At 68.6% G+C, this 56,666-nt stretch carries 52 protein-coding genes (2 of these 52 only partly in view); 29 read left to right on the top strand and 23 right to left on the bottom strand.

From position 1 onward, the window contains the following. Together H5J31_RS01125 and H5J31_RS01120 are read left to right on the top strand one after the other, a co-directional pair. Positions 1-260: the 3' end of a response regulator transcription factor gene (locus H5J31_RS01125; RefSeq protein WP_181770496.1), read on the top strand. It extends 439 nt beyond the left edge of the window; only the last 260 of its 699 coding nucleotides appear in the window; the start codon falls outside the window, past its left edge; the stop codon is at positions 258-260. Beyond that, entirely contained in the window at positions 257-1,306 is a 1,050-nt protein-coding gene (locus tag H5J31_RS01120) for a sensor histidine kinase (protein ID WP_181770495.1), read from the top strand. The genes H5J31_RS01125 and H5J31_RS01120 overlap by 4 nt, the downstream gene beginning before the upstream one ends. Here H5J31_RS01120 and H5J31_RS01115 read toward each other — a convergent pair. After that, on the bottom strand, positions 1,303-2,118 hold the full coding sequence (locus tag H5J31_RS01115; RefSeq protein WP_207897222.1) for an MBL fold metallo-hydrolase: 816 nt from the start codon (positions 2,116-2,118) through the stop codon (positions 1,303-1,305). The two genes, H5J31_RS01120 and H5J31_RS01115, sit on opposite strands and share 4 nt — an antisense overlap. A 58-nt stretch (positions 2,119-2,176) precedes the next feature. Then, positions 2,177-3,238, bottom strand: coding sequence for an NAD-dependent epimerase/dehydratase family protein (locus H5J31_RS01110; protein ID WP_181770494.1), 1,062 nt, complete (start codon positions 3,236-3,238; stop codon positions 2,177-2,179). Between the two features lie 128 nt (positions 3,239-3,366). Between H5J31_RS01110 and H5J31_RS01105 the strand changes: the two genes are divergently transcribed. Both H5J31_RS01105 and H5J31_RS01100 read left to right on the top strand, forming a co-directional pair. Further along, on the top strand, positions 3,367-3,867 hold the full coding sequence (locus H5J31_RS01105; RefSeq protein WP_005155592.1) for a MogA/MoaB family molybdenum cofactor biosynthesis protein: 501 nt from the start codon (positions 3,367-3,369) through the stop codon (positions 3,865-3,867). A 3-nt stretch (positions 3,868-3,870) separates the two neighbouring features. Beyond that, complete coding sequence (locus tag H5J31_RS01100) at positions 3,871-4,041, top strand: hypothetical protein (RefSeq protein WP_181770493.1); 171 nt, start codon at positions 3,871-3,873, stop codon at positions 4,039-4,041. Positions 4,042-4,047: 6 nt separating this feature from the next. Here the strand turns inward: H5J31_RS01100 and mscL are convergent, their stop codons facing one another. The 3 genes from mscL to H5J31_RS01085 form a co-directional block, all read right to left on the bottom strand. Then, on the bottom strand, positions 4,048-4,452 hold the full coding sequence (gene mscL / locus H5J31_RS01095; RefSeq protein WP_037317542.1) for a large-conductance mechanosensitive channel protein MscL: 405 nt from the start codon (positions 4,450-4,452) through the stop codon (positions 4,048-4,050). Between the two features lie 92 nt (positions 4,453-4,544). Then, positions 4,545-5,186, bottom strand: coding sequence for an SAF domain-containing protein (locus H5J31_RS01090; RefSeq protein WP_181770492.1), 642 nt, complete (start codon positions 5,184-5,186; stop codon positions 4,545-4,547). Between the two features lie 118 nt (positions 5,187-5,304). Then, entirely contained in the window at positions 5,305-5,622 is a 318-nt protein-coding gene (locus H5J31_RS01085; RefSeq protein WP_181770491.1) for an FmdB family zinc ribbon protein, read from the bottom strand. 346 nt (positions 5,623-5,968) lie between these two features. Between H5J31_RS01085 and H5J31_RS01080 the strand changes: the two genes are divergently transcribed. After that, positions 5,969-6,550 (top strand): class I SAM-dependent methyltransferase, encoded by a 582-nt coding sequence (locus H5J31_RS01080; protein WP_236004436.1) that lies wholly within the window; start codon positions 5,969-5,971, stop codon positions 6,548-6,550. Next, complete coding sequence (locus tag H5J31_RS01075) at positions 6,547-7,911, top strand: pyridoxal phosphate-dependent decarboxylase family protein (protein ID WP_181770490.1); 1,365 nt, start codon at positions 6,547-6,549, stop codon at positions 7,909-7,911. Before H5J31_RS01080 ends, H5J31_RS01075 begins: the two co-directional genes overlap by 4 nt. On the opposite strand, the gene H5J31_RS01070 is transcribed toward H5J31_RS01075, so the two are convergent. Further along, positions 7,875-9,137 carry an FAD-binding protein gene (locus H5J31_RS01070; RefSeq protein WP_181770489.1) on the bottom strand — a complete coding sequence of 421 codons (1,263 nt, stop codon included), beginning with the start codon at positions 9,135-9,137 and terminating at the stop codon, positions 7,875-7,877. The two genes, H5J31_RS01075 and H5J31_RS01070, sit on opposite strands and share 37 nt — an antisense overlap. A gap of 190 nt (positions 9,138-9,327) precedes the next feature. Here H5J31_RS01070 and H5J31_RS01065 point away from each other — a divergent pair, with 190 nt between their 5' ends. After that, complete coding sequence (locus tag H5J31_RS01065; protein ID WP_181770488.1) at positions 9,328-10,341, top strand: methyltransferase; 1,014 nt, start codon at positions 9,328-9,330, stop codon at positions 10,339-10,341. A gap of 63 nt (positions 10,342-10,404) precedes the next feature. Here the strand turns inward: H5J31_RS01065 and H5J31_RS01060 are convergent, their stop codons facing one another. Next, positions 10,405-12,060, bottom strand: a complete 1,656-nt coding sequence (locus H5J31_RS01060) for a (2,3-dihydroxybenzoyl)adenylate synthase (protein WP_181770487.1) — start codon at positions 12,058-12,060, stop codon at positions 10,405-10,407. A gap of 223 nt (positions 12,061-12,283) precedes the next feature. Here H5J31_RS01060 and H5J31_RS01055 point away from each other — a divergent pair, with 223 nt between their 5' ends. From H5J31_RS01055 to H5J31_RS01040, 4 genes are all read left to right on the top strand, one after another. Further along, positions 12,284-17,575, top strand: coding sequence for a type I polyketide synthase (locus tag H5J31_RS01055; RefSeq protein ID WP_181770486.1), 5,292 nt, complete (start codon positions 12,284-12,286; stop codon positions 17,573-17,575). Between the two features lie 73 nt (positions 17,576-17,648). After that, positions 17,649-18,902, top strand: coding sequence for a cation:proton antiporter (locus H5J31_RS01050; protein WP_181770485.1), 1,254 nt, complete (start codon positions 17,649-17,651; stop codon positions 18,900-18,902). Positions 18,903-19,006: 104 nt separating this feature from the next. After that, positions 19,007-20,278, top strand: a complete 1,272-nt coding sequence (locus H5J31_RS01045) for a glycosyltransferase (protein ID WP_181770484.1) — start codon at positions 19,007-19,009, stop codon at positions 20,276-20,278. Further along, entirely contained in the window at positions 20,271-21,518 is a 1,248-nt protein-coding gene (locus tag H5J31_RS01040) for an MFS transporter (RefSeq protein ID WP_207897220.1), read from the top strand. The genes H5J31_RS01045 and H5J31_RS01040 overlap by 8 nt, the downstream gene beginning before the upstream one ends. A gap of 96 nt (positions 21,519-21,614) precedes the next feature. On the opposite strand, the gene H5J31_RS01035 is transcribed toward H5J31_RS01040, so the two are convergent. Both H5J31_RS01035 and H5J31_RS01030 read right to left on the bottom strand, forming a co-directional pair. After that, a complete protein-coding gene (locus H5J31_RS01035) occupies positions 21,615-22,184 on the bottom strand; it encodes a dihydrofolate reductase family protein (protein ID WP_181770483.1) in 570 nt (189 codons plus the stop codon). Positions 22,185-22,314: 130 nt separating this feature from the next. Next, a complete protein-coding gene (locus tag H5J31_RS01030) occupies positions 22,315-22,878 on the bottom strand; it encodes a carboxymuconolactone decarboxylase family protein (RefSeq protein ID WP_181770482.1) in 564 nt (187 codons plus the stop codon). A 168-nt stretch (positions 22,879-23,046) separates the two neighbouring features. On the opposite strand from H5J31_RS01030, the gene H5J31_RS01025 reads away from it, so the two are divergent. The 3 genes from H5J31_RS01025 to H5J31_RS01015 are packed head-to-tail and all read left to right on the top strand — an operon-like array spanning position 23,047 to position 26,538. After that, positions 23,047-24,009: a PDR/VanB family oxidoreductase gene (locus tag H5J31_RS01025; RefSeq protein WP_181770481.1), complete on the top strand. Its 963-nt coding sequence runs from the start codon at positions 23,047-23,049 to the stop codon at positions 24,007-24,009. Positions 24,010-24,026: 17 nt separating this feature from the next. Continuing rightward, positions 24,027-25,244 (top strand): cytochrome P450, encoded by a 1,218-nt coding sequence (locus tag H5J31_RS01020; protein WP_181770480.1) that lies wholly within the window; start codon positions 24,027-24,029, stop codon positions 25,242-25,244. A 16-nt stretch (positions 25,245-25,260) separates the two neighbouring features. Further along, positions 25,261-26,538, top strand: coding sequence for an aminotransferase family protein (locus tag H5J31_RS01015; protein ID WP_181770479.1), 1,278 nt, complete (start codon positions 25,261-25,263; stop codon positions 26,536-26,538). A 203-nt stretch (positions 26,539-26,741) separates the two neighbouring features. Here the strand turns inward: H5J31_RS01015 and H5J31_RS01010 are convergent, their stop codons facing one another. The 4 genes from H5J31_RS01010 to H5J31_RS00995 all read right to left on the bottom strand — a co-directional run bounded on the left by H5J31_RS01010 (position 26,742) and on the right by H5J31_RS00995 (position 30,739). After that, positions 26,742-27,572, bottom strand: coding sequence for an alpha/beta hydrolase (locus tag H5J31_RS01010; RefSeq protein WP_181770478.1), 831 nt, complete (start codon positions 27,570-27,572; stop codon positions 26,742-26,744). A 116-nt stretch (positions 27,573-27,688) separates the two neighbouring features. After that, positions 27,689-28,474, bottom strand: a complete 786-nt coding sequence (locus H5J31_RS01005) for an SDR family NAD(P)-dependent oxidoreductase (RefSeq protein ID WP_181770477.1) — start codon at positions 28,472-28,474, stop codon at positions 27,689-27,691. Between the two features lie 146 nt (positions 28,475-28,620). Beyond that, entirely contained in the window at positions 28,621-29,862 is a 1,242-nt protein-coding gene (locus H5J31_RS01000) for a cytochrome P450 family protein (protein ID WP_181770476.1), read from the bottom strand. Between the two features lie 37 nt (positions 29,863-29,899). Next, a complete protein-coding gene (locus tag H5J31_RS00995) occupies positions 29,900-30,739 on the bottom strand; it encodes an alpha/beta fold hydrolase (protein ID WP_181770475.1) in 840 nt (279 codons plus the stop codon). A gap of 303 nt (positions 30,740-31,042) precedes the next feature. Between H5J31_RS00995 and H5J31_RS00990 the strand changes: the two genes are divergently transcribed. Both H5J31_RS00990 and H5J31_RS00985 read left to right on the top strand, forming a co-directional pair. Continuing rightward, complete coding sequence (locus tag H5J31_RS00990) at positions 31,043-31,477, top strand: enediyne antibiotic chromoprotein (RefSeq protein ID WP_236004427.1); 435 nt, start codon at positions 31,043-31,045, stop codon at positions 31,475-31,477. Positions 31,478-31,684: 207 nt separating this feature from the next. After that, positions 31,685-33,256: a tryptophan halogenase family protein gene (locus tag H5J31_RS00985; RefSeq protein ID WP_181770474.1), complete on the top strand. Its 1,572-nt coding sequence runs from the start codon at positions 31,685-31,687 to the stop codon at positions 33,254-33,256. A 65-nt stretch (positions 33,257-33,321) separates the two neighbouring features. Here H5J31_RS00985 and H5J31_RS00980 read toward each other — a convergent pair whose 3' ends face one another. Continuing rightward, on the bottom strand, positions 33,322-34,788 hold the full coding sequence (locus H5J31_RS00980; protein WP_181770473.1) for an MFS transporter: 1,467 nt from the start codon (positions 34,786-34,788) through the stop codon (positions 33,322-33,324). Positions 34,789-34,821: 33 nt separating this feature from the next. After that, entirely contained in the window at positions 34,822-36,225 is a 1,404-nt protein-coding gene (locus H5J31_RS00975; protein WP_181770472.1) for an FAD-dependent oxidoreductase, read from the bottom strand. Positions 36,226-36,415: 190 nt separating this feature from the next. On the opposite strand from H5J31_RS00975, the gene H5J31_RS00970 reads away from it, so the two are divergent. Further along, a complete protein-coding gene (locus H5J31_RS00970) occupies positions 36,416-36,754 on the top strand; it encodes a hypothetical protein (protein WP_181770471.1) in 339 nt (112 codons plus the stop codon). Beyond that, a complete protein-coding gene (locus H5J31_RS00965) occupies positions 36,751-37,143 on the top strand; it encodes an SgcJ/EcaC family oxidoreductase (protein ID WP_181770470.1) in 393 nt (130 codons plus the stop codon). Before H5J31_RS00970 ends, H5J31_RS00965 begins: the two co-directional genes overlap by 4 nt. Positions 37,144-37,294: 151 nt before the next feature. On the opposite strand, the gene H5J31_RS00960 is transcribed toward H5J31_RS00965, so the two are convergent. Genes H5J31_RS00960 through H5J31_RS00950 form a run of 3 tightly spaced genes read right to left on the bottom strand, consistent with a single transcriptional unit; the run spans position 37,295 to position 40,717 of the window. Next, positions 37,295-38,122: an alpha/beta fold hydrolase gene (locus H5J31_RS00960; RefSeq protein ID WP_181770469.1), complete on the bottom strand. Its 828-nt coding sequence runs from the start codon at positions 38,120-38,122 to the stop codon at positions 37,295-37,297. Next, positions 38,115-39,332 carry an epoxide hydrolase family protein gene (locus H5J31_RS00955; RefSeq protein WP_181770468.1) on the bottom strand — a complete coding sequence of 406 codons (1,218 nt, stop codon included), beginning with the start codon at positions 39,330-39,332 and terminating at the stop codon, positions 38,115-38,117. The genes H5J31_RS00960 and H5J31_RS00955 overlap by 8 nt, the downstream gene beginning before the upstream one ends. Positions 39,333-39,355: 23 nt before the next feature. Further along, positions 39,356-40,717 (bottom strand): aminotransferase family protein, encoded by a 1,362-nt coding sequence (locus tag H5J31_RS00950; RefSeq protein ID WP_181770467.1) that lies wholly within the window; start codon positions 40,715-40,717, stop codon positions 39,356-39,358. 165 nt (positions 40,718-40,882) lie between these two features. Here H5J31_RS00950 and H5J31_RS00945 point away from each other — a divergent pair, with 165 nt between their 5' ends. Both H5J31_RS00945 and H5J31_RS00940 read left to right on the top strand, forming a co-directional pair. After that, entirely contained in the window at positions 40,883-42,421 is a 1,539-nt protein-coding gene (locus H5J31_RS00945; RefSeq protein ID WP_328701331.1) for a GMC family oxidoreductase, read from the top strand. Between the two features lie 33 nt (positions 42,422-42,454). Continuing rightward, positions 42,455-42,745, top strand: a complete 291-nt coding sequence (locus H5J31_RS00940; RefSeq protein WP_181770465.1) for a DUF1905 domain-containing protein — start codon at positions 42,455-42,457, stop codon at positions 42,743-42,745. A 56-nt stretch (positions 42,746-42,801) separates the two neighbouring features. On the opposite strand, the gene H5J31_RS00935 is transcribed toward H5J31_RS00940, so the two are convergent. From H5J31_RS00935 to H5J31_RS00925, 3 genes are all read right to left on the bottom strand, one after another. Continuing rightward, on the bottom strand, positions 42,802-43,185 hold the full coding sequence (locus tag H5J31_RS00935) for a YciI family protein (RefSeq protein WP_181770464.1): 384 nt from the start codon (positions 43,183-43,185) through the stop codon (positions 42,802-42,804). An 84-nt stretch (positions 43,186-43,269) separates the two neighbouring features. Further along, on the bottom strand, positions 43,270-44,130 hold the full coding sequence (locus tag H5J31_RS00930; RefSeq protein WP_181770463.1) for an ABC transporter permease: 861 nt from the start codon (positions 44,128-44,130) through the stop codon (positions 43,270-43,272). Further along, positions 44,127-45,143: an ATP-binding cassette domain-containing protein gene (locus H5J31_RS00925; protein ID WP_181770462.1), complete on the bottom strand. Its 1,017-nt coding sequence runs from the start codon at positions 45,141-45,143 to the stop codon at positions 44,127-44,129. The genes H5J31_RS00930 and H5J31_RS00925 overlap by 4 nt, the downstream gene beginning before the upstream one ends. A 292-nt stretch (positions 45,144-45,435) precedes the next feature. Between H5J31_RS00925 and H5J31_RS00920 the strand changes: the two genes are divergently transcribed. Beyond that, on the top strand, positions 45,436-46,173 hold the full coding sequence (locus H5J31_RS00920) for a class I SAM-dependent methyltransferase (RefSeq protein WP_181770461.1): 738 nt from the start codon (positions 45,436-45,438) through the stop codon (positions 46,171-46,173). 177 nt (positions 46,174-46,350) lie between these two features. Here the strand turns inward: H5J31_RS00920 and H5J31_RS00915 are convergent, their stop codons facing one another. Beyond that, complete coding sequence (locus tag H5J31_RS00915; RefSeq protein WP_181770460.1) at positions 46,351-46,755, bottom strand: arsenate-mycothiol transferase ArsC; 405 nt, start codon at positions 46,753-46,755, stop codon at positions 46,351-46,353. Between the two features lie 196 nt (positions 46,756-46,951). On the opposite strand from H5J31_RS00915, the gene H5J31_RS00910 reads away from it, so the two are divergent. Genes H5J31_RS00910 through H5J31_RS00880 form a run of 7 tightly spaced genes read left to right on the top strand, consistent with a single transcriptional unit; the run spans position 46,952 to position 54,406 of the window. Continuing rightward, positions 46,952-48,586 carry an NAD-dependent epimerase/dehydratase family protein gene (locus H5J31_RS00910; RefSeq protein WP_181770459.1) on the top strand — a complete coding sequence of 545 codons (1,635 nt, stop codon included), beginning with the start codon at positions 46,952-46,954 and terminating at the stop codon, positions 48,584-48,586. Further along, entirely contained in the window at positions 48,583-49,563 is a 981-nt protein-coding gene (gene senB, locus H5J31_RS00905; protein WP_181770458.1) for a selenoneine biosynthesis selenosugar synthase SenB, read from the top strand. Before H5J31_RS00910 ends, senB begins: the two co-directional genes overlap by 4 nt. Beyond that, positions 49,560-50,912 carry a YcaO-like family protein gene (locus H5J31_RS00900; RefSeq protein WP_181770457.1) on the top strand — a complete coding sequence of 451 codons (1,353 nt, stop codon included), beginning with the start codon at positions 49,560-49,562 and terminating at the stop codon, positions 50,910-50,912. Before senB ends, H5J31_RS00900 begins: the two co-directional genes overlap by 4 nt. Positions 50,913-50,922: 10 nt before the next feature. Continuing rightward, a complete protein-coding gene (locus tag H5J31_RS00895; protein WP_181770456.1) occupies positions 50,923-51,618 on the top strand; it encodes a TfuA-like protein in 696 nt (231 codons plus the stop codon). Then, complete coding sequence (locus H5J31_RS00890; RefSeq protein ID WP_181770455.1) at positions 51,615-51,761, top strand: hypothetical protein; 147 nt, start codon at positions 51,615-51,617, stop codon at positions 51,759-51,761. Before H5J31_RS00895 ends, H5J31_RS00890 begins: the two co-directional genes overlap by 4 nt. Then, on the top strand, positions 51,758-53,137 hold the full coding sequence (locus H5J31_RS00885) for an MFS transporter (RefSeq protein WP_181770454.1): 1,380 nt from the start codon (positions 51,758-51,760) through the stop codon (positions 53,135-53,137). The genes H5J31_RS00890 and H5J31_RS00885 overlap by 4 nt, the downstream gene beginning before the upstream one ends. 9 nt (positions 53,138-53,146) lie before the next feature. Next, entirely contained in the window at positions 53,147-54,406 is a 1,260-nt protein-coding gene (locus tag H5J31_RS00880; protein ID WP_181770453.1) for a nucleotide sugar dehydrogenase, read from the top strand. Positions 54,407-54,424: 18 nt separating this feature from the next. Here H5J31_RS00880 and asnB read toward each other — a convergent pair whose 3' ends face one another. Beyond that, on the bottom strand, positions 54,425-56,176 hold the full coding sequence (gene asnB / locus H5J31_RS00875) for an asparagine synthase (glutamine-hydrolyzing) (RefSeq protein ID WP_181770452.1): 1,752 nt from the start codon (positions 56,174-56,176) through the stop codon (positions 54,425-54,427). Between the two features lie 104 nt (positions 56,177-56,280). On the opposite strand from asnB, the gene H5J31_RS00870 reads away from it, so the two are divergent. Then, positions 56,281-56,666, top strand: the 5' portion of a protein-coding gene (locus tag H5J31_RS00870) for a VOC family protein (protein WP_181770451.1). 25 nt of this gene lie beyond the right edge of the window; only the first 386 of its 411 coding nucleotides appear in the window; it begins with the start codon at positions 56,281-56,283; its stop codon lies beyond the right edge, outside the window.

Raw genomic sequence — 56,666 nt, 5'->3', positions numbered from 1 at the left:
AGGCGAACCTCGGCGGCGTCGAACTTCCCTTGACCAGCCGGGAATTCGACCTGCTCGCGTTCTTCCTCGCGCATCCCGGTGTGGCGTTCTCCCGCGCAGATCTGCTGGAGAAGGTCTGGGGCTGGGACTTCGGCGACCAGTCCACCGTGACCGTCCACGTCAGACGGTTGCGGGAGAAGATCGAGCGGGATCCCGCCAAACCCGTCCGCGTAGCCACCGTCTGGGGCGTCGGCTACCGCTACGACCCGGTGCGGCCATGATCGGCTCCGGGGAGTCCTTCGGCGAGATGCTGGCGCACGCCTGGCACATCCTGCCGTTCGCGCTGCTGTTCGCGCTGCCGGTGGTCCTGCTCGGCGTAGTGGCGTTGTACCTGCTCAGGCGGGGTTCGCTGGCCAGCACGATGACGATCCTCGTGCTGATCCCGGTGCTCGCGACGCTGACCGCGGTGCTCGGCATCAGCGGGTTCATGTTCACCCCCGCGCTGACCACCATGACGCTGGTCTGCCTGCTGGTCGCGCTGGTGACCGTGCCGCCGGCGCTCGCGCTCGGCCGCGCGATCGCGCGCCGCAGTGTGTGGGAGCGCGAGGCACGGGAACGGGAACGCGCGGCCGAGGCGTCGCGGCGCGAACTGGTCGCGTGGATCAGTCACGACCTGCGGAGCCCACTGGCCGGGATCCAGGCGATGGCCGAGGCGGTCGCGGACGGCGTCGTCGCCGAGCCGATCGAGGTCACCGACTACGCGCGGCGCATCAGCGGCGAGACCACGCGGCTTTCCGGCATGGTCGGCGACCTCTTCGAGCTGTCGCGGATCACCGCGGGCGCGCTGCAACTGACCATGGCCTCCGTGCCGCTGCGCGACGTCGTGAGCGACGCCGTCGCCGCGCAGGCGCCACTCGCCGAACAGAAACGCGTGCGGATGGTCGAGAACGCGAACGTCTGGCCGGTCGTCTCCGGGAGCGATCCGGAGCTGGCGCGGATCGTGCGCAACCTGGTGTCCAACGCCGTCCGGCACACACCGCCGGACGGCACGGTCGCGGTCCAGATCGGCATCGAAGGCGGCGAGGCGCTGCTTGCCGTCGACGATGGCTGCGGCGGCATCCCCGACGACGAGATCGGGCGCGTCTTCGACGTCGCGTTCCGCGGGACCCGGGCGCGGACTCCCGAACGGGGTGGGCTGGCGAGCGGCGGCGGACTCGGGCTGGCGATCGCGAAGGGACTCGTCGAGGCCCATCGCGGCCGCATCGGCGTCCGCAACCACGGCCCCGGCTGCCGGTTCGAGGTCCGCCTGCCGCTCGCCACGGCCTAGAAGCGCAGAAAGCCCATGTCGGGGAAGTGCGCGGGCGCGATGACGGCGCCGGTCTCTTCGGCTTCGGCGAGGAAGCGCCGCCTGGTGCGGAGGGCGAGATCCGGGTCGAGGTCGCCGAGGAATCCGATCGTGGGATCCGTCAGCTGCGCGGGCGTGTGCAGGACATCGCCGAGCAGGAGGAGACGCTCGTCGTCCGCGGTGATTTCGAGAACGTAGTGGCCCGGCGTGTGACCGGGGGCGTGGCGCGCGACGATCCCCGGCGCGATCGGGACGGTGTCGCCACCGATCGCCTCGGTCAGACCCGCGCCCCGGGCGGTCTCCATGCCGACGCGGCCCCATTCGCCGGTCCCGGCGGGGGTGATCAGCGCTTCCCAGTCGAGTTCTCCGAAGAGGATCTGCGTGCCGGGGAAGGTCAGCTCGCCTTCGGGGGCGATCCAGCCGATGTGGTCGTTGTGCAGGTGGGTGAGGAAGACGGTGTCGATCTCGGCGACCGGGCACCCGGCCTTGTCCAGCGCGGCCGCGAGGTCGCCGCCCGTGCCCATCGGCGGGGTGGGGTCGCCCTTGGCCGGGGTCATTCCCTTGGGGAACGCGAACTCGCGCGGGCCGAGCCCGGTGTCGACGAGGATCGTGCGGCCGTTGCCGCGGATCAGGTACGCGCCGGTCGGGACGTGCACGGTGCCGTCCTCGTCGAGCACCTCGGGGTGGACCTCCGGGTCGAGACCGGGGAGGAACGCCGTCGGCAGCCTGATCAGGCCGTCCCCGAGCGCCTCGATCTCGATATCTCCGACGGTGATGCCCACTCGAACCCCCATGAAGTCGTTTCCGTTGCCGGGAAAGACAACCGAGCGGGGGCCGGGTCTGTTCCCGGTTTCAGGGACCGACCGGTTCCCGCAGCTCAGCGGTGGCGAAACCGGCGATCCCCTCGGCGAATCCCGTCCGCGCGGTGAAGCCGAGCAGCCGCTCCGCACGGGCGGGGTCGGCGACGACATGCCGGACGTCGGCGGGCCTCGCGCCACCGACGACCTTCGGAGTGGGTCCGTCGCAGGCCTTCGCGAGTTCTTCGGCCAGTTCGCCGACGGTGTGCGGCTGCCCGGAACAGATGTTCAGCGGGGTGAGGTCGGCTTCGGGGCCGTCGGTGCGCAGCGCCAGGAGGTTCGCCCTCGCGACGTCGTGGACGTGGACGAAGTCCCGCTGCTGCCTCCCGTCCTCCAGCACCATGGGCGCTTCGCCGCGAAGCAGGGACGACCGGAACAGGGACGCGACACCGGCGTACGGGGTGTTCTGCGGCATCCGGGGGCCGTAGACGTTGTGGTAGCGCATCGCCCAGACCGTCCCGCCGATCTGCCGTGCCCACGCGGCCGCCAGGTGTTCTTGCGCGAGTTTGGTGGCGGCGTAGGTGCTTCGCGGTTGTAGCGGAGCGTCTTCGGGGACGAGCTGCCAACCGAGTTCGGCGCCGCAGGCCGCGCACGTGGGCTCGAAGCAGCCGGCGTCCACATCGGACTGTCTGCGCGGCGACGGAGGCACGATCCCGTGGATCGGGCATTCGTAGCGGCCTTCGCCGTAGACGACCATCGACGAGGCCAGGACCAGTTTCCGGACCCCGGCCCGGTGCATCGCCGCGAGCAGCACGGCGGTGCCGTAGTCGTTGTTCAGTGCGTACGACGGCGCGTCGGACGGGTCGATCCCGTGTCCGACGACGGCCGCCTGGTGGCAGACCGCGTCGACGCCGTCCAACAGTTCGGCGACCAGTTCCGTGTCGGTGACGTCGCCGCGCAGGAACCGGTGGCGTCCGGTGTAGCCGGGTGGGCGCGACGAGCCGTGCGCGGTGCGCAGAAGGTTGTCGAGGACGACGACGTCGTCACCGCTTTCGGACAGCAGATCGGCGATATGGGAGCCGATGAACCCGGCCCCGCCGGTTACCAGTGTTCGCACCTTTCCGACGCTAGGGGCGGTCTTCGCCCTCGGCCCCGGATCCGCCGCTCATGTCAGGGAATCGTCACAACTCGTGGCCCGTGACACCGCGGGAGCGAAGATCAGGCGAAACCGGATACGGTGTGCCTATGGAACGGAGCGCACAACGGCTGGGCCGCGCACTGGTGGTCATCGTGGACGACCGAGTCGCCCACGGCGAACACGAGGACAACACGGGACCGCTGGTCACGGAGCTGCTCGAAGAGGCGGGGTTCATCGTCGACGGTGTCGTCGTGGTCGAGGCCGAGACGGCCGCGATCCGCAACGCGCTCAACACCGCGGTGATCGGCGGTGCCGACCTGGTGATCACCGTCGGCGGCACGGGGGTCTCCCCGCGTGACCGCACGCCCGACGCGACGGCCGGTGTGCTCGACCGCCCGATCCCGGGTATCGGCGAGGCCTTGCGCGCGTCCGGCCTGGCCGCCGGTGCGGTGGACGCGGGTATCTCCCGCGGGCTCGTCGGCGTCTCCGGCAGCACGCTGGTGGTCAACCTCGCGGGCTCTCGCGCGGCCGTCCGCGACGGCATGGCGACGCTCTCGTCGCTCGTGCCGTACGTGATCGACGAGCTTTCCGGACTCGAAGAGGCCTGAGCTTTGGCGGAAGACGACAAAGGCCCTTCCGCGGCCGCCCAGCGACGCCGGGTGGACGAGATCTTCGGCGACGTCCTGCCGGAGACGACGTCCGATGAGCGGGAACCGGGGCAGCGCACCCCGGACCCCGACTCGTGGTACCTGGAGAACCGGCCGCCTCACCACGACCGGTGATCCGGATCAGCCCTGGCGGTTCTGCTGCGCGCGCAGCAGGTCGCGGATCTCGGTGAGCAGCTCGACGTCGGTCGGCTCCGTCGGGCCCGCCTCCTCGCCGCGCTTGCGCCGCTCCTGGATGTGCTTGACCGGCAGCACGATCACGAAGTAGACGACAGCGGCCACCAGCACGAAGTTGATCGCCGCGTTGATCACGCCGCCGAAGTCGAGGAACGTCGCGTCGTTCGCGCTGAGGATGTTGAACCCCAGCCCCTTCGCGGCGTCCGAGCCGCCGATGGTGTTGATCAGCGGCTTGATCAGGCCGTTCGTGAACGCCGTGACGATGGACGTGAACGCCGCGCCGATGACGACCGCGACCGCGAGATCGACGACGTTCCCGCGCATCAGGAAGTCCTTGAAACCCTTGAGCAAGACGCTCTCCTCTTCACCTGGGACGGTTCGCCGACCGTCCCTTGCCGTACCGGGGGGACGCAGGCGCCCGCCGCCGCAGGGGCAGGCGCGAGCTAGCGGAGGGTAACCGTTATGGAACGTTCGAGCGAGGTGGCGGCCACCCGTGTCGCGATCCCGGAGGGCAGGGAAAGCAGCACCAAAGGTCCCTTGCTCCCCGTTTCGAGGTTCCTGGCCTCGGCGTTCCCCGGCGCGCCGACGGCCGCCACGACGGCCATGCTGGCCAGCACAAACGCCTCTTGCCCCGCCTCCCCGCCGGCGACGACGTCGACCCGCTGACCCGGTCTCAGAAGTTCCGCGACGGCGGCGTCGGCCAGCCTCACCGGCACAGTTGAACTTTCGGGATCACCCGTTCCGGGGATGACGGCTCCCACCAGACGGACGTCGGTCACCGGCTCGCCCGCGCGGGCCGCCCCGACGAGTAACCGACCCTCGACCGACCCGGTCTGGGTGGCGGCGCCCTGTGGACGGACGTCGTCCGGGAGTTCGACGACCTTGAGGTCTCCGGCACGGAGCAGCGCCCCGGCCGGGAGGTCACGGGCGGAGACGACGGTGGGCGTGCCGGGCGCGCCGCGGGCGGAGGCGGGCAGGAACAACGCGACCAGGCCGCTGAGCAGCAGGGAGAGGGCAAGCCAGCGACGAAGCAGCCTCGCCGGCCTGCCGCGGAGTCTTCGCAGGTCGGGTAGATCGTGGAGCACGGGATTCCCCCTCGTCGATCGGTGGTGACGCCGTCGACGCTAGGGGCCTGTGCCGGACCCGGAAAGAACGAAAACCCCCGGCTGTGGATAACCGGGGGCCTGTGGACAACTCGGGACGTCAGGAAGCGGCGGCGGCCGTTTTCGTCGTACCCGTGGAGGAGGATGGCGCGCTCTTCGTCTCGGTCTTCGACTCGGACTTCGACTCCGACTTGGTCTCGGTCTTGGCCGGGGTCGACGCCGAGGTCGTGTTGGCCTTCGAGTCGCGCGAATCGTTGCGGTAGAAACCGCTGCCCTTGAAGACCACGCCGACCGAGCTGAAGACCTTGCGAAGCGGGCCCGAGCACTGCGGGCACACGGTCAAGCTCGCGTCGGAGAACGACTGCACGGCCTCGAAAGCGTGGTCGCATTCCTTGCAGGCGTACTGGTAGGTGGGCACTGCTGCTCCTTCGTGCATTGGCACTCAGCCGACAAGAGTGCTAACACAACACGGTACCGGCGCATTCCGGCGCTGGTCAAACAAGGTTTCCCAAGCTCACACCACAGCCTGGTCACAGTGTCTGTTCCGTCCGTGTTCCGCGCCGGACCGAGATCGGCTGTCGTCCAGGTTACGGGGCGGCCCGAGCCCGGCGATCTCCGAGACTGCGATCCGGAGGTCGTGAGTGGTAAGGACGGTTAGAACCGTCCTTACCACTCACGACCCGTTTCTCGGCGGAAGGTGGGTCACCATGCCGGACCAAGCGAACGATCCCTTCGGCGGCCGACAGCCGACCAGCCACGAGCGCATGACGGGTCTGCCCTGGGACGCGTCGTACCACGAAGGCCCCGCGCCCTGGGACTTCGGCGGTCCGCAGCCGGCGATCGTGCGGGCCGCGCCGAGGTTCACGGGAACAGTGCTCGACGTGGGGTGCGGGGTCGGCGAGAACGCGCTCCACCTGGCGGGGCTGGGGCTTGAGGTCCTGGGTGTCGACGTCGCCGAGACGGCGCTGAGGAGCGCGCGCGAGGAGGCCCGGCGGCGCGGCCTCGAAGTGGAGTTCGCGACGGCGGACGCACTCCGGCTGGCGGGGTTGAAGCGGCAGTTCGGCACGGTGCTCGACTGCGGGCTCTTCCATACCTTCGATGCCGACGAGCGCCTGGCGTACGCCGAAAGCCTCAAAGCGGTTACCAAGGGAACGCTGTACGTCCTTTGTTTCGGCGATGAAGGCGAGAATCCCGGCCCGCACCCGGTCAGCCGCGAAGACCTCACGACCGCGTTCCGAACGGGGTGGCGGATAACCGCTATCGAGAAGGAGCGCGTCAGGACTAGGTTCCACGACGAGAACGGCGCGCCGGCCTGGTTCGCGACGATCGAAAGAGAGTCACCGTGAGCGAGCTCCGAGACCTCCTGACCGACACCGTCGCCCGCGTGGCCGACTACCGCGAGCGCGTGGCCGGAAGTCCGGTCTTCCCGCGGGGAACGGACATCCGGGAAGCGCTCGGCGAGCTGCCCGAGAAACCCACGCCGCCGACGGACGTCATCGGCAAGCTGGCCGCTGCGGTCGAGCCCGCGCTGGTGGCGACCACGGGGCCGAGGTACTTCGGGTTCGTGACCGGCGGGGCGCTCGACGCGGCGACGGCCGCGGACGTCTTGGCGACCGGATGGGATCAGAACGCCTTCAACCAGGCCACCTCGCCGGCCGCGGCGATCGTCGAGGACGTCGCGGGCGGCTGGCTGAAGGACGTGCTCGGGCTGCCGTCCACCGCGTCGTTCGGGTTCGTGACCGGCGGGCAGGGCGCGAACACGGTCGGCCTGGCCGCCGCGCGGCATCACGTACTGGCGCGGGCCGGATGGGACGTCGAGCGCCGCGGGCTGCACGGGGCACCTCCGCTGACGGTGATCGCGAGCGAGGAGCGCCACGCGACGATCGACCGGTCTCTGCGCTTTCTCGGGTTGGGCACCGACTCCGTCGAAAAGGTACGTGCGAACGACCAAGGGGCGATCGACGTGGCCGCCCTCGAGAGCGCGCTCGACGGACCCGCAATCGTTTGCCTTCAGGCGGGCAACGTGAACAGTGGCGCGTTCGACGACTTCGGCGCCGCGATCCGGATCGCCCATGAGCACGACGCCTGGGTGCACGTCGACGGCGCGTTCGGGCTCTGGGCGGCGGCGAATCCGGCGACCCGGCAACTCACGAAGGGCGTCGAGGCGGCCGATTCGTGGGCGGCCGACGGGCACAAGTGGCTCAACGTTCCCTACGACAGCGGGTACGTCTTCTGCGCCCACCCCGAGTCCCACGCCGCCGCGATGTCCTTCACCGCCGCGTATCTGACCGGCCACGGCGATGGTGGTTCGAGGGCCCCGAGCGATTTCGTGCCGGAGTCCTCCCGGCGGGCGCGGGGGTTCGCGACGTGGGCGGCGCTCAGCGAGCTGGGACGCACGGGGGTCGCGGAGCTGATCGAGCGCTGCTGCGCGCTCGCCCGGCGCTTCGCGGAGCGGCTCACGGCGGCGGGCATCGCCGTCGTGAACGACGTCGTGCTGAACCAGGTCCTCGTCGGCTTCGGTGAAGACACGGACCGCGTCGTCGAGGCCGTTCAGAAGTCCGGCGAATGCTGGATGGGCGCGACCACCTGGCACGGACGACGTCTGATGCGCATCTCCGTCTCGGCGTGGAGCACGACCGAGGCGGACGTCGACCGCAGTGTCGCCGCGATTCAGGCGGCCTGGGCGTCCGTCGCGTCCAGGGGATAGGCGTAGCTCGCCCCGCCGAGACGACGCGCGGTCGCGTGCAGGGCGGCGTTGGCCTCCCGCATGCGTTGCAACGTCACGAGATCTCCGGGCGGCGCCGTCCGCTGGACGCCGAACAGCACGGTGTGCGGATCCCGCGCCTTCGGGACGTGCGGCGCGGTGATCCGCGCGGTCGGGAACAGATAGAGGAGCACGCTGCCGCCGACGCCGAGCATTTCGGGTGTCAACTCGGCCAGCGCGGAGGCAAGCACCTGCCCGGCCGAAGCTCCTGGCAGGAGGACGTTCGCTCGCGGATGCGGGTGGTACCACGAACCTGTCGACCGCAGCCGCGCTTCGATCGGCAGGATCCGGTCGACGAACTCGCGGTAGGTCGCCTCGACGATCTCGGCGGAATCGTGCCGAAGGTCGTCGATCGGCGGTGACTGCGCGGAAACCGCTTCCAGGACGAAACGCCAGCGGCCGTCGGCGTACTGCGCCTGGCCGTCGACGTGGTCGAAACGGAGCTCGTCCACCAGTCGCCGCTGGTCTTCCAAGTACGCGCCGAGATCGTGGTAGGTCAGGCGATGCCGCCGGACCTTCGAGGGCGCGCGGGTCAGCGCGACGGTGGCGCGCGTGATGATCCCGTGCCGCCCCTGCGTCCCGCGCACGGCGTCGAAGAGCGCCGGGTTGGTGGTGGGCGAGCAGGTCACCAGCTCACCGTCGGGGGTGACGACGTCGAGGTCGTGGACGTTGTCGGCCTGCGATCCGTACCGGTGGCTCGCGCCGCCGAAACCGCCGGTCGAGAGCAGGCCGCCGACGGAAAGCTCCAGGTAGTCGGGGAGGACCGGCGGGACGGTGCCGCTGCGGAGACTCGTGTCTACGACCGCGCGCCAGCGTGCGCCGGCGTCCACGCTGATCCGGTCCGGGCCGAACGGGCGGACCCCGCCCAGTGTCGACATGTCGATGGCGATTCCGCCGCTGACCAGCGCCTGGCCGTCGACCGAATGCCCGGCACCGCGGGGGACGACCGGGATTCCGTGCGCCCGGCCGAATCGGACGAGTGTCGCCACGTCGACCGCGGTGGCCGGGAAGGCGACGGCGAGCGGCCGCCGGTGGACGTGGCCGCCGAAGTCCCGCTCAGCGTCCGCGAGGTCACGTTCGCGGACGCTGAGCGTTCCGGCGAGTTCGGGCAGTGCCACGGCTCCGCGTCCGGGGATCGGCAGCCGGGGTTCGAAATCGTGGTGTGCCACGGGTTGCGACCTCCGGTCCGGGGAACGGCCCTCTCCTCGGTGAACGACGATAATCGCCGCGAACGGTGCCCGGCCTCTTCCCGATTGCGCGACCCGGTGTCCATAAAGGACATATCGGATCCGAGCAGTCGTGAATAAGCCCCCGCACGCCTTTCGCCCCTAGCCTGACCGGAGGGCGAAAGGAGCACAAATGTCGGTCGACGAAGCAGGGCGCGTCGGGCTGAGGGCGTTGGCGGATCTGGCGACACCGATGGCGGTACGGGTGGCGGCCACCTTGCGGGTCGCCGACCACATCGCCGACGGGGCACGCACCCCGGCCGAACTCGCCGCGGTCACCGGCACGCACGCGGGGGCGCTGGACCGCCTGCTGCTGCACCTGGTCACCGTCGGCCTGTTCACCAGGGACGACGGGGGCGCCTACGCGGTGACAGCCGTCGGGGAACAGCTCCGGGACGGCCATCCGCGCAGCAAACGGAAGTGGCTGGACATGAACGGCGCAATCGGCAAGGGCGACCTGAGTTTCGTCGACCTCGCGCACGCCGTGCGGACCGGTGAGGAGTCGTATTCGGTGCGCCACGGCGTCCCGTTCTGGGACGACCTCAGCGGGGACGCGGAACTTTCGGCGTCGTTCGACGCGCTGATGGGACACCACATCGCGCTGGACAACTCCGGCATCGTCGACGCCTACGACTGGGCGAGCCTCGGGCACGTGGTCGACGTCGCGGGTGGCAGCGGCGCGCTCCTGGAAGCCTTGCTGACCAAGCACTCCGGCTTGCGGGGCACGCTGGTGGACCTGCCGGGGCCGGCGGCGAACGCGCGTGAACGGTTCGCGGACAGCGGATTCGCCGACCGGGTCGACGTCGTACCGGGCAGCTTCTTCGATCCGCTGCCCGCCGGAGCCGACGCGTATGTGCTGTCGGCGATCATCCATGACTGGGACGACGAGCCGTCCGTCGAGATCCTGAAGCGGTGCGCGGAAGCGGCCGGGGACGACGGCGTCGTCCTGCTCGTCGAGGCGATCGGTTCCGACGGCGAGACCCCGAACACCGGGATGGACCTGCGCATGCTGATCTACAACGGCGGCAAGGAGCGCGGACTGTCCGAACTGTCGGAGCTGGCGCGGATGGCCGGGCTCAGGGTGCGCGGGACGCACAAGGTGGGGCAGAAGTCGTACATGTCCATTGTGGAATTGGTCAAGGCGTAGGCGAAGTTCCGTGAAGGCCTCCTTTACTACCTTCAGGGTAGGGAAGGAGGCCTTCACGGACTTTCAGGCGGCGTCGGCGGCCAGGCGAGAGGCGATGTCCGCGCGCAGGGCCTTCTTGTCGACCTTGCCGATGCCGGTGGCGGGCAGCTCGTCGACGACGACCAGGCGTTCCGGCAGCTTGAACCGGGCCGCGCCGGCGGCGAGCATCAGCGCGTGGACGTCCGGCAGGGACACGGGTTTCGTGGCCACCACGTAGAGACAGACGACCTCGCCGAGTTCCGCGTCCGGCATCGCGACCGCGGCCGCGTGCTCGACGCCGGGGACGTCCAGGGCGAACGTCTCGACCTCCTCGGCGTTGATCTTCTCGCCGCCGCGGTTGATGACGTCCTTCTCCCGCCCGGAAACCACCAGGTAACCCTCGGGCGTCACCCGCACGATGTCGCCGGTGTTGTACCAGCCGTCGACGAACGACCGCGCGTTCAGCTCCGGCGAGCGGTAGTAGCCGCGCGTCGTGTACGGTCCGCGGACCAGCAGGATTCCCGGCTCACCAGGGGGAACCGGCGAGCCCTCTTCGTCCACCAGGAGGATTTCGTCGTGCGGTGAGATCGGTCTGCCCTGAGTGTGCAGGATGAGCTCGTCGGGATCGTCGAGCCGGGTCAGGCACAGCAGTCCTTCCCCCATCCCGAAAACCTGCTGCAACGTACAACCGAGTTCGGGACGCACCCGCGCCGCCAGCGCGGGATCCAGCTTGGCCGCGCCGATCTGGATCATCTCCAAAGTGGACAGATCCAAGCCGGGTTCGGAGTCCAGGTACTCGATCCATCGGTGCAGGATCGCCGGCACCGCGGACGTCGCGGTGATCCGCTCCCGCTCGATCAGCGGCAACGCCTGTTGCGGTGCCGGGGAGGGCGCGATGACGACCCGGCCGCCGGACAGCAGCGCGCCGAGGATCCCCGGCCCGGTGTTGGCGAATCCGTGTCCCAGCGGCAGCACCACCAAATACGAGGTGTCCGGCCCGAACCCGCAGATCTCCGACGCCGTCTTGATCATGTAGCTCAAGTCGTTGCCACTGCGCGGGATCAGCTTCGGCAGCCCGGTCGTACCTCCCGAAAGCAGGAAGGTCGCGACGGCGTCGCCGTTCGGGGCGGCGGCGTCGAGCGCCTGCGAGACCTCGACGGGCTCGTCCGAAACGAACTGTGCGCGAAGGTCGATGTTGCCCGGGGCGACGTCTTCGCCGACCACGAAAACGAGCCCGTCAGGCAGTACCTCGCGAGCCAGGGCCTGGTGATCGAATCCCTTGTAGACGTCCGGGACGACGATCGCGGTCGCCTCCGCGTTCGCGAGGATGCCGCCGATCTCGTGCTCGCGGAACTGCGGCATCGTCCACACCGGAACCGCGCCGAGCCGCAGGCAGGCGACCGTGGTGACGACGAATTCCCAGCAGTTCGGCAGCTGCACGACGACCCGGTCGTCACCGCCGACCCCGAGCGCGCTCATCCGGATCGCCGCGCCGTCCGCCTTGGCCAGCAGTTCCCGGAACGTCAGCCGCACGTCGCCGTCGACCAGGCAGACCTCGTCCGGATACTTGCGCGCGGTCTCGGCCAGATGCGTTCCCAGCGACCGGCCTTCCCAATAGCCCTCGGCGAAATAGCGGTCCGCGTCGCGTCTCGGCCACGGCACGACCCCCGTCCCGGTCGACCGCCCCGCTGCTCCCGGCATGGCTTGCCCTCCTCCGATATCGGTCCCGTCCGGACACTAAGGACGTGACCCGCGCGCGGGCGTCTCGAACCTTGCGCTCGCACTCGTGGATCGCTCGAGGATTCCGCGCAAGCAGTCGAGGAGATGCCGGAGCGAGGCGCCAGGGCAGACGCTGTCCGTACAGCGAGGCGCCGGAACTTTGTGTTGTCTCCGCCTCAGGCGGGCTATTTCGAGGAGCGAGGACTTGAGCGAGTACAAAGCACCCGACGAAGCCATTGCGATCATCGGTATGAGTTGCAGGTTCGCTCCAGACCTCGACTCCCCGGAGAAGTTCTGGGAGTTCCTTGCCGATGGTAAGAGCACCGTCACCGACATGCCCGAAAAGCGCTGGAAGTCCTACGCGGCGAGCAGCCCGCAGGCGACCGCGATCCTGAGGGGGACCACGATCCGCGGTTCCTTCCTCGACGACATCGAGGGGTTCGACGCCGACTTCTTCGGCATTTCACCGCGTGAGGCGGACTTCCTCGACCCGCAGCAGCGGTTCATCCTCGAACTGGCCTGGGAAGCGCTGGCGGACGCGGGCGTTCCGCCGCTTTCACTGCGCAATTCCGACGCCGGTGTGTTCGTCGCCGCGAACTCGAACGACTACGGCCGCCGCCTGCTGGAGGACATTCCCCTCACCGGCGCGTACGCCGTCAACGGCACGACTTTCTACGGGATCGCGAACCGCGTTTCGTACTTCCTCGACGTGCGCGGCCCGAGTATGGCCGTCGACACCGCCTGCGCCGGTTCGCTGACCGCGCTGCACATCGCCGCGCAGAGCCTGCGCACCGGCGAGACGTCGATCGCGCTCGTCGGTGGCGTCAACATCATGGCCACCCCGGCGCTGAACGTCGCGCTGCAGGGGGCCGGCGCGATGTCGCCGGACGGCACCAGCAAGGCCTTCGACAAGAACGCCGACGGCTACGGCCGCGGTGAGGGTGCCGGCGTCATCGTGCTGAAGCTGCTTTCGGACGCGATCCGCGACGGTGACCCGATCCAGGCCGTCATCCGCGGCAGCGGCGTCTTCCAGGACGGCCGCTCCGAGGGCATGATGGCGCCGAACGCCGAGGCGCAGGCCCATATGCTGCGTGAGGTCTACGAGCGTGCGGGCGTCGATCCGTCCACTGTGGACTACGTCGAGGCGCACGGCACCGGCACCCCGACCGGCGACGGCGAAGAGGTCGAGGCGCTGGCCGCCGTCATCGGCGCCGTGCGGTCCGAGGAGAACCCCTGTCTGGTCGGTTCGGTGAAGCCGAACATCGGGCACGTCGAGGGCGGCTCCGGGATCACCGGCGTGATCAAGACCGTGCTGGCGCTGCGCAACGAGCAGATCCCGCCGAGCCTGCACACCGAGCCCAACGAGGCGATCTCGGACCCGAGCTCGGGGCTGAAGCTCGTCGGCGAGACCACCCCGTGGCCCGCCGGTGAGAACACCCGCCGCGCCGGTGTCTCCAGCTACGGCGTCGGCGGCACCATCGCCCACGTCGTCCTCGAAGAGGGCCCGGCGCGGCCGGAAAGCAAGTCGGGTAAGGGAACCAGTGACGGCACGCGGAAGGTCTTCCCGATCTCCGCGATGTCGGAGGCCGGTCTGCGCGCGCTCGCCGGTTCCGTCGCGGACTGGATCGACGCGAACCCGCAGGCGTCCCTTTCTTCGATCGGGTACACGCTTTCGCGGCGTCGTTCGCACCTTCCCCAGCGCGGCACGGTCATCGCCGCCTCCACCGAGCAGCTGGCCGAGCGACTCCGCGCGCTCGCCGTCGACGAGCCCGCGTCCGGCATCCTGCTGGCCCGCGCGGGACAGCAGACCGACGGCGCGGTGTGGGTCTTCTCCGGGCACGGCTCGCAGTGGTCCGGTATGGGCCGTCAGCTGCTCGCCGAGCACGCCGGATTCGCCGGCGTCATCGACGCGCTGGCCGGTGTCTACCGCGAGGAACTGGGCTGGACGCCGCGCGAGGCGATCCTCGACGGCGGCCCGTGGACCGCGGCGCACGTCCAGGCGCTGACCTTCGCCATGCAGGTCGGCCTGGCCGAGGTGTGGCGTAGCCGGGGCGTCAAGCCGAGCGCCATCATCGGGCACTCCGTCGGCGAGATCGCCGCCGCGGTGGCCGCCGGAACGCTCGACCTGCTCGAAGCCGCCCGGTTCGCCTGCCGCCGCGCGGCCGCGTTGCAGCGGCTGGAGGGCGACGGCGGGATGGTGCTCGCGAGCCTGTCCTTCGCCGAGGTGGAGGCCAAGCTCGGCGACCGCCCCGATCTCGTCGCCGCGATCTCCGCGAGCCCGACGTCGACCGTCATCTCCGGCGACAAGGGCGCGATCGCGGAACTCGTCACGCGGTGGCGTGAAGAGGAAATCGACATGCGCGTCGTCGACACGGACATCGCGTTCCACAGCACCCACGTGGACGCGGTGATCGAAGAGGTCGCGGCCGCCGCGCGTCAGCTCAACCCGCGGACGCCGACGGTCAGCCTCTACAGCACCGCGCTCACCGACCCGCGTTCCGACGCCGCGCGCGACGGGGACTACTGGGCGGGCAACCTGCGCAACCCGGTCCGCTTCGCCGAAGCGGTCGAGGCCGCCTTCGCCGACGGGCACCGCGTGTTCGTCGAGATCTCGTCGCACCCGGTCGTCTCGCACTCCATCATCGAGACCGCCGAGAGCCTCGGCATCGACGACCTGGCGGGCTGCGCCACGTTGCGCCGCAACACCGACGAGGTCGGCACGCTGCTGCACAACCTGGCCAAGCTGCACGTCCAGGGCGTCGAGATCGACTGGACGCGCGACTTCGCCGAGGGTGACCTGCTGGGCATCCCGGCGGCCGCGTGGCAGCACCGGCCGTACTGGATCTTCCCGGAGACCGGCGCCGACGCCGGCCTCGGCAGCGGGCACGACCCGGAGAGCCACAGTCTGCTGGGCGGCCGGATGACCGTGTCCGGCGCACCGTCGCGGCAGGTCTGGCAGACCCGGCTCGACATGGACAGCCGTCCGTACCCGCAGAGCCACGGCCTGGTCGGGGTCGAGGTCACCCCGGCGGCGTCGATCATCAACACCTTCGCGCTGGCCGCGGAGGAAGAGGTCGCGCCCGCGCTGACCGACATCGTGCTGCGCACCCCGCTCGCCGTGCAGCCCGCCCGTATCGTCCAGATCGTCAAGGAGGGCCGCTCGCTCGCGCTGGCCACCCGGATCGCGGACGAGACCAGCGCCGACAGCGACGAGTGGATCACGCACACCACCGCCACGATCGACACGGGCGCGAAGGCACCGGAGGGCCGGATCGAGTTCGCCACGATCCGCGACCGCCTGCCGTCCGGGTCGCTCACCAAGGCCGACGAGATGTTCGGCCGGATGGGTGTCGAGGGCTACGCGTTCCCGTGGGACATGAGCGAGCTGTACTACGACGACGTCGAGCAGCTCGCGCTGATGGACTGCGTCGCGCCGCCCGCGAAGCTGGCCACCAGCTGGGCGCACGTGATCGACGCGGCGCTGACGATCAGCGCGATGGTGGTCTCGCCCGGCCACGCCACCGTGCTGTGGATGTCGCGCGGCATCGAGAAGGTGGCCTGGAAGGGTGAGCCGCCCGCACGGATCATCGTGCACGCCACGCGTTCGCCGAAGTCGCCGGAAGACACCGTCGACGTGCTGGTCGCCAACGAGGACGGCGACATCATCAGCGAGGTCATCGGCCTGAAGTTCGCGGCGGTCGAGCACCTGGGCACCGCGGTCCTGCCGCGCGACCTGGTGCACGAGGTCTCCTGGCACGAGCTGCCCGAGCCCACGCTGGCTTCGGATCTCGACCAGATCGTCGTGGTCGGCCCGCCCGCCACCACCGGCACGCTGGTGGAGCAGTTCACCGCGGCGGGCGTCACCGCCACCGCGGTCGAGGTGGCCATCGACGGCGAACCGCTCGACCTCACCGCCGAACTGTTCGCGAACCCGGGCGCGGTTGTGGTCGCGCCTTCGCGGGCGGTGGAAGGCGAGCGGCTGGAGGACGCGACCGAACGAGCCACGTGGTCGCTCATCCGCACCTCGCAGCGGATCGCGGAACTGCAGGCGACATCGAAGGGCAAGGTCGCCACCCAGCGGATCTGGGCCATCACCAGCGGCGTCCGTCAGGGCACCGACGAGCGTTCGGTCGCACACGGCCCGCTGTGGGGCGTCGGCCGCATCATCGCCGGCGAGCACCCCGAACTGTGGGGCGGCACCATCGACGTCGAGCACTGCACGGCGTCGGACCTCGGTGCGCGGCTGATCGACGTCTTCCGCGGACCGGCCGGTGACGAGGACGTCATCTCGCTGACCGGCGAGGGCGCGGAAGTGGCCCGGTTGAGCCAGATCACCCGCAGCGCCGACGGTTCCCCGCTGCACTGCTCGCCTTCGGGCACGGTGCTGATCACCGGTGGCCTCGGCGGGCTGGGTCTGGAGGTCGCCCGCTGGCTGGTCGACCGCGGCGCCCGCCGCCTGCTGCTGGCCGGCCGCCGTGGCCTGCCGCCGCGCGCGGAATGGGCTTCGGTGACCGACCCGGACGTGCGGCACCAGATCGACAGCGTCCTCGGGCTCGAAGCGCTGGGTGTCACGGTCGGCGTGCTGGCGCTGGACATCACCGACGAGGACGCGGTCGCGTCGGCGCTCGCGCCGGGCGCGCTGGGCCTTCCGCCGGTGACGGGTGTCATCCACGCGGCCGGTGTGGTCAACGACGCGCTGGTGGACAAGGTCGACCAGGACGGGCTGCGCGACGTGTTCGCGCCGAAGGTCGGGGGTGCGCTGGTGCTGCACCGGCTCTTCCCGGCGGGCTCGCTCGACTTCTTCGTCCTGTTCTCCTCGTGCGGCCAGTTCGCCCGCCTTTCCGGGCAGGCGAGCTACGCGGCGGCCAACTCGTTCCTCGACGCGCTGGCCACGCACCGCAATTCGGGCGGCACGAGCGACACCATCAGCCTCGGCTGGACCGCCTGGCGCGGTGTCGGTCTGTCGCAGGACATCGCGACGACCATGCTCGAAGCGAACTCCCGTGGCCTGGAGGCCGTCTCCGCTTCGGAGGCGTTCCGGGCGTGGGCGTTCGGTGACCGGTTCGCCTCGGACTACCAGGCGGTGCTGCGGGTCCTGCCGACCCCGCCGCACCAGCGGAAGCTCCCGATGTTCCGCGAGCTCACGGTGGTCGACGAGAACGCGGAGGCCAACGCGGGCAACGGGTTCACCGTCGACTTCGCGAACCTGTCCGAATCCGACACTCGCGAGAAGGTCACCGGCGACGTCCGCGAGCAGGTGGCGGCGGAGCTGAACCTGGAGGCCGGTGACATCGAGCTCAAGCGGCCGCTGGTCGAACTCGGTGTCGACTCGGTGATGACGGTGGCGCTGCGGGTGCGGTTGCAGCGGCGCTACGGGCTGGACCTCCCGCCGACCATCCTGTGGGCCAAGCCCACCGTGGCCGCGGTGTCCGAGCACATCCACGACAGCCTCGCCGAACTGGCCGAGAGCGGCGAAAACCAGGCCGACGTGGCCTGATCCTCAGCAGAAGGGCGTGGGTGGCCTCCCCGGCCGCCCGCGCCCTTCGGCGCATCTTGGGAGAGGTGGCTCCATGGCCGTCGAACCGATCACCCGGTTCCTGCTCGCCGTCGGCGCGATCCTGCTGGTCAGCCATTTCTGCGGGGAGGTCCTGCGAAGAATCGGGCAGCCGCCGGTGCTCGGCGAGATCGTCGGCGGTCTCCTGCTGGGGCCTTCGGTGCTGGGCCTGATCTGGCCGGCGGGCGGCGCCTGGCTGTTCTCGCCGGAAGTACTGTCCAGTTTGGACAAAGCCGCGCAGCTCGGACTCGTCGTGTTCATGTTCCTGCTCGGCTGCGAACTGCGGACCGATCGGATCGAGCGGAAGTCGTTGGTGGGCGCGGTGGTCCTCGGTGGGATGGGGCTGCCGTTCGTCGCCGGGATCGGCGTCGCGTTCGCGGCCGCGTCCGTGCTGGCGGGAGCGGGGGCGCCGAAGGCGGGCTTCATACTGTTCTTCGCGCTCGCGCTGGCCATCACCGCCATGCCCGTGCTGGCGAGGATCCTCGTCGACCTCAAGATCGACCGTACCGGCCTCGGCGCGCTTTCCCTGACCAGCGCGGCGATCGGGGACGGCGTCGCCTGGCTCACCCTCACCCTGATCCTGGTGGGCACCGGCGCCCACGGCGGCGGAGACCCCGTCACGACGGCGATCCTGGCCGTGGTGCTGGTCGTGGTCACGCAGGTGGTCGTCCGGCGGGTGCTGAGCAGGCTGGTCACCCGGATCGAGTCCGACAAGGTGATGACCGTCGTGCTGCTCGTCGGCGCGATCGGCTTCGCCGTGCTGACCCAGATGCTCGGCCTGCACGCGCTGCTGGGCGCGTTCCTGTTCGGCACCGCCGTGCCGCGGGACTGCCCGGTGGTGGAACGGATCAGCGAGCAATTGCGGGGCTTCACCCTCGTCGTGCTGTTGCCGCTGTTCTTCGCACTGGTCGGCTTGAGCACGTCGATCGGCCTGCTGGGCTCGGATCTTTCGCATTGGCTGCTGTTCCTCGGGGTGCTGGTGGTCGCCCAGCTGACCAAGTTCCTCGGTGCCGGCGGCGCGGCCAGACTCGCGGGATTGCCCGCCGGACAGGCGATCCAGCTCGGCACACTGATGAACTGCCGCGGTGTCACGGAACTCGTCGTCGCCACGATCGGGCTGAAATACGGTCTCGTGAACCAATTGGGGTTCACCATTCTCGTTCTCGTCGCCGTGGTGACCACGGCGGTCACCGGTCCGTTGATGCGTTTTCTCATGCGTCGGGAAAAGCCCGTCGAGAAGCCGGAAATCTTCGAGATCGTCGGCAATTAAGAAGACGTTCCGCCCGGCGACGGACTGTCACGCTCGGTATCCGAGTAAGCGAGAAATCGAGGGACGGAGGAGCAGTGCAACCGCATCCCTGTGACTGCAGCCCGATGTGCGTGTTGAGGGCGACCAATCCGATGCAGATCCGGCCGACCCGCACGGGTGGCAAGACGTTCGCTTCGGCATCGGCTTATTGGAAGGCCGAGCCGGGCAGCGCGGATCTCGCGGGGCGGATCGTCCGGTACGTCGTGCTGGCCAACGACCCCGCGGTGCCGGACGTCGCCGCCGACTACTGGATGCACAGCGAACGCTACTACCGTGCCGTGGTCGATCCGCTCGAAGCCGTGATCGGACACGATCTCGCGTACCGGCGCCTCGTTTCGCAGCCGACGGACACGTTCGCCGAGCGCCGGCTCGAAGAGCGTGTCGTCGCGCTGCTCGACGAAAACCCCAGTCTGGCCGAGAAACTGGGGAACGAGGCCGACGCCGCGGACGACAACGTCTACATCAACTACTTCCGTGGACGGCTCTACGAACCGGAAGCCGAGACCGCCGGACTCGACCGGCTGATCGACCTCGCCGGAGGCGTGCGTTCGCGGCCGTCCGGAACCGGTGACGAGATCCTCGTCGTCGTCCCACTGTCCGATCGGGACGGAGCGGGCCGGATCCGGAACCTCACGGCCTGCCTGCTCGCGTTGCGCGATCAGACGTTCCCCTCGGACCGGTACCGGGTGACCGTCGTCGAGTTCGACGAGAAGCCGCGCTGGAAGCACGTCGTCGAGCCGCTGGCCGACCACTACGTGCACATCCAAGGCGAAGGCCTGTTCAACAAGTCCTGGACGCTGAACGTGGGCGTGCGGGAAACCCTTGGTGCCGCGCGAACCCTGTGCCTGCTCGACGCGGACATCCTGGTGGACCGGGAATTCCTGGAGCGCAACCACGCCCGGTTCGCCGACCAGCGGCACGACGCGCATCTGCCGCACACCGAAATGCTGTCCCTGGACGCGCCGTCGAGCGACTGGCTGATCGAACGACGCTGCGGTGAGAACACGCCGGAGGCGCCGCTGGCCGGAGCGCGCGGGTTGCTGCTGCGTGACGTCCCGGGTGCCTGTCTGTGGACACGGCCGGAGATCTTCACCCGCATCGGCGGCTTCGACGAGCGCTACAAGGGCTGGGGCGGCGAGGACGAGGACATGCTCTACCGCATCTCCGCGGCCGGGGACGTCACGCAGTACGACGACGTCTTCCTGCACCTGGCGCACCGGCGGCCGCCGATGCGCAACGCCGAGGGGAAGCCCTTCAACGCGCACGTGGAGGTGGGCAGCTGGACGGGCGAGTCCGGCTTCGGCGACGCCTCGGGCGTGGCGAGCGGCGATGAGTAGCGGGCTGGAAATCCACCCGGTGAAGGACGTGCGCCGCCAGCGGATCGCGATCTCCGGCATCTTCCTGATGGTCGGGATCATGCTCGGCACCTGGTTCGCGCGGGTGCCGCAGTTGCGAATCGAACTCGGGCTCAACTTCGCCGAACTCGGGATGGTGCTGCTCGCGCAGACCGTCGGCGTCCTGCTGGCCATGCAGCTGGCGGGACATCTGTCGAACCATCTCGACAGCCGGGCGGTCATCCGCGTCACCTCCGTCGTCCTGCCGTGGTTCCTGCCGCTGATGGCGGTGATGCCCGGTGCGATCACCGCCGGACTCGGCATGCTGACGTGGGGCGTCATCGCGGGTCTGCTCGACGTCTCCATGAACGCACAGGGCGTCGAGGTCGAGAAGCGGGCGCGGAGACCGGTGCTCAACAGCCTGCACGCGGTGTGGGGTATCGGCGCGCTGCTCGGTTCCGGTGGGACGGTGCTGGCGGTGCGCGCGGAGTGGTCGCTGCTCTCGCACTTCTGGCTCGTTTCGGTGGTCCTCGTCGTCATCGCGGCGGTGAGCGGCCGCTGGCTGCTGACGGAATCCCGCACCGCTTCGTCGTCGAAAACAGAGAAGGCGCCGAAGGTCGGTTTCTTCTCCGGTTGGACCCGTGCCGTGATCGTGCTCGGCAGTCTCGGCGCGGCGGTCGCACTCTGCGAAGGCGCGGTTTCCAGCTGGGGCGGCGTCTTCCTGAGCGAGCAACGCGGCGCCGCGGCGAACATCGCGTCGCTGGGCTACTTCGCGTTCATCGTGGCGCAGACCGGGACCCGGCTCGTCGGAGACCGGCTGCACCGGCGATTCGGTGCCGTGACGCTGGTGCGCTGGAGTATGGCGATGACCGCCGCCGGCGTACTGCTCGCCGTCATGGTGCACAGCGTGTGGTTCGGGCTCGCCGGGCTCGCGATGGCGGGAATCGGGCTCGCCGTGGCGATCCCGATCATCTCCAGCGCGGTCGGGCACGGCACGAAGTCCAACACCAGCCTCGCGATCGCGCGGTACAGCACGCTGCACAACGCCGGCGTACTGGCCGGTCCGGCGATCTTCGGCTGGCTGGCGCAGACGTTCGGGATCAGCACCGCGCTGACGCTCCTGCTGGTGCCGTTGGGCTTGATCGTGGTCTTCGCTTCCGCCACCGCTCCCGCTTCGGTGCGCTCCCTGGCGGCCTCGGAGCCCTCGGAGCCCTCGCCGGAGCCGGTTCCTCGCGCCGCGTAGCCCTGCCGGCGGACCGCGCTGGGCCGGGGTGGTCGTGAGTGGCGATTCGGGTTCTAACCCGAATCGCCACTCACGACCAACTGGACCGGCGCGTTCTCAGTCGTGCAGGGTCGGGCGGTAGATGAGTTCCAGGGTGCCGCCGTCCAGCGTCCGGTTTTCGAGCAGGTCGAGGTCGAAGTCGGCCGCGTCCTGGAAGATCGGGCGCAGTCCCGTCCGGCCGGTGAGCACCGGGAACAGCGTCACCTGGACGCGGTCGACGAGGCCGGCCGCCATCAGCGCACGGTTCAGCGTCAGGCTGCCGTGCGAGCGCAGCGGCACGTCGGACTCTTCCTTGAGCCGGGCGATGGCGTCGACGGCGTCGCCGCTCACGATGGTCGTGTCCGGCCAGTCCAGCGGCTCCCGCAGGGTGTTCGACACGACCGTCGCCGGGAGGCTCTTCATACGTCCGACCCAGGGATCGAACGGCCCGGCGTACGACGTCAGCATCTCGACGTTGTCCCGGTACGTGGTCGCCCCGAAGACCATCCGCTGCTTCTCGGCGAACAGCGAGAGGCGTCGTTCGAGCAGCTCAGGGCCCTGTTTGCCCCAGTAGCCGCCCCAGTCGCCCTTGTGGGAGCCGAAGCCGTCGAGGCTGCAGAAGATGTCGAAGGTGTAGGTGGCGGTCATGGCGCGCTCCTCGGGTTCGTATCGGGTCCTCACCCTGACCACGAACGCGCCCGGCGCGATCCGACGACTCCCGCGAAAAAAGAAAGCAGGGATACGACGGCGTCGTCGTATCCCTGCCCGGTGAACGAGGTCAGGCGGCCTGGGCCTGAGCGGCGCCCGAGATCGCGGCGTACCCGCCGGCGACCAGGGCCTGGGCGGCACCGGCGTACCACTCGGGCTGGTCGGGGGCGTCGGTGGCGAGCCCGTCGACGTAGCGGTTGAACAGCGAGAACAGCGAGGAGATCAGCACGGTGTCGTGGATGTCGCCCTCGGAGGCGCCCGCGGCCTTGGCGTTGTCGACCAGGGCGGTGGTCACCGAGTGGCCGCTCTCGCGGGCGGCGAGGGCGATCTTCAGCAGCGCGCGCAGCTTGTCCGAGATCGGCGCGGTGTCGATGTCCTGCTTGGCCGAGTCGACGGTGGCGGCGCCGCCTTCGATCTGCGCGGCGGAGAACGCGCCGTGCGCCTCGGCGCAGAAGTAGCAGTCGTTCTCCTTGGACACGACGGCGCCGATCAGCTCACGCTCGCCGGTGGTCAGCGAGCTCGGGCCGCGCAGCAGGGTCTCGACCAGTTCGCCGAGCGGTTTCGCGGTCTCAGGGCGGAAAGCGAACAGGCCGATGATTCCGGGCTTGGTGGGATCCACCGTGATATGCGACATGCGTCCTCCAGGGATCGACGTAGACACCCGATGGTCTGCCCCGCGCACCCCCGGAAACAATATTCCCGATTGCTCAGCGCCCGCGGAGGACCGAGCATTCAGGGAGACGTACACCTTCGCCCGCCGTGGAACCGTGGAGAACACGAACCGAGCGGAGGGCGGGTCACGATGCAGGACGCCGGAGCGGCGCAGGTGCAGACGACGTTGCGCGTCGCGGCCAAGGACGTCGTCGCCGAGGGGGTCGTCTCCCTGGTCCTCAAGGCCGCCGACGGCGCGCGCCTGCCCGATTGGACACCCGGTTCGCATATCGACCTGGTGTTGCCCGGCGGGCTGACCCGGCAGTACTCCCTGTGCGGGGATCGCTGGAACGCCCACGAATACCGCGTCGGAGTCTTGCGCGAGCCCGAAGGCCGCGGTGGATCCGCCTATGTGCACGAACAGCTCAAAGCCGGTGACACCGTCGGAGTCAGCCGTCCCCGCAACAACTTCCCTTTGGTGCCCTCGAAGAACTACCTCTTCATCGCGGGCGGGATCGGGATCACTCCGTTGCTGCCCATGATCCACCAGGCGGAACTCACCGGTGCGGACTGGAACCTGCTCTACGGCGGCCGGACGAAGAACTCGATGGCGTTCCTCGACGAACTCACCGGGTACGGCGAAAAAGTCCGCATCGTGCCCGAGGACGAAGAGGGACGGCCGGATCTGAAGGCCGCGCTGGGCGAAGTCCGTGACGGCCTGCGCGTCTACTGCTGCGGCCCGCCCGGCCTCCTCGACGCGGTCGAAAACGTCTGCGCCCCTTGGCCCGCGTCGACCCTGTGGACCGAACGGTTCTCGGCGCCGGAGCAGGGCGCCCCGGTGCGCGACGAGCCGTTCGACATCGTGCTGGCCCGCCGGGGCGCGACGGTCACGGTCACCCAGGACATGACCGTCATCGACGCGATGCGCACGGTCGGCGTCGATCTTCTTTCGTCCTGTATGGAGGGTGTCTGCGGTACCTGCGAGACCACGGTCCTCGACGGCGTCGTCGACCACCGCGACGCGCTGCTCACCGCCGAGGACCGCGCGGCCGGGGACTGCATGTTCCCGTGCGTCTCACGTTCGTGCACCGACCGGCTCGTACTGGACCTGTAGCACCGGAGGCCGTGATCATGACCGCCAGCAGGCTGTCGCCGCCCGTCATCGACATCGACCCGTTCGGCACCGAGGTGCTGACGGATCCGTACCCGCTCGAGCACGCGCTGCTCGACGCCGGGCCGCTCTCGTACCTGAGCGCGCACGACATCTACGCCGTCGCCCAGTACGACTCGGTGTACGCCGCTTTGCGCAACTGGCAAGGCTTCCAGTCCGGCGCGGGGGTCGGCCTGTCGAACTTCCGGACCGAAAAGCCCTGGCGTCAGCTGAGCATCGTCGTCGAGGCCGATCCGCCGCACCACGACGCACCACGACGGGTACTCGCGAATCTGCTCGGACCTCGGGCGCAGCGCAGGCTCCGCGCCGAGTGGATGGCGAAGGCGCACAAGATGATCGGCAAGGTCCTCGACGCCCCTCCGGGCAGCACGGTCGAGTTCGACGCCGTGACGGCGATCGCGGAGAAGTTCCCGCCGCGCGCCGTCGGCGACGCGCTCGGGCTGCCCGAAGAGGGACGCGAGAACCTGCTGCCCTTCAGTGACTTCCTGCTCAACGCGTTCGGCCCGCGCAACGAACTCGTCGCGGCCGGCGCGCCCCACGCGAAGTTCCTGACGACGTGGGTCATGGAGCACTGCCAGCGCGACAAACTCACCGAAGACGGCCTCGGCGGGCAGATCTGGGCGGCCGCAGACCGTGGCGAGATCACCCACGAGCAGGCGCCGGGCGTCGTGCGGTCGCTGTTCGCGGCCGGGTTCAACACCACCGTGCACGCGCTCGCCGCGGTCATGCACGCGCTCGTCACACATCCCGAGCAGTGGCGACGCCTCCGCGCCGAGCCGTCGCTGGCGCGGATCGCGTTCGACGAGGCCGTGCGCTGGGCGTCGCCGGTGCAGACGTTCTTCCGTACCGCGGTGGGCGACGTCGGAGTCGGCGACCACATCGTGCCGGACGGCGCGAAGGTGCTGATGTTCCTGGGCGCGGCCAACCGGGATCCCCGGCGTTGGACCGATCCGGAGAAGTTCGACCTGTCCCGCGACCCGTCCGGGCACGTGGGTTTCGGGTTCGGGCTGCACCAATGCGTCGGGCAGAACCTGGCGAGGCTCGAAGCCGAATGCCTCATCACCGCGCTCGCGGAACGCGTGGAGACGCTGGAACTGGCCGCTCCCGGGGAGCGACGCCTCAACAACACCCTGCGGGCCTGGCATTCCATCCCGGTGCGCGCCCGGCTCGCCCACTAGTGAAAGGCAGCGCGGAATGACCGAAGCAGTGACCGAGGGGCAGGCCGAACTGCTCGCCGTCGACGCCGAGTACCTGTGGCACCCCTGGTCGCCGAGCCGGGTCAGTCCGGACACGCTGGTCGCGGTGTCCGGCAAGGGCTGCGAGGTCACCGACGCCGACGGCCGCACCTACCTCGACGCGAAGTCCTCCGGCTTCAACGCGACGCTGGGCTACGCCTGCCAGCCCGTTGTGGACGCGATCTCCGCGCAGGTGGCGAAGCTGATGACCTACGACATGGGCGAGGGCGCCAACATCCCGGCGATCCGCCTGGCGCAACGGATCGGCGAACTCGCCGGCCCGGCGCTGACCCGGACCTTCTTCTGCAACAGCGGTTCCGAGGCGATGGAGGCCGCGATCCGGATCGCGCGTTTCTATCAGGCCGTCCTCGGCTCGCCCGACCGCGGGCTGATCGTCTCGCTGCACAACGGCTACCACGGCGCCACCATGGCCGGCGCCGCGACCGCCGGGGCGCCGTCACCGATCGCCGACGAACTGACGCCCAACGGCTTCGTCTCCATCCCCGGCCCGGAAGAGGGAATCGGCGCGCTGCGGGACTTCCTCGACGGCTACGGCGAGCGCACCGCGGCCGTCCTCGTCGAGCCCGTGCAGTCGCGTGGCGCCTACGTCATGCCGGAGGACTATCTGCGTGGCGTCCGGGAACTCTGCGACGAGCACGGGATCCTGCTCGTCCTCGACGAGGTGACGACCGGCTTCGGCCGTACCGGGTTGATGTTCGGGTACCAGCACGCCGGCGTGCAGCCGGACATCCTGGCCACCAGCAAGGGTTTGGCGGCCGGGTACATCTCGCTCGGCGCGGTCACCACCACCCAGCACGTCTTCGAAGTCTTCGACAGCAACAAGAAGATGGCCGGGTTCGTCCACGGGCACACCCATTCCGGGCATGCCACCGCGTGCGCCGCCGGGCTCGCGGTCATCGACCACATCGAAAAGGAACAGATCCTCGCGAACGTCCAGGCCCGCGGCGACCAGCTGCTGGCCGCGCTGGAACCGGTGGGGGAGCTGGACCGCGTGACCGAGATCCGCGGCCGCGGTCTGATGATCGCCGTCGAGATGGACCGGTCCCGGCGGGCCGCGCACGTCCGGAAACTGATGCGGGACAACGGTGTCCTGGTCCGGCGCACCGGCAAGAACGTGGTGCTCGCGCCGCCGCTGATCCTCAGCGCGGAAGAGGCGGACCGGATCTCGCGTGAGCTGCTGGCGGCCGCCGAAATCGCCGCCACCGTCAACTACTGAGTCCCTCTCGGTGCCCGGTCCCAGGCCGGGCGATGCGAAAGCCACTTTCGCAACCTTCAACGTTGCGAAAGTGGCTTTCGCAACATCGTCTTCGCGCTGGGACGAGCCGGGCCGGGAGTGCCCCGAGGGGTGGCGCTCCCGGCCCTTCCGCGCCCGGACCAGACCTGGAGCAGACCCGGGTCAAACCCGGATCAGAGCCCGGATCAGACCCGCGCGAGCGGCACCCGCGCGTCCGCCGTCGTGACGATGTCGCCCAGCAGTTTGGCGAAGCCTTCCGGGTCCCAGATGAACCCGCCGTGGTCACCGGGGAATTCGACCACCGGGACGCCGAGTTCGTCGGCCAGCGCCGAGCAGGTCCGCCGTGTGAGCAGGCCGCCGGAGTCGGCGCCGAGGCCGACGACGACCCGGAACGGCCCGTCGCGCAGCGCGTCGAGGTCCGGGCTGTAGCGCGTGGTCTCGCGAAGCTCGTGGACGAAGAAGCGTCGCCCGTCCTCCTGGTCCTGCTCGGGCGAGTCGCTCGGCGGCGGGCCGGCCTCGTCCTCCTCGTAGCCGGACGTGCCCAGGAACATCCGCCAGGCGGCTTCGAGGCCGTCGGTCTCGAAGGCCTTCACGATCTCGTCGACCTCGGCGTGCCGTTCCGCCGAGTCGGGCAGCAGGTTCAGCGTCGGCGGCTCGTGCGCGACGACGGTCCTGATCCGGCCGGGGTGCCGCGCGGCCAGCGCGAGCGTGGTCATCGCGCCGCCGCTGGAGCCGAACACGTCGGCCGTCTCGGCGCCCAGCGCGTCCAGGATCGCGATGACGTCCTCGGCGCGCATCTCCGGGGTCGAATCCTGGTTCGGGTCGTCCAGCTTGCTCCCCGAGATACCCCGGGGGTCGTGGGTCACCACGGTGAACCGGTCGGCCAGCGCGTCGGCCAGCGGCGCGAAGGCGTCCGCGGCCATCGGTGAGCCCATGGCCAGCAGCAGCGGTCCGTCGCCGCGGACTTCGTAGCGCAGCCGGCCGCCGGGGACGTTGATCTCGTTCGTGCTGGTCATCTCGATCGTCCTTCCTTGATCTTCCCGCCTGTCGGGTGGCGTCAAGGGTTGGACTCCCGGCCGGGCGCGAACTCATCGCTCGCGCCCGGCGATTTCGGACATTCACCCGATAGTGGTCAGCCCGCGGTGAAGATCTTGCCCATGATCCGGCGCGAAACGGCCCGCGGCGAGAACGCCAGGAACGCCGTGAGCAGGCGCGCGATGGTTCCGGGCACGGTGATCGTGCGGCCGGCGTCCCAGGCCTTCAGGCCGCCGCGGACGACCTCTTCCGCGGTGGTGAAGCCGGGTGTCTTCTCGACCGTGTCGCCCAGTCCGGCGACGTCGCCGAACTCGGTCGAGGTCGCCCCGGGGCACAGCGCCATGGCCCGGACGCCGGTGCCGTCGAGTTCGGCCGACAGCGACTCGGTGAAGGACAGCAGGAAGGCCTTGGTGGCGCCGTAGACGGCCATGTTCGGGGTCGCGAAGAAGCCCAGGTTCGACGCCACGACGATGATGCCGCCCGAGCCGCGCGCGACCATCTTGGGGACGGCCTGCGCGACGAGGTTCACGTTCGCCGTCACGTTGAGCTGGATCATGCCGAGCGCGTCGTCCGGGTCGGACTCGTGGAAACGGCCACGTGAGCCGCGGCCGGCGTTGCAGACGATGAGGTCGGCGCCGCCGAGTTCTTCGGCTCGCCCGAGGATCGCCTCGGCCGCGCCGTCGGAGGTGACGTCGCGGACTTCGGGGACGATGAAGCCGTCGGAACCCTTCGCCAGTTCGGCGAGCCGGTCGGCGCGGCGGGCGACGGCCAGCACGCGGTAGCCGCGGGCCCGCAGCACGCGCGTGAACTCCGCGCCGATGCCCGACGACGCTCCGGTGACCACGGCCAGGGGTGCGTCGTGCGGGGAGAGTGATTCGGTCATGTTGGACTCCAAGGTAGGGACGCCACCGCGAGAGAACTCAAAATTACGTCGCGGCGACGGCCCCGGGCTTCCTCCCGACTGCCCGGAAAAGCCTGAAGACCTGCTGGAACACCAGCAGGTCTTCAGGGTGAATGTCCGAAGTGGACTTAGACGGTCGCGGCGATCACCGGCTCGCCCAGCGTCACCGGGACCTCCTTGTGGCCGTTCATGATGAACGTCCCCTGGCCCTCGAGCTCGTCGACGCCGACAGCCAGCTTCAGGTCCGGGTAGCGGGCGAACAGCGCCGGAAGCGCGATCCGCAGCTCCAGCCGCGCCAGCGGCGCGCCGAGGCAGAAGTGCGTACCGTGCCCGAACGACAGGTGGGTCTTGTCGGCGCGGGCGGCGTCGAACTCGCCCGCGGTCTCACCGTGGATCTCTGGGTCGCGGCCGATGCCGGTGAAGCCCATCAGGACCGGGTCGCCCTTGCGGATGGTGACCCCGGCGACCTCGACGTCCTCGAGCGCGTACCGCAGCGGCAGCTGCGCGACCGGGGCGTTGACCCGCAGCGCCTCCTCGATGACGTCGTCCCAGGAGACCTGGCCGCTGTCGAGGAGTTCCTTCTGCTCGGGCTGGCTCAGCAGCGCGACGACGGCGGCGCTGAGGGCGTTCATCAGGGTCTCGGAACCCGCACCCAGCATGAGGTGCAGGGTGCCGACCATCTCCTCGTCGGTGAGCCTGCTGCCGTCCTCCTCGCGCGCGGCGAGCAGGAGGCTGGTCAGGTCGTCGCCGGGGTGTTCACGTTTGAACTCGGCGAGTTCGGTCAGTTCCTGGTGCCACAGCTCGACGTTCGCCTCGGCCTCGTCACCGGTGGTGGTCGTGGTGACGTTGACGCCGGCGCCGCGCAGCGCGGACGCGCGGGCCGACTCGGGGACGCCGAACATGTCGCAGATGACCCGCGCGGGCAGCGGGGTGGCGAACCGGCCCTTGAGGTCGATGACCTCGTCGGGGCCGGCGGAGGAGAGGCCGTCGAGCAGGTCGTCGACGATCTTCTGGATCAGCGGGCGGGTCAGTTCGACCTGCTTCGGGGTGAAACCGCGGGAAACCAGCTTGCGCAGCCGCATGTGGTCTTCGCCGTCGTTGGTGGTCATGTTGTCCATCAGGAGCCAGCCGACCAGCGGCCAGTTCGAGGGGATCTCACCGTTGGTGTAGGCGGGCCACTTCTGCGGGTCCTTGGCGAACCGGTTGTCGGACAGGACCTGGCGAGCCGCCTGGTACCCGGTCACCGACCAGCCGATCACCCCACCGGGCAGTTCGACCTGGGCGACCGGCCCCTGCGCGCGGAGGTTGGCGTGCTCCGCGTGAATATCGGTTCCCGCGATGTCCAGGGTGTAAGGGCAGCGGCTTTCCATCGGATCTTCTCCTCAACGATCGAAAAGGGTTGTGCTTTCAGGAACGGAAGAACACGGTGAGCAGCGGGGCGCCGGCCTTCTGGTTGAACAGATGCCCCTCGTTCATGCACACGTACTGGCCGTTGGGGAGCCCTTCGGCGAGGATGTGGCAGTTGTCGATCAGCCAGGAAGGACTTTCCCGGCCCCCGATGACCAGGGTCGGCACCCTGATCCCGGGCAGTTGGTCCACGGGAACCGACTCGTGGTTCGCGTCGAGGATGGAGTCGTACAGCGTCGTCGGGGCCATCGCCTCGAACGACGGCCAGATGGGAAGGGTTTTGAACCCTTCGATCGTTTCCGTGCTGAACCGGACGTTCTCCCGCAGGAACAGCGCGACGGCGTCGGTGCGGTGATCCGCGGCGACCATCCGCTCCAGATCATCCATATAGGACTCGGGGAGCTGGTGGCCGCCGTAGGTGGGTTCGTACAGCGCGAGTTTGCCCATCGGGACACCCGCGGCCGCCGCGCGCATGGCGATCAGGCCCCCGGTGCAGTTGGCGAAGATCGCCGCGTCGGGGCCTGCCGCTTCGAGCACCGCGGCCAGGTCTTCGACCTCGCGGTCGATCGTGTACCCCGAAAGGCCGCCGTTGTCCTCGCTGTTCCCGCGACCGCGGCGATCGTAGTTGTAGACGGTGAAATCCTCCGAGAGCAGCTCGGCGAGATCGGCGAACATGGCCTTCTCGTTGAGCCCGCCGCCGAGGATGATCACCGGCGGTCCTTCCCCGGACTTCTCGAAGGCGATCCGCGTCCCGTCCGCCGACGTCACGTGTTCGAGTACGAGACCACGCGCCCCGAACCCGATGTTGTCGAGGCTGGCCGCGGTTTCCTGTTTCGCCATCACGAATCTCCCGCCTGTCGAAACCCGCTTCCCACGCTAGGTCTCACGCACCTCCATGCCATCTCCCTGCTTGCCCGCATGCTTCGGCGCCGGGCCGCCCCGGGTGGGGCGAACCCGACATAGTGCGCAAAGGGTATCGGAGTTCAAGATCGCCGCGCTTCTTCCAAGTTGCGAACAGAATTCGTTGACAAGCAACCTCGAAGATCCGTAACTTTATTACCGGAAGCGCTGGGGAACACTTCGAAAATACCCCCCGCTATTCATTCCGATAAACACTCCGATATCCCCGATGAAGGAGCTCTCATGACCATGCGCAAAAGCGTTTTCGCGAAGACCGTCGCAGGCACCGCAGCCGCTCTCGGCATGCTGGTCGCCTTCCAGGCTCCGGCGTCGGCGGACGCGCCTTCCGCGACGGTGACGCCGTCGTCCGGGTTGGCCGACAACGCCGTGGTCCAGGTGGGTGCGTCGGGTCTGGCGGCGGGTACGGCCTACACCGTCGGCGAGTGTGCCGAAGTGTCGCCGGGCGTGCTCGCCTGCGACGCGTCGGGGCGGGTCGACGCGACCGCCGCGGGCGACGGCACCCTTTCCACTCCGCTGACCGTCAAGAAGAGCTTCGAAGGAATTCTTTTCGACGGCACTTCGTACGGCACCGTCGATTGCACGGTGGTCGCCTGTGTGATCGGTCTGGCGGACGCCGCCGGAAACGGACCGGCCGGGGTCGCCATTTCCTTCTCCTGATCGCCATCGCACGATGAAATAAGACGAGGGCGCGGATCGCCGGGAGGCGGTCCGTGCCCTTATGTCCGCTTGAGGCGAACTTCATGATCGACAGGGCATAACTCACCGGCAACCGGTGATTCCGGCCCTGCCTGGCCGTGCGGATCGGAACCTACCCTCGTTTGCGCAGCATATTGGGGGTTTCGGGACCGGCAAAGGAGTATTTCCGTGGCACGTCCAATCGAAAAGATCGTGATAGTCGGGGGTGGGACGGCGGGGTGGCTGTCCGCCGCCTATCTCAACCGCGCCTTCGGCAGGAAAGTCGACATCACTCTCATCGAGTCGCCGCGGATCCCGAGGATCGGGGTGGGTGAGGCCACGGTTCCGACGCTGCGGACCACCTTCGCCTTCCTGGGTATGGACGAAGCGGACTGGATGCCGAAGACCAACGCGGTCTTCAAGTCGGCCGTCCGGTTCAACGACTGGCGCAAGCCGCACGAAGGCCGCGACAGCCACACCTACTACCACCCGTTCTTCGACGTTCCCGAGCCCGCGGTGCGGAACTACGAGAAGCCGTTCCACAAGCGGTTCGGCCGCGGTGTCTCGCTCGCGCACTTCTGGATGAAGCAGCGTCTCGCCGGGGACACGCGGGTCCGGGAGACCTTCGGTGACGCGGGAATGGCACTGCAGCGTCTGTGCGAGCTCGACAAGGCGCCGAAACCGTTGCCCGGCACCGACGCGCCGGACCCCGGCTACCGCTACGCCTACCACTTCGACGCCGCACTGATCGCCAAGTACCTCCGTGAGCTCGCGACCGGTCGTGGCGTGAAGTTCGTTTCGGCGGACGTGAAGTCGGTGACCGTCGACCCGCGGGGCACGATCGAGAAGGTCGTCACCGACACCGCCGGCGAGATCGAAGCCGATCTCTTCCTCGACTGCACCGGCTTCCGCGGACTGCTGATCAACCAGACGCTGAACGAGCCGTTCGTCAGCGCCAACGACGTCCTGCTGTGCGACTCGGCCGTCGCGCTCCCGGCGCGGCACCAGGAAGGCGGCCTGCGGCCGTACACCTCCGCCACCGCCAAGCCGGACGGCTGGATCTGGGAGATCCCGCTGGCCGACCGCGACGGCACCGGATTCGTCTACTCCAGCGCGTTCACCACGCCGGAGAAGGCGGAGCGGAACCTGCGCGAGCACCTCGGCGGCCGGGGGCACGACATCGACGGCAACCACATCAAGATGCGCGTCGGGCACAACCGCCGCTCGTGGGTGAACAACTGTATCGCCGTCGGCCTGTCGAGCTGCTTCGTCGAGCCGCTGGAATCCACCACGATCGCGCTGATCGAGTACCAGCTGGCGCTGCTCGTGCTGCACTTCCCGGACTCCGACTTCGACGAGCGCCGCAAGGCGCGCTACAACGAGCTGATGGTGGGCGCGTTCGAGGATCTGCGTGACTTCATCGTCATGCACTACACGCTCACCGACCGCGACGACACCGAGTTCTGGAACGCCGTGCGGGAGGCGCCGATCCCGGCGAGCCTCGAAGAGAAGCTCACCGAGTACGCGGAGAGCGTCATCATCCCCGACGGCAGCCAGTTGCGGCTGTTCGAGACCCGCAGCCTCTGGGCGATCCTGTCCGGAATGGACTTCGCCTTCAAGAAGGCGCCGCCGTCGGTGGACCTGATGAACGACGCCGCGGCGTGGGAGATGCTGGAGCAGATCGACAAGGAACGCGAGATCTACTCCGCCGGGTTGCCCAGCCACCGCGAGTACATCGACGCCCTGCACCGAGGCCTCTAGAAGTCCGTGAAGACCTCCTTCCCTACCTTGACAGTAGGGAAGGAGGCCTTCACGGAGTTTCCGGGTCAACCGGCGAGCGGCAGGTCCTTCGGGGTGTCGGAATCCTGGCCGTCGATGCTGCGCAGGTGACGCTTCTTGGGGCCGCGCAACAAGGTCGCCGTCACGCCGAGGCCGATGACGGCGAAGACCACGCACGCGATGAACGCGGCCCGCAGTCCGGCGGTGAACTCGGCGGGCCCGCCCGGCGCCGCGGTGAACGACGTGGACACCGAGGTGACCACGGCGACGCCGAGGGCGCCACCGATCTGGAACGAGGCGACGTTGATCCCCGACGCCGCCCCGCTGTCGGCCTGCGGCACCTTCGACAGCGCGGCCACCGAAGCGGCGGCCATACCCGCGCCGAGGCCCGGGCCGAAGATGACCAGGCCCCACAGGATGTCCGACGCGTAGTCGCCGTTCACCGGCACCCGCGCCAGCAGCAGGCAGCCGGCGCCGAGCAGGACGAGACAGGCCGCGACGACCGGCCGGAAACCCAGCCGGGTGACCACGGACTGGCCGACGTACGCGCCGACGAACGCCAGCGTCGGCATGACCGACTGCAGCACCCCGAATTCCAGCGGGCTGTAGCCGAGGACGACCTGGCCGTACATCGAGATGGTGACCGACAGGCCGAAGGCCGCCATGCCCATCGCCACCGTGACGAGGTTGCCGCCCGCTAGCGCCGGACGCCGGATCAGCGCCAGCGGCACCAGCGGCGACGCCGAACGCTTCTCCACGGCCACGAACAGCACGAGCAGCCCGGCGGCGACGGCGAACAGGATCAGCGTCGGCGCGCTCGTCCAGCCCCACACCGGCGCCTGGACGACGGCGAGGATGATCGCGACGAGGGCCAGCGTGCTGACCACCGCGCCCGCGACGTCCTGGCTGCGGCGTTCACCCGAGTCCCGGCTCTCCTGCAGGAGGACCGGCGCGAGCAGCATGACGAGCACCGCGATCGGCACGTTGACGTAGAACACCCACTGCCAGCCCAGGGTCTGGGTGAGCAGTCCGCCGACGAGCAGGCCGGCCGTCGCGCCGATCCCGCCGATACCGGACCAGCCGGCGAGCGCGGTGTTGCGGCTCTTCCCCTCGGGGAAGGTGTTCATGAGGATGGACAACGCCGTCGGCACCATCAGCGCCGCGGCGATCCCGCTGAGCGCCCGCGCGGCGATGATGACCGCCGGGCTCCACGCCAGCCCGCACAGCACCGAGCCGACGAGGAACAGCGCGGTGCCGAGGATGAACACCCGGCGCCTGCCGAAGTGGTCGGCCGCCCGGCCGCCGAGGATGAGCAGCCCGCCGAAGGTGATGAGCTTGGCGCTCAGCACCCATTGCGCGTCGGCGGGCGCCATCCCGAGGTCGGGCGCCAGCGAGGGCAACGCCAGGATGACGCTCTGTGAATCCAGCAGGACCGCGAAGTTGGCCGCGCACAGCAGGACCAGCGCGGCCCAGCGGAATCGGACGGCGTTGCCCGCCGCCTGGAGATGGGTCACCGGAACTCCTTGTTCGGTAGTGAAAAGAGCGGATCAGGCCGCGGGACGCTCGGCCTCGCCGGTGCCCGGCTGAGCGGTGGGGAGAGGGGTCACGGTGGCGTTCTTCTTGCCACCGCCGGAGAACAGCACCCGGCGCATCATCGACGGCTTCATCAGCGCCTGCGGCGGGTCGATCAGCGAGATGGTGCGCATGAACCCGCGCGCCACCACCGGGTCGTTCGCGGCGGCCGCCATCACCTTCGACATGTAGGCGTTGCCCATCTTCGTCGCGAAGGTGCGCTTCCCGCGCACCGACTCGTAGCCGAGGTCGGCGGAGGCGGACATCATCCACGGCGAGTCGGTCGCCTTGGCCAGGTCGCGGAAGTAGTCGCGGTACGACGGGTCGACGCCCTTCGCCAGGTGCTCGCGCAGGACGTTCGCGCCCATCGCGGCCACCGTCATACCCTGGGCGTAGACCGGGTTGAAGATGCACGCGGCGTCGCCGAGGATCAGGTAGCCGGCGGGGAACCGGCGCAGCTTCTCGTAGTGGCGGCGGACGCTGGCCGGGAACCGGAACGAACCGGCGGGCGCGCGCTGCTCGGCGTTCTCGATGGCGTTGTAGACCTCCTTGACCGGCAACGTCTTGGCGTAGGCCAGGAAGCCGTCGTGGTCGGTCGGCGCCCGGTCGCCGGCGATACCGGTGAGGGTGAGCGCGTACCGGTCGGCCAGCCGCGCGAAGATACCGCCGCGCGGGAAGCCCGGCGTCGCCGTCGGGACGAGCGCGATGTCCTCGCCCAGCGGGTCGACCGGCAGCGGGCCGACGAAGTCCATCGTCGTGTAGGTCAGGTCCATCTGGACCTTCTCCTCGGGAGCCTTCTCGTAACCGAGTTCCTCCAGCCAGCGCGGGGACCGTGAGCCGCGGCCGGAGGCGTCGACGATCAGGTCGGCGCTGATGACCTCCTCGCCACCACCGTCACGGCTCTGCACGCGGACCCCGGTGATGCGCTCGTTGCCCTCGTTCGCGACCAGGCCGACGATGTCGGTCCGCTCGCGCAGGACGACGCCGGGGCGCGGCAGCGTGCGGGACCGCAGGAAGTGCTCGATCACCGGACGGTTCGCGGCCACACAGGCCATCCCGGTGTCCGTCACGGCGAACATCTCGCCGTTGAAGTAGTAGTGACAGGTGGATCCGTAGTCGCCGACCGGGACGCCGGCCGCGATCATGTCGTCGACGAACCCGGGGAACAGGTCTTCGATGATGATCCGTCCGCGTTCGAGCAGGGCGTGGATGTGGATCGCCCACGAGATCGCCGGGCGCAGGTTCGTCCCGGCCGCGGTGAGGTCGTCGCGTTCGATGACGGTCACCTGGCGGTAGGCGTCGGAAAGCACGCGGGCGGCGAGCATCCCGGCGATGCTGCCCCCGAGCACGACGGCGTGATCGCCGATTTTCGTTCCCATTGGCGTTTGCCTTTCGGTGATCGGGTGTGGACGAACAAGAAAAACGCTATGCCCGCCCGTGACCGACCTCTTCTCCCGCTTTGCGTAGCGCTTCTCCGGGGTTGCGAGGTTGCTCCGCAGCGGTATTCCGGCGCCTGTCCGCCGCGTAGTTTTCGAGGTGGACCTCCGCGCCACGAGGAAGGAGCACGGAATGGGTTCGGCGTTCGTCGTCCGTTACCAGACGACCCCGGAAACCGCCGGTGAGAACCAGAAACTGGTGGAAGCCGTATTCACGGAATTGGCGCAAGACCGGCCCGGCGGGCTGAGCTACGCGTCGTTCCGGCTCGACGACGGGGTGAGTTTCGTCCACGTCGGTGTCGTCGAGGGCGACGGCAACCCCCTCGCCGCGTCGACCGCCTTCCACGAGTTCCAGCGGGGCATCCGCGAACGTGCTCCGGAAGGACCGGTACCCAGCGGGGCCACGCTCATCGGCTCCTATGGATTCTCCAGTGATCACAACGGAAACGAACGACAGGAGACAGACCGATGACCACAACCGCCGACACCACCGGCGTCGCCGCCCTGCCGGGGCAGATCGTCGCCGCCTGGGCCCGCCACGACGCCGAGGCGTTCGCCGACGTGTTCGTCGAGGACGGCACGATGATCCTGCCCGGCGTCCACGTCAAGGGCCGTGACAACATCGCGCGCTTCATGACCGGCGCGTTCGCCACCGCCTACCAGGGCTCCCAGGTCACCGGCACCCCGTTCGACGCCCGGGAGATCGCACCCGGCGTCGTCGTGCTGTACACCGAGGGCGGCGTGATCCAGGCAGGCGACACCGCGGTCGCCGAGAACGCCAAGGTGCGCGCTTCGTGGACCGCTGTCCTGCGGGACGGCGAGTGGAAGCTGGCCGCCTACCAGAACACGCCGCGCGACTGAGCGGTTTCCCCAGGCGTTACGAAAGCCACTTTCGCAACCTTGAGTGTTGCGAAAGTGGCTTTCGCCGCGTCCGGGCGCGGCCTCCAGAAAGTCCGTGAAGGCCTCCTTGAGGGACCCAGAGTCCCTCAAGGAGGCCTTCACGGACTTCGGTTCAGCGGAAGAACTTCGTCAGCAGCTCCGCGCCCAGCGTGTCGTCCATCAGGTGCCCGGCGGTGTCCATGGTGACGTACTCGCCCTGAGGGATCCCGTCGGCGACGGCCTGGCACATGTCCTTCATCCACTGTGGACTCTTGTTCCCGCCGAGGACGAGACTGGGCACCGTGATGGCGCTCAGTTCCTCGGCCGGGACGCGGTCCGCGTCGTCGGACAGGATCGAGTCGTACGGCATGGAATGCGCCATCGCCTCGAACGCCGGCCAGATCGGATGCGTCGAGAAGAACTCGATCTCGTCTTCGGTGAAGAGCGCGTCCCACTTCAGGAACAGTGAGACGGCCTCCTTGATCTTGTCCTGTCCGAGCAGCTCCATGAGCTCCTCGGTGTACCCGGGCGGGACCTTCGGGCCGCTGTACGGCGGTTCGTACATGGCCAGTTTGGTCATCGGGAGGCCGCGGGCGGCCGCCGGTACGGCGATCATCGAGCCGGTGCAGTTCGCGAAGACGTTGGCGGTGCCACCCGCGGCCTCGATCACCGCGGCCAGGTCTTCGATCTCGATGTCCACTGTGTACGGTCCGACGCGTTTGTCGTCGCTGTCGCCCCGTGCGCGGCGATCGTAGTTGTACACGGTGAAGTTCTCGGACAGGCCTTCGGCGAGTTCGGCGTGCATGGCCTTCTCGTTCAGGCCGCCGCCGATGATGATCACCGGCGGCCCGGTGCCCGACTTCTCGTAGGCGATGGTGGTCCCGTCCGAGGACTTCACCGTCTCGATCGGGAGGTCACGGTTGGCGTAGTCGACGTTCTCGATGTTGGCCTGGTCAGCCACGATCCAAACCCCTTTCCACCAAGGCACGCTTGAACTTCCGGAGGTCGTCGAGGAACAGGTCCGGTGCCTCCAGGCCGGGGAAGTGGCCGCCGCGGTCGAGCCGGCGCCACTGCACGATGTCGGAGAACGCCCGGTCCGCGTAGGTGCGGATCGGTTCCATGATGTCGTATTTGTACGCCGCCACACCGATCGGTGTGGAGATCGGCGGCAGGGGAGCGACGAAGGTCTTGTACTCCTCGAACCGCGGGTGCGCGACGGCCAGTTCCGGATGCGGCGTCGCCGACGTCCGGGTGAACTGCGCGTTGTCGCAGTAGAAGTGTGCCCCGTTGCCGGCCGAGCCGGTGAGCCAGTACAGCGTCACGTTGGCCAGCAGGTCGTCCCGGTCGAAAACCTCTTCCGGCGAATCGACGGCACCCGACCAGCCGTGGAACTTCTCGATGTACCAGGCGAGTTGGCCGACCGGCGAGTCGCTCAGGCTGTAGCTCAGCGTCTGCGGCCGGGTCGCGTGCTGGACCATGTACCCCGGCGCCGGGAACATGTACGGGTCGAGCAGTTCGAGCTCTTCCTCGCTCAGGCCTTCGAGATCGCTCGCGTCGGCCGGCGGGGTGACGAGGAAGTTCACGTGCGCGGCGAGCACGTTCTCCGGCTTCATCGCGGCGAGGATGATGGAGATGAACGAGCCCCAGTCGGCGCCCTGGACGATGTACTTCTCATAGCCGATCTCGGCCATGAGCTTGCCCCAGATCTCCGACATCCTGGGGACGGTCCAGCCGTGCTGGGTCAGCGGCGTCGAGAAACCGAAGCCCGGCAACGTCGGGATGACGAGGTGGTACGCCTCCTTCGGGTCGCCGCCGTGTGAACGCGGGTCGGTCAGCGGCCCGATGAGGTCCAGGTACTCGATGATCGAACTGGGCCAGCCGGTGGTCATCACCATCGGGGTGGCGTCCGGTTCGGGGGACCGCACATGCAGGTAGTGGATGTTCGCGCCGTCGATGTTCGTGACGGACTGGGGGAACTGGTTGATCTTGGCCTCGGTGGCACGCCAGTCGTACTCGGTGCGCCAGTACTCGACGAGCTCCTTCAGATAGGACTGCGGCACACCGCGGGTCCATCCGACGTCGGGGGTCTCGGCTGGCCAGCGGGTGTCCGCGAGCCGTCTGCGCAGGTCGTCGATGGCTTCCTGCGGAATGTCCACTTTGAACGGGGTCATGACAAAGCCCTTCTGATGCCGCTTCAGCGGACGATGGACCGCGACAGCACGTCGGTGATGGCGGCGGAGATCTGGACGGCCTGCTCCTGTTCGAGGACGAGCGGCGGGCCGACGACGAGGGTGGGGCCGTAGTCGCGGGTCAGGACGCGGTGCTTGCCGCGCAGGTCGTCGATGATGCCGACCATACGGTCGAACGGCATCGGCTCCCCGGTGTTCGGGTCGGCGGTCAGTTCGATGCCGACCATGGCGCCGTGCACGCGGACGTCGTGGACGATCGGGAGGTCACGGATGCCGTCGAGGCCCTCGGTGAACCAGCTCTCGATCTTCTTGGCCTGGCCAAGGATGTTCTCGCGTTCGATGATGTCGATGTTCGCCAGCGCGAGCGCGGTCCCGAGCGGGTGGCCGGAGTAGGTCAGCCCGTGGAAGAAGAACTTCTCCGGGTTGCCGACCATGGTCTCGCCGATCTCGTTCCGGATGAGGACGGCGCCGAGCGGCGCGTATCCGCTCGAAATGCCCTTGGCGGTGATGATGATGTCCGGGTCGTAGTGCGCCGAAGCGAACCACTCGCCGGTGCGGCCGAAGCCGGTGATGACCTCGTCGGCGATCAGCAGGATGCCGTACTTGCTCAGCAGCGTGCGGATCCGCGGCCAGTAGTCCTCCGGCGGCACGATGACGCCGCCACCGCCCATCACCGGCTCGCCGATCATCGCGGCGATCTTCTCCGGCCCGACGCGGAGGATCTCCGCTTCCAGTTCCTGCAAGAGGAAGTCCGTCGGGTCCTGGCCGCCGAACATCTCCGGGTGGGAGACCATGGGCGGGCTGACCTTGGTGACCTGCGACAGGACCTCGCCCGCGCCGAAGTGCATGTCGTCCATGCCGCTGACCGCGGCACCGGCGAAGGTCGTTCCGTGGTAACCGAAATGCCGTCCGATGAACCAGGTGCGCTCGGTGTCGCCCCGTTCGAAGTGGTAGCGCCGCGCGATCTTCAGCGCGGCCTCGGTGCCGTCGGAACCACCGCTGGTGAAGTGGATCTTGTCCATCCCGGGTGGGGAGAGTTCGGCGAGCCGGGCCGCGAGGCGGATCGCGGGCTCGTTGGAGTATTCGCGCCACAGCGAGAAGTACTCCAGTTTCTCCGCCTGTGCCGCCGCGACTTCGGCGAGCTCGCCGCGACCGTGACCGACGGCGACCACCCAGTTGCCGCCCGCCATCCCGTCGATGAACGGGACGTCTTCCGCGTCCCACACCACGGATCCCTTGCCACGGACGAAGATATTGCGCTCGGTCCGCGTGGGGTTCTGGTGCGGATGGATGAGGTGCTTGCGGTCCAGGGCCTGAAGCGTGGCCGCGTACTCCGCGCGCCCCTGCGCCTCCGTAGCGATGGTCATTTCGGCGTTCCCTCCGCGGATTTCGGCATCAGACACGACCCACGCTAGGGGAGGCGGCCTCACCGGTCTTCTCGCTGATTGCCGCAGGATTCAGGAGTTCTTCCCGCAACCGAGGAGAAACCGGGGCCCCGTCGATCTTGCTAAATTCCCGTTATGGTCGATTTTGTGGTGGTTGGGGCCGGTGCGTCCGGTTGCGTCCTCGCCAACCGATTGAGCGAGGACCCGTCGGTCACGGTCGTCCTCGTCGAAGCCGGGTCGTCCGACGCCCATCCGAACTTCCGGATCCCGGTCGCCGGTGGGAAGTTCTTCAAGACCCGCTACGACTGGGATTTCGATACCCACCAGGAGCCGCACTGCGAAGGGCGGCGCGTGTACCTGCCGCAGGCCCGGGTGGTCGGTGGCGGCAGCTCGGTCAACGGTGGCGCCTACGTCCGCGGGAACCGCGTCGATTTCGACGAATGGGGTCTGCCGGGCTGGGATTTCGACGGCATACTCCCGTATTTCCGGCGTTCCGAGGACAACGAGCGGGGCGAGGACGAGTTCCACGGCGTCGGTGGCCCGCTGCGGGTCAGCGACGGGCGCACGGGCAACCCCAGTTCCGCCGCGTTCACCGCCGCCGCGCTCGAGGCAGGCTATCGGCACAACCCCGATTTCAACGGCGCCACGCAGGAAGGTTTCGGCGCGTTCCAGGTCACGCAGCGGGACGGCCGCCGGGCCAGTACCGCGTCGGAGTTCCTGCGTCCCGCGCTGGACCGTCCGAACCTCACCGTCGAGACCGACCTCGAAGTGCACCGGGTGCTCGTCGAGAACGGCCGGGCGGTCGGGGTCGTCGGCAACCGGCTGGACGAGATCGTCGAGATCCGCGCCGAGCGTGAGGTCATCGTCAGCGCCGGCACCTACAACTCGCCGAAGATCCTGATGCACTCCGGGATCGGCCCGGCCGACCACCTGCGCGCGTTCGGGCTCCCGGTCGTCCTCGACCTGCCCGACGTCGGGCGGCATCTCCAGGACCACCCGCACGTCTGGTTGAGTTTCGGCCACGACCAGCCGGTGAGCCTGCTCGCCGCCGGCGAGCCTCGGCACGCGGAACAGTACGAACGTGACGCGTCCGGCTTCCTCACCTCAGGTGGCCCGGAGACCGGCGGGTTCGTGACGACCACCGGCGACGCGCCGGATCTGCAGTTCATCTGCATGCCGTTGATGATCTCCGACGGCTTCCTCTCGCCGCCGTCCCGTCACGCGCTTTCGTTCGGTGCCTCCGTGGCGAAGCCCCGGACCCGCGGGAACGTGACCTTGTTCAGTCCCGAACCCACGGCCAAACCGAAGATCGTCCAGAACTATCTCGCCGATCCGGCCGATCTCGCGATGGCGATCGAGGGGGTGCGGATCAGCCTCGAACTCTCCCGGCAGGTCGCGCTCAAGCCGTACACGCTCGACGCCATCGCCGCCCCCGCCTCCGACACCGAGGCGGATCTGCTCGCTTTCACCCGTCGCAACGTGCTCACCGGCCACCATCCGGTGGGTACCTGTGGCATGGGCCGCGTCGTGGATGCGCAATTGCGGGTTCTTGGAATAGAATCACTTCGTGTCGTGGACGCATCCGTCATGCCGACGATCGTGCGGGGCAATACCAACGCCCCGGTCATCGCCATCGCCGAAAAGGCTGCGGATTTGATTCTCCACTCGAGCGCGGAACCGCACTGACCGCATGAACTACGACGAGGAAGATCTGAGATTATGGCTGACAAGACCGCACCGCACGCGATCGACGTGACTTTCACGGCCGAGGTCATTCCCGACGGCAACAGCGGCTGGCCGTGTGTGAACATGCCGGACTCCGCCGAGTTCTTCGGCACCGGCAAGGCCGTCAAGGTCAGTGGCACCGTGGACGGCCACGACTACGAGGCGAGCATGCTGCCGATCGGCGGCGGCGTCCACATGATGCCGCTGCGCAAGCCGTTCCGGAAGGTCATCCAGAAGGAGATCGGCGACAAGGTCACCGTGCACCTGACCAAGCGGATTTCCTGACAGGGCAACGCGAAAGGGCCGGACCGAGCGAACTCGGTCCGGCCCTTTCGCGTCGGTCATTCGCCGCCGGTCCAGATCGGCCGCAGCTCGACGCTCTGGCCGGGAGCGGCGAACTCCTCGGCGATCTCGTCGGCCCGCGCCTGGTCCTTGGCCTCGATCAGGAAGAAGCCGGCGAGGTGGTCCTTCGTCGACGAATACGGGCCTTCGCTCTTCTTCGTCTCGCCCGCCTCGACGGCGTAGAGGCTCGCCTTGGCCGGGTCACCGAGCGCTTCTCCGCCGACCAGCTCACCGTTTTCGTGCAAACGGCCGAGCAGGGCTTCGAAATTCTCGAAGTGTTTCTTGCGCTCGTCCGCGGAAAGGCCGGAGAACTCGGGGGTGAATTCCTCCACCGGGTGTCCCCACGGCTCCGGGTGCGAGTAGAGCAGGACCATGTACTTCATTCATTCTCTCCTTGACGTCACGACCGTGTGGGCGACTCGGGAAATCGGGTCGCCCACACGGTCATCGGTATTCACGGCCGAGTATTACTTCCGCTTGTACGCCCACATCGTGGCCGAGCCGAAGCCGGCGATCAGCAGGGCACTGGCGACCAGCACCCAGATGATCTCGCCGGCGTTCGGGCTGCCGCTCATCAGGCCGCGCATCGCGGTGACCAGGTGGGTGATCGGGTTCCAGTTGACCGCGGCTTCGAGCCAGCCCGGCATGGTGGAGGGCTGCACGAAGACGTTGGACAGGAAGGTCAGCGGGAACAGCGCGACCATGCTGACGCTCATCACGGTCTTCTCGGACCGCATGGACAGGCCGAGGAACGTCCAGATCCACGAGAGCGAGAACGAGAACACCAGCAGCAGGGCCACGGCCCCGACGGTGCCGGCGACGCTTCCCAGGTTGTATCCCATGATCAGGCCGACGCCGATGATGACGACGCAGCCGATCAGGTAGCGCAGGAAGTCACCGAGCAGATAGCCGACGATCGTGGCGGGGCGCCAGATCGGCAGCGTCCGGAACCGGTCGAAGACGCCCTTCGCGATGTCGCTGTTCACCGCGACACCGGTGTACATCGTGATCATCACGACGGTGATCGCGAGGATGCCCGGGAGCAGGTAGTCCAGGTACGCCTCGGTCGAACCGCCGATGGCGCCACCGAAGAGGTACGTGAACATCACGGTCATGATGATCGGGAAGCCCGTGACGTCGAACAGCTGCTCGGGCAGGTGCTTGATCTTCAGCGCGGCCCGCCACCCGAAGGTGAGCGAGGCGGACAGCGCGCTGGGGCGCTTGGGCCGGTCGACCGACGCCAGCACCGCGTCGAGCGCGTGGACGTCGGCGGGCCGAGTTTCCTCGTCCGCTTCGGTCGTTTCGGTCGGTTTGATGGTGGAAGTCATCGGTTCGCCCCCTCCTTGGCGGCGTGCTCCGAGGCCGATCCCGCTGGGCGATCGGTCAAGGCGAGGAACACTTCATCGAGGCTCGGCTGTCCGAGCGAGAATTCGTCGACGACGATGTCCCGCAGTGAAAGCTCGTGCAGGGCCTTGGAAGCCCACTCGGCCATACCGGCGTCGCCGTCCACACCCGGGATGCGGGCGCTGACCAGGACCTCGTCGTGCTCCGAAAGCGTGGGCTGCTCCAGGAACCGCGAAAGCACGTTCTGCGCGTCGGACCGCTGGTCCGCGTGACGCAGGCGCAGGTGGATCGCACCCACGCCGATCGACGCCTTCAGCTTGCCCGGCGTTCCTTCGGCGATGACCTTGCCGTTGTCGACGACCGCGATGCGGCTGGCGAGCTGGTCGGCCTCGTCGAGGTACTGGGTGGTCAGCAGGACCGTGGTGCCGCGTTTGACGACCGCGCGCACGATGTCCCAGACTTGGTTGCGGCTACGGGGGTCGAGACCCGTGGTCGGCTCGTCCAGGAAGAGCAGATCCGGCGTGTTCACGATGCTGGCCGCGATGTCGAGCCGCCGCCGCATACCGCCGGAGTAGTTCTTCACCTGACGGCCGGCGGCCTCGGTCAGCCCGAAGGCGTCGAGAAGCTGTTCGGTGCGCGCCTTCGAGGCGGCCTTGCCGTGGCCGAGCAGACGGCACAGGAGGATCAGGTTCTCCACGCCGGTCAGGTCGTCGTCCACAGAGGCGTACTGGCCGGTCAGGCTCACGCGCGCACGGACCGCGTCCGCTTCACGTACGACGTCGTGACCGAAGACCTTGGCCTGTCCTCCGTCGGGACGCAGCAGCGTCGCCAGCACCTTGACCGACGTGGTCTTCCCCGCGCCGTTCGGGCCGAGGACGCCGTAAACCGTGCCCGCGGGCACGGTGAGGTCGAGACCGTCGAGTGCTCGTTTCTCGCCGTAGATCTTCGTCAACCCGGACGCTTCGATCGCTGGATCCCCGTCGCGGACCTTTGCCATGATTGAACCTTTCTGGTTTCGCGCCGGACATCTCTGGGGCGGCCTGGCGCCTTCGCCGACGGACCCACAGGGTCCGGATGGTCCGTTTGCCCTTCATTGTGTCGCCGGCGGATCACCACGAACAGTGATCAGGCCACGACCGCGACGTGAAGACTTCATGGTCGCTCATCGCGGGCCCGGAATCTTCTCCCGTCGTGCTGTTCCTTTTCCCGCGCGCAGTCGAGGAGAGGCTTCGCATCCGGGTCGGCACACAATCGGAGCATTGCCTGCTGGCGCCCTAGGGAGGACGAAAATGACCTGGTACTCCGACGATGGCCTGTGGTCGGGCTTCTCCGAGCTGATGTGGCCGCAGCGGCTGACGGTGGAGGCGGACGAACTCGTACGGGAATCGCCGTTGCTGGCCTTCCCCGCGGGCTCGCGGGTTCTGGACCTGTGCTGCGGGCCGGGCCGGTTCGTCGTCCCGCTCGCCCGTAAGGGATACCAGGTGACCGGGGTCGACCTCAACGCTCCCGTCCTGGACCGCGCCAAGCAGGCCGCCGCCGACGCGGGTGTCCCGGCCGAACTGGTGCAGGGCGACATGCTCGAATTCGTCCGTCCCGGCGGTTTCGACGTCGTGCTGAACATGTACACGTCGTTCGGCTATTTCGACGACGCCGAAAAGAACCTCCAGGTGCTGCGCAACGCGCACACCAGCCTGGCGCCGGGCGGCAAACTGCTGCTCGAGGTTTACGGCAAGGAGATCGTCGCGAAGAACATCGGGCGCACGCACGCTTTCCCGCAGCCCGAAGGCATCGCGTACATGCGGCACAGCGTCCTCGACGACTGGACGAAGCTGCGCACCGACTGGACGCTGGTCGACGGCGACAACGCCCGCTCCGCGCACATCCAGTCCTACATCTACAGTGCCGCCGAATTGCGTCGCCTTTTCGAAGACGCCGGCTTCACCGACATCGAGGCCTACGGCGGTTTCGATGGCGCGCCGTACGACAAGCGCGCGAAGCGACTGATCGTCCAGGGCGTCAAAGCCTAGTCACGGACAAGCCGCCCGGCTCTGACACCAGGGCGTTGCGAAAGCCACTTTCACAACCTTCAACGTTGCGAAAGTGGCTTTCGCAACACCGCCTCCCTGACCGGGCGCCAGGCCGAAGGTTCCCTTTGTCGCATCAGGTGCGGCGAAGGGAAACCTTCGGCCTTTTTCGTGTTCCCGCTAGACGTGCACCGGACTGTCCACAAGGGACGCGAGGAGTTCGCGGACCCGCCGGTCCATGTCGTCGCGCAGCGGCCGGATTCCGACGACGCCGTCGGTATCCGGGTCGGGGACGATCCACTCGACGTACCGAGTCCCTTCCGCGACCGGATAGGTCTTGCACCCCATGGTGATCACGATGTCCGCCGCCGCGACGTCGTCATAGGTGACCTGACTCGGGACCTCGCCCGAAATGTCGACGTCCCATTCCGCCAGTGCGCCGGCCACGAGCGGGTTGATCTTCTCCGCCGGGTCGCAGCCCGCGGATCGCACGGTCACCCGGCCGAATCCGTGGTGCTTCAGCAGCGCGGCCGCCATCTGCGACCGGCTGGCGTTGTGCACGCATACGAACAGGATATCCGTCATCTTCCCGCCCATTCTCCTCGGTTTGTGGCCTCATACCGAGGTTACCCGTGAAAACCTCATCCATCCGCCATGAGGAAAAGGGTGGCAATCGAGGAGAACTTCACCGATTCGTCCCACTCGCACCCTCGGAGATGAGCATGGTTTATGAGCACTGCCACACTTTTCCGGTGCCCGTAAATGACGGTGGGGGTTATCGATGACCGAGATACGGCTCAGCGGCGCCGTCATGGCGCATCCCAGACGACGGGAAGCGGCGGAAGGACTCGCGCGCCTCGATCCCGCCGGGGAGCTGCGCGTGGTGCTGGATCCCGAGCCGGACGGGCCGCCGACGGCGTTGCGCACGGCGAAACTGGCCTGGAGCAGTGTTCCCGAGGGGGCCACGCACTTCCTCGTACTGCAGGACGACGTCCAACTGGCCGACGGCTTCTTCGAACACGCGCGCAAGGCCGCCGAGCGGCTGCCGGAAGAAGCGATCGCCTTCTATGCGAATTGGAACTCCCGCAACGGTGCGGCCGTGCGGATGGCCGCGGCGGCCGGCGCGGATTGGGCGACCGCCGTCAACGAATACGCGCCCTGTGTCGCGATGATGCTGCCCGCGGAGATCGCGCGGGGTTACGCGCCTTTCTCCGACGCGCATCAGGACGGCTGGCCGTGCGACGTGCTCATGTTCCGGTATCTCCAATCCGTCGGAGTGAAGATTCGCATCGCCGTGCCGAACACCGTCGAACATTCCGGTCTGCCCAGTGTCGCGGGCAACGACGCCCACGGTCTCCGGCGTTCCTCGTGCTTCTCCGGTGTCGCGCCATCGGACGTCGGCACCGAGATCGCCGAGCACGAGGTGATTCCCTTTCACAAGCACGTGACGTCCGAATGCGCGGTGCGCGGGGACGGCTACTGGGACTACCTCGGAACAGAACGGCTCCTGCGGCGATCGGGGATTTCGCCGCAGGAGTGCAGAACGGAATTCGAACGGGGCGAGGAACTTTCCGAAGGGGCATGGCAGACCTGGCTGACGGCGTTCGCGATGGGACTGTCCTCTGTGGACGCGGTTGAGAACGAGTCCTTGGATCTCGCGCTCGCGAGCATCGGCCCGGGCGGTCTCTGCGACCAGCTCACCGCCACCGAGATCGAGGCGATCACGGCTTCGCACAACGAAGTCGCGGTCAAGGGTTTCGCGGCGGGACGCGACCGGGCGGGCCGTCCGCGGCGGACTCGCGCGGGAAGCGGTGTCCAGGTCGCGATCACCGGCCCCGGCGGCCCCCTCGCCGAGCACCTGTCCGGGTTGCTGGCCGAACTCGGCCACGAGATCGTCGGCCAGGAAGGCGCTTCCGCTTCGACACGGCTCATTCACCTCGGTGACGAAACGGATCCGGGCGAGGTCTTCTGCGCCATCGTCGACACCGGCGCACGCGAGCACGTCCTGCGGTTCGCGACGCCGATCGGCCCGCATACGCGGACGGATTCCTTGGTGGCGCGGTGGGTCCAGCTGGCCTGGACGCGTAAGGCCCTGCCGGTCGATCCCGATCGCGTCCACCAGTTCACCGACGTGCGCGACATGGCGAGCGCTGTCGACGCGGTGCTGTGCGGCGGCCCGGTTTCGCCGGTGTACGACATCGCGACGGCCACGCTCACCGGGAACGAGCTGGCGAAGGTCGTCTGCGCGTCGGTCCGTGCCGTACCGACCGAGACGGTGACCTCGTCGTCGGAGACACCCGTCATGAAGCTGGGTCTCGCCGCGGCCGAACTCGGGTGGACGGCGACGATCCCGGCCGACGAATCGGTCCGGAACTTCGGAAAGTGGCTGGCCTACGACGTGGAATGGGTCCGATGAGGATTCTCGTCGCGGGCCCCGTCCCCGAAGCCAGCGACTACGGCAACGGGGTCACCGCGCGCCGCTGGGCGAATCTGCTCCGTGACCTCGGCCACGAGGTCCGGGTGGTCCAGGACTACGACGGCGGGCGGTACGACCTGCTCGTCGCGTTGCACGCGCGCAAGAGCGAGGCGGCGATCCGGGCGTTCGGCGCCGCCTGCCCGGACGCGCCGATCGTGATCGCGCTGACCGGTACGGATCTCTATCCGGATCTGATCTCCGGCGGTGTCGACCTGACGCTGCTCGCCGGCGCGGTGCGGATCGTCGTCCTGCAACCGCAAGGACTTTTCCAGGTTCCGTTGGAACTGCGAAACCGCACCAGGGTGATCACCCAGTCCATGCCGCCGATCTCGGGCGAGGCACCGGCCGAAGACCGCTTCGAGATCGCGTTCCTCGCGCATGCCAGGCCGGTCAAGGATCCGCTGTTGCTGAGTGAGGCGGTGCGCCTGCTGCCGTCGTCGTCCCGGATCGCCGTCTCCCACGTCGGCGGGGTACGCGAGGACGACATCGGCGACCGGCTGCGTGCCGAATCGGCAGGCGGCCCGCGTTATTCGTGGCTCGGTCCGTTGCCGCGGCCCGAGGCGCTCGCCGTACTCGCCCGCAGCCGTCTGCTGGTACTGACGTCGCGGCACGAAGGCGGCGCGAACGTGGTCACCGAAGCACTCGCCGCCGGGGTGCCGATCGTGTCCACCCACATCCCGGGTTCGGTCGGGCTTCTCGGCGAGGACTACGCGGGCTATTTCCCCGTCGGCGACGCGGCCGCGCTGGCCGCCGTGCTCCACGCCGCCGAACACGACCGCGGCGGGCTTTACACGCAGTTGCGGCGGCAGTGCGCCGCCCGCCGTGCCTCGGTGGATCCGGGGCGCGAAACCGAGGCCTGGGAACGACTGCTCGCCGAAGCGGTCCCCGTGACGGCCCGATACGAGGGAGTGCGATGAAACTCAGGAAGAGCGTTCCGAAGGTCGGCGGCGGCGGGGTGCACCGGGAGTTCACCGCCGAGCAGACCTACGCGCGGATCGAGCCGCATCTGCGGCGCGCCGGGGTCACCCGGGTCGCGGAGATCACCTGGCTGGACCGGGTCGGCATCCCGGTGTACAACGCCATCGCGCCACGCTCCAACGACATCATCTCGGTCTACAACGGCAAAGGCCTGCGGAACATCGACGCGAAGACGTCCGCGGCGATGGAGGCTATCGAGCGTTTCTCCGCCGCGCTTCCGGTCCGGCCGCAGGTCATCGCGTCCTACGACGAACTGGTCGCCGAAGGCCGCACGGTGCTGGACCCGCGCGAGAACAACGCGGAGCTTTCCGGGCACTACCGCGACGACCTCCCGATCTCCTGGGTCGAGGCGTACGACCTGATGAACGACGAGACGATCCTCATCCCGCAGGCGTCCGCCGTCTACGGGCTGAAGTTCCACGAACCTCCTTGCTACAAGGTGCTCTCCACCAACGGCCTGGCGTCCGGCAACAGCGTCGAAGAGGCGATCTGCCACGCGCTCACCGAGCTCATCGAACGCGATTCGATGACCAACGCCGAACTCGTGAGCAGCCAGCTCGCGCAGGTGCTGGAGAAGGGCATCTTCGTCGATCCGCAGCCGGAGCACGTCACGTCGTACCTGCGTGAGCTGCACCCGCACGTGGACCTCGAAACACTGCCGCCGCTGGCGAAGTCCCTCGTGGACAAGTTCCACGACGCCGGCCTCAAGATGCGGATCGTGCACATCACCTCGGATCTGGAGATCCCGAGCTTCCTTGCCGCCACTTCGGAGGACCTCGGCCCGACGACGTCGCAGGGACACGGTGGCTTCGGCACGCATCCCGACGCCAACGTCGCGCTGATCCGCGCCATCACCGAATGCGCGCAGGGCCGCGCCGTCGACATCCAGGCGATGCGCGAGGACATCCGGCTCCCGACCGAGAACGTGTCCAAGTACCAGAACCACGTCCAGCGGTCGGCGACGATCGACAAGGGCGCGTGGGCCTGGCAGCCGATGCGCAAACAGGTCGCCTTCGACGAGATCCCGTCGTGGACCACCGACGACGTGATGACCGACATCCAGCTCATCCTGGACCGGATCCGCGCCGCCGGGATCGAACGCGCCCTCGCCGTCGACCTCTCGCCGCCGGGGATCCCGGTCAGCGTCGTGCGCGTGATCGTGCCGCGGCTCGAATCGTGGGCCGTCGACCACTGCAAGATCGGCCCGCGCGGGGCGACGGTCTGGAACAACGCGCTGGTCGAACTGTCGGCCCGCAAGCGCGCCGCCGAACTTTCCAAGCCTGCCTAGGAGATCCGTCATGCGCGCAGTCGTTTTCATCGGCCCGAGCATCGACCTGGAGTCGGCTTCGGCCGAACTCGACGTCGAGTTCCTGCCTCCGGTCAAACGGGGCGACCTCGCCGAACTGCTGGCCCGCCCGGTTCCGCCGGAGGCCATCGGCATCGTGGACGGCCGTTTCCTGCAGAGCCTGTGCATCTCGCCGAAGGAGGTGCTCGAAGCGATGGACCGCGGCGTCACGCTGTTCGGTTCGTCGAGTATGGGCGCCTTGCGCGCGGCGGAATGCTCGCCGTTCGGCATGATCGGCGTCGGCAAGATCTACGAGGAGTACTTCTCCGGGCGGATCGACGCCGACGACGAGGTCGCCGTCACCTACGACGAAGAGAACCTTTCGGCGCTGTCCGAACCGATGGTCAACATGCGGTTCGCCATCGCCGCCGGGATCGAGGAAGGCGCGTTCGCCCCGAAGACGGGGGAGCGGTTCCTCGAAATCGCCAAGGAACTCTACTTCCCGCAGCGCGTCAACCGGACCGTGCTGATGTTGCTGCGCCGGGAGATCCCGGAGGACGAGCACGCCAGGATCTCCGCCTTCTTCGCCGGCGGGGCCCCCGACACGAAACGCGAGGACGCCGTGGCGCTCCTCGCGCGGATGAGGGAGTTCCTCGTCCCGGCCGCCAAACCGCAGATCAAGTCCGTCGAAGCCCGAGGTGCGCTGTGAACATCGATCCGTCGCTGGCCCCGCTGGCGGGATTCAGCCCCGAACAGCTGGAACGTTTCCTGGAAGCCGTGCGGAACTCGGCCGAGGGCGTCCAAGGCACGCTGGAGTCCCTGACCATGACGATCATGACCTCGATCGAATGACCGCCGCGCCGCTGACGGAAGAGGACGTCACTCCGGCGAAGGCGAGCATCTTCTCCAAGGAGTACCGGGCGAGCACGATCGGCTTCGCCTGCGTCATGTTCCTCGAAGGTTTCGCCGCGCTGGCCCTGGTCACCACCCTCCCGGTGGCCGTCGGCCAGCTCGACGGCCTCACCGTGTACGCCTTGGCGCTGGGCGGGTTCGTCACGATGAGCCTGTTCGGCAGCGTGCTCGCGGGCGAGATCGCCGACAAACGGGGACCACGGTTGCTGCTGATGCTCGGGCTGGGCCTGTTCCTGGCCGGCCTGCTGCTGGCGGGGACCGCGACGACGGTGTGGCAACTGATCGCCGGACGCTGTGTGCAGGGTTTCGCGAGCAGCGTCGTGGTGGTCGGCCTCAACGTCACCATCGCGCAGTCGTATCCGTCGAAGCTGCGGCCGAAGGCGCTCTCGCTGATGAGCACCTGCTGGATCGTGCCGTCGATGATCGGCCCGGCGATCGCCGGAACCGTCACGGAACTGCTGTCGTGGCGGTGGGTGTTCTTCGGGCTCGCGATCCTGGTGTCGGTCGCGTCGCTGATCCCGCTCGGGTTCCTGCGGCGGCTCAGCCCGGTCGCGGACGAGGAGCGCTCGACGCCGCCCGGGCTCGTGCGGGCCGCCGCCATCGTCGCGGTGGCGGCGGGGATCCTGCACTTCGGCGCTTCGGGCCTGGACTTCCTGCACCTCGCCTTCGCCGCGGTCGGGGTGATCGCGCTGATGATCAGTGTGCCCCGGCTGCTGCCGGAAGGGACGCTGCGCGCGGCCCGGGGCATTCCCGCGGCCATCCTGTTGCGGGGTCTGGCTTCGGGCATCTACTTCGCGCTCGAGTCCTACATCCCGCTGATGCTCATCAACCAGCGGCAGATCTCGGTCACCGCGGCCGGTATCTCCTTCACCGGCGCCACCCTGTTGTGGGCGGGCGCGGCGTGGCTCCAGGGCCATCCGTGGTCCGAGGTGCCGCGGCACAAACTGGTGCTGCTCGGTTCGGTCGTGATCGCCGGCTCCAGCGTGATCGCGGTGTTCGGCGTACTCGGCATCGCGCCGCCGATGACCGCGAGCGCCGCGCTGATCGTCGCCGGTTTCGGTATGGGGCTGGTCTTGCCGAGCCTCACGGTGCTCGCCTTCGACCATTGCCCGCCCGAGGACCAGGGCCGCTATTCGGCGGCCATGCAGGTCTCCCAAGGGCTCGGCAGCGTCGTGATGATCGGCGCGGCGGGCGCGCTCTTCAACGTCGGAACCGCAGTCGGTTATCCCGGCGCTCTCGTCTACGGGGTGGTTTTCGCCTTCGTAACACTCGTCGCGCTCCCGGCGTGCCTTTTGGCGCTGAGGACCCGCATATAGGAGGTACTCGTGCAGAAGGATCTCGCGGTCATCGGTCTGGGGTATGTAGGGCTGCCGTTGGCCAGGGAAGCCGTCCGGGCCGGGCTCACCGTGGCCGGGCTGGACCAGGACGAGCGCGTCGTCGCCGCGCTCAACTCCGGACTGTCGCATGTGGACGACATCCCGGACGCCGATGTGGCGACGATGACCGAAGCGGGGTTCACCGCCACCACCGACGAAGGCGTGCTGGCCTCGGCCGACGTCATCGTGATCTGCGTGCCGACCCCACTCGCCTCCGATGGCGGTCCGGATCTCGGCGCCGTCAAGGCCGCGGCCGAGGCGGTCAGCCGTCAGCTGAAGCCGGGAACGCTGGTGGTGCTGGAATCGACCACCTATCCCGGGACCACCGAAGAGGTCGTCTCGCCGATCCTGGAGTGGTCGGGGCTCCGCGCGGGTGAAGACTTCTGCCTGGCGTTCTCACCTGAGCGTGTCGACCCCGGCAACGCGGTCTACGGCATCCGCAACACGCCGAAGGTCGTCGGCGGGATGACGCCGGCGTGCGCGGAGGCGGTGGCGAGGTTCTACGGCCGGTTCGTCGACGACGTCGTGCCCGCGAAGGGAACACGCGAGGCCGAGATGGCGAAGCTGCTGGAGAACACCTATCGGCACGTGAACATCGCGCTGGTCAACGAGATGGCGGTGTTCTGCCACGAACTCGGCATCGATCTGTGGGACGTCATCTCCTGCGCGGCCACGAAACCGTTCGGCTTCCAGTCGTTCAAGCCCGGTCCCGGCGTCGGCGGGCACTGCATCCCGATCGACCCGAACTACCTGTCCTACAAGGTGCGCACGCTCGGCTACCCGTTCCGGTTCGTCGAACTGGCACAGGAGATCAACACGCGTATGCCGCGTTACGTCGTCGAGCGGGCGCAGGACATGCTGAACGGATCCGGGATGGCGTTGCGCGGTTCGCGGGTGCTCCTGCTCGGCGTGACCTACAAACCCGACATCGCCGACCAGCGCGAGTCGCCCGCCCAGCCGGTCGCGGCCCGGTTGCGTTCGCTGGGGGCCGACGTCGTCTACCACGACCCGCACGTCGCGGGCTGGCGTGTGCACGGCGATCCGATCCCGAGAGTGACGGATCTGGCGGCGGAACTCGCGTCGGCCGACCTGACGATCTTGCTGCAGAAGCATTCCGCCTACGACGTCGACGAACTCGCCGCCCGCGCCCGGCTGCTGCTGGACACGCGGGGAGCCGTTCCGCACGAGGCGCACGTCGTGGCTCTGTAAGGGTTCGCCGCGTCCGGCTCAGAGCACGAGCCGGACGCGGTGGTCCTTGAGCCAGTCGTTGAGCTGCAACGTGGTCTCCAGCGCCGGCCGGGTGAGCCGCCCTTCGGGGAACTCGTCGTTCAGCAACGGCGAAAGCGGCTCGTCCTTCGCCAGGATCAGCTTCCGCAGCCTGTCGCGCAGGATACGGTCGTAGGAATCGTCCTCAATGGACGGATAGGGCGTCTTGGCGCGGCTCAGTACCTCGGCGGGGAGCAGATCCTTGCCCGCCGCGCGCAGCAGGCTCTTCTCCCGGCCGTCGAAGTTCTTCATCGACCACGGAACGTTGAAGGTGTACTCGACCAGGCGGTGATCGGTGAACGGCACCCGCACCTCCAGGCCGGACGCCATGCTCATCCGGTCCTTCCGGTCGAAGAGCACCTGCGCGTGCCGCGTCAGGCCGAGATAGGTCACCTCACGCATCCGGGTTTCCAGCGGATCCTCACCGGCCACAGCGGACAGATGTGAGACGGCGGAATCGTGGCTGTCGCGCTCGTGGTCCCGCAGGGCGAGCTTCGTCATCAGGTCCGGTGCGAAGAGCAGGTCGAGCCCCTCGTGGCGGCTCCGTCCTGAATGGACCCAGGGGAACGTGCCCGACCATACGGCGTCGAGATTCCGGTACCAGCGGTAACCGCCGAAGACCTCGTCGCCGCATTCACCGGACAGTGCCACCGTCGAACGTTCCCGGACCAGCCTGAACAGCTCGTGCAGCGACGCGTGTTCGTCGCCCTTGGCGATGGGCAGGTCGTATGCGGCCAGCACGGCGGATTTCACCGAAGGCGCGAGGAGATCGACGGTGGTGTGCAGGATCTCTTCGTACCGGGCGCCGACGTGGTCCGCGACCAGCCTCGCGTGCACGTGATCGAGATTGTCGCCCGGCTGGTCGGTCACCTTCACCGAATAGGACCGGACGTCGGTCGTGCGTGCCGCGAGCGCGGTCAGTGTGCTGGAATCGAGCCCGCCGGAAAGCAGCGTGCACAGCGGCACGTCCGCCACCAGCTGGCGGGCGACGGTGTCTTCGAGCAGCTCCCGGACCGTGCCGATCGTGGTGGCGAGGTCGTCGGGGTGCTCACGGACCTGGAGCGACCAGTACTCACGGAGCCGGAGACCGTCGCGACCGGCCCGCAGGGTGTGCCCCGGTGGCAGCTCACGCATCCCGCGGAATACGGCGTGCCCCGGGTTCTTCGCCACCGAAAGCAGATCGCGCAGACCGTCGGCGTCGAGGACGCGTTCGGCGAGCGGGTTGGCGAGGATCGCCTTGGGCTCCGAACCGAACAGGACACCGTCCGGGGTGGGGTAGTAGTAGAGCGGTTTGACGCCCATGCGGTCACGGACCAGCAGGAGCTCGTCGTCGTCCCAGATGGCGAAGGCGTACATGCCGTTGAGCCGGTCGACGAACGCTTCACCCCATTCGAGGTACGCGCGCAGGACGACCTCGGTGTCGCTGCGCGTTTCGAAGCGGTGGCCGAGGCCGGCCAGTTCCTCGCGCAGTTCCCGGAAGTTGTAGACCTCGCCGCTGTAGGTGAGGACGGCCGCGCCGTCCGCCATCGGCTGGCGGCCGCCGTCGAGGTCGATGATCGAAAGCCGACGGTGCCCGAGCGCCGCGTGCGGTGACAGCCAGATCCCGCCGGCGTCGGGCCCCCTGTTCCGCATGGTGTCGGTCATGGCCTGGACCGTGTCACGCTCGCGTGTCAGATCCCGTCCGAAATCCACCCAACCGGCGATGCCGCACATCCGCCCAGCGTCGCACCGGCGCGGCGGTCGCGAGAACTCCCGTATTGCCGGACCGATCAGGAATCGAGAAGCGACCGATATCGATCTCACCTAGCGTGACCACCATGGACATCAACATTCACGCGAGCTTCCTCCCCCAGGACGACCCCGAGGCGGCCCTCGCCTTCTACCGCGACACCCTGGGCTTCGAACTGCGCAACGACGTCGGCTACGACGGCATGCGGTGGCTCACCATCGGCCCGCCCGGGCAGCCCGACGTGTCGATCGTGCTGCACCCGCCCGCCGCCGACCCCGGTGTCACCGAGGACGAGCGTCGCGTCATCAGCGAAATGATGGCGAAAGGCACGTACGCGAGCATTCAGCTCGCGTCCGACGACCTCGACGGCCTCTTCAAGCACCTCACGGAGGCGAAGGCCGACGTCGTCCAGGAGCCGACCGACCAGCCGTGGGGCGTGCGCGACGGCGCCGTCCGCGACCCCGCCGGCAACAT

The organism is Amycolatopsis pittospori (genome assembly GCF_013870525.1).
In the GTDB taxonomy this organism is placed as follows: domain Bacteria; phylum Actinomycetota; class Actinomycetes; order Mycobacteriales; family Pseudonocardiaceae; genus Amycolatopsis; species Amycolatopsis pittospori.
The sequence above is the reverse complement of the archived record's forward strand: the minus strand, read 5'-3'. Positions and strand labels throughout refer to the sequence as shown.

Excerpts from the sequence above, each read along its gene's own strand:
- H5J31_RS01010 (WP_181770478.1), bottom strand. The coding sequence starts at position 27,572 with ATGACCAGCACGAACGAGATCAACGTCCCCGGCGGCCGGCTGCGCTAC.
- H5J31_RS01105 (WP_005155592.1), top strand. The coding sequence starts at position 3,367 with ATGGAACGGAGCGCACAACGGCTGGGCCGCGCACTGGTGGTCATCGTG.
- H5J31_RS00920 (WP_181770461.1), top strand. The coding sequence starts at position 45,436 with ATGACCTGGTACTCCGACGATGGCCTGTGGTCGGGCTTCTCCGAGCTG.
- H5J31_RS01115 (WP_207897222.1), bottom strand. The coding sequence starts at position 2,118 with ATGGGGGTTCGAGTGGGCATCACCGTCGGAGATATCGAGATCGAGGCG.
- H5J31_RS01065 (WP_181770488.1), top strand. The coding sequence starts at position 9,328 with ATGTCGGTCGACGAAGCAGGGCGCGTCGGGCTGAGGGCGTTGGCGGAT.
- H5J31_RS01035 (WP_181770483.1), bottom strand. The coding sequence starts at position 22,184 with ATGACCGCCACCTACACCTTCGACATCTTCTGCAGCCTCGACGGCTTC.
- H5J31_RS01015 (WP_181770479.1), top strand. The coding sequence starts at position 25,261 with ATGACCGAAGCAGTGACCGAGGGGCAGGCCGAACTGCTCGCCGTCGAC.
- H5J31_RS00965 (WP_181770470.1), top strand. The coding sequence starts at position 36,751 with ATGACCACAACCGCCGACACCACCGGCGTCGCCGCCCTGCCGGGGCAG.
- H5J31_RS01120 (WP_181770495.1), top strand. The coding sequence starts at position 257 with ATGATCGGCTCCGGGGAGTCCTTCGGCGAGATGCTGGCGCACGCCTGG.
- H5J31_RS01005 (WP_181770477.1), bottom strand. The coding sequence starts at position 28,474 with ATGACCGAATCACTCTCCCCGCACGACGCACCCCTGGCCGTGGTCACC.
- H5J31_RS00940 (WP_181770465.1), top strand. The coding sequence starts at position 42,455 with ATGGCTGACAAGACCGCACCGCACGCGATCGACGTGACTTTCACGGCC.
- H5J31_RS01045 (WP_181770484.1), top strand. The coding sequence starts at position 19,007 with ATGTGCGTGTTGAGGGCGACCAATCCGATGCAGATCCGGCCGACCCGC.
- H5J31_RS01040 (WP_207897220.1), top strand. The coding sequence starts at position 20,271 with ATGAGTAGCGGGCTGGAAATCCACCCGGTGAAGGACGTGCGCCGCCAG.
- asnB (WP_181770452.1), bottom strand. The coding sequence starts at position 56,176 with ATGTGCGGCATCGCCGGTTGGGTGGATTTCGGACGGGATCTGACACGC.
- H5J31_RS01050 (WP_181770485.1), top strand. The coding sequence starts at position 17,649 with ATGGCCGTCGAACCGATCACCCGGTTCCTGCTCGCCGTCGGCGCGATC.
- H5J31_RS00955 (WP_181770468.1), bottom strand. The coding sequence starts at position 39,332 with ATGACCCCGTTCAAAGTGGACATTCCGCAGGAAGCCATCGACGACCTG.
- H5J31_RS01000 (WP_181770476.1), bottom strand. The coding sequence starts at position 29,862 with ATGGAAAGCCGCTGCCCTTACACCCTGGACATCGCGGGAACCGATATT.
- H5J31_RS01060 (WP_181770487.1), bottom strand. The coding sequence starts at position 12,060 with ATGCCGGGAGCAGCGGGGCGGTCGACCGGGACGGGGGTCGTGCCGTGG.
- H5J31_RS00915 (WP_181770460.1), bottom strand. The coding sequence starts at position 46,755 with ATGACGGATATCCTGTTCGTATGCGTGCACAACGCCAGCCGGTCGCAG.
- H5J31_RS00990 (WP_236004427.1), top strand. The coding sequence starts at position 31,043 with ATGACCATGCGCAAAAGCGTTTTCGCGAAGACCGTCGCAGGCACCGCA.
- H5J31_RS00900 (WP_181770457.1), top strand. The coding sequence starts at position 49,560 with ATGAAACTCAGGAAGAGCGTTCCGAAGGTCGGCGGCGGCGGGGTGCAC.
- H5J31_RS01020 (WP_181770480.1), top strand. The coding sequence starts at position 24,027 with ATGACCGCCAGCAGGCTGTCGCCGCCCGTCATCGACATCGACCCGTTC.
- H5J31_RS00970 (WP_181770471.1), top strand. The coding sequence starts at position 36,416 with ATGGGTTCGGCGTTCGTCGTCCGTTACCAGACGACCCCGGAAACCGCC.
- H5J31_RS01025 (WP_181770481.1), top strand. The coding sequence starts at position 23,047 with ATGCAGGACGCCGGAGCGGCGCAGGTGCAGACGACGTTGCGCGTCGCG.
- H5J31_RS01030 (WP_181770482.1), bottom strand. The coding sequence starts at position 22,878 with ATGTCGCATATCACGGTGGATCCCACCAAGCCCGGAATCATCGGCCTG.
- H5J31_RS00925 (WP_181770462.1), bottom strand. The coding sequence starts at position 45,143 with ATGGCAAAGGTCCGCGACGGGGATCCAGCGATCGAAGCGTCCGGGTTG.
- H5J31_RS00930 (WP_181770463.1), bottom strand. The coding sequence starts at position 44,130 with ATGACTTCCACCATCAAACCGACCGAAACGACCGAAGCGGACGAGGAA.
- H5J31_RS00885 (WP_181770454.1), top strand. The coding sequence starts at position 51,758 with ATGACCGCCGCGCCGCTGACGGAAGAGGACGTCACTCCGGCGAAGGCG.
- senB (WP_181770458.1), top strand. The coding sequence starts at position 48,583 with ATGAGGATTCTCGTCGCGGGCCCCGTCCCCGAAGCCAGCGACTACGGC.
- H5J31_RS00995 (WP_181770475.1), bottom strand. The coding sequence starts at position 30,739 with ATGGCGAAACAGGAAACCGCGGCCAGCCTCGACAACATCGGGTTCGGG.
- H5J31_RS00935 (WP_181770464.1), bottom strand. The coding sequence starts at position 43,185 with ATGAAGTACATGGTCCTGCTCTACTCGCACCCGGAGCCGTGGGGACAC.
- H5J31_RS00950 (WP_181770467.1), bottom strand. The coding sequence starts at position 40,717 with ATGACCATCGCTACGGAGGCGCAGGGGCGCGCGGAGTACGCGGCCACG.
- H5J31_RS00910 (WP_181770459.1), top strand. The coding sequence starts at position 46,952 with ATGACCGAGATACGGCTCAGCGGCGCCGTCATGGCGCATCCCAGACGA.
- H5J31_RS00895 (WP_181770456.1), top strand. The coding sequence starts at position 50,923 with ATGCGCGCAGTCGTTTTCATCGGCCCGAGCATCGACCTGGAGTCGGCT.
- H5J31_RS01080 (WP_236004436.1), top strand. The coding sequence starts at position 5,969 with ATGACGGGTCTGCCCTGGGACGCGTCGTACCACGAAGGCCCCGCGCCC.
- H5J31_RS00975 (WP_181770472.1), bottom strand. The coding sequence starts at position 36,225 with ATGGGAACGAAAATCGGCGATCACGCCGTCGTGCTCGGGGGCAGCATC.